Origin of the sequence: Nocardia ignorata NBRC 108230 (assembly GCF_001612905.1) — a bacterium.
Classification (GTDB): Bacteria; Actinomycetota; Actinomycetes; order Mycobacteriales; family Mycobacteriaceae; genus Nocardia; species Nocardia ignorata.
Map to the genome: position 1 here is coordinate 1 of NZ_BDBI01000007.1, position 55,762 is coordinate 55,762.

A 55,762-nucleotide genomic window follows, 5' to 3' on the forward strand; every position below is an offset into this window, starting at 1 on the left:
CGCCGCAACCACCACCGGTGCCGCCGCAGGCGCGCAGGGTGCCGGGCGCCGAGCTGCTGTCGGCGGCGCAGGCGGCGGTCGGCGCGGCACAGTCGGCGGCGGGGCAGGCCATCGACGCGGCGCAGCAGACGGCGGGATACGCCTTCGACGCGGCGGTGCGGCTGCCACCGGCCTCGGCGCAACTCGCCGCGCAGCTGCCGGATCTGGTGGAGAACCTGTCGATCGCGGTCGACCGGCTCAACAGCACCATCGACCGCCTCGACCGCACGCTCGCCCTCGCCGACCCGGTGTTCGCCACCTACGACCGGTTGCTGCCCCGCCTCGAGGCGATGATCTCGCTGGGTGAGGACCTGTTCGGCGCCCTCGCGAAACTGCCGGGCGTGGGCTTGATCGGCCGGTTCACCGGGCGCGGCGGCGAGGAACCACCACCGGAACCGGAGAAGCGCCGACGTCGCTAGAGAGCGCGGAAGGTCGCCGCGGCCTTGAGGACCATCTCGGCGTACTCGTCCTCGGCGTCGGAATCGAGCACGATCGCCCCGCCTGCGCCGATGGTCCACTCGTCGTCGTGGCGCACGGCGGTGCGGATGACGATATTGAGGTCGGCGGTCCCGCCGAGCCCGAGGAAGCCGATGGTGCCCGAATAGATCCCGCGCGCCCGGGTTTCCAGCTCGTCGAGGATTTCCATGGTGCGCAGTTTCGGCGCCCCGGTCATCGACCCTCCAGGGAAACAGGCGCGCACGCAGTCGACCACACCCGCCCCCGGACGCAGGGTGCCGCGGACTGTCGACACCAATTGGTGCAGGGTGGAATAGGTTTCGGTGACCATGAGCGCGGGGACGTGCACCGAACCGACCTCGCACACGCGCCCGAGATCGTTGCGCAACAGGTCGACGATCATCAGGTTCTCGGCGCGCGTCTTCGGATCGGCGGCCAGCGCGTCACGCAACCGCGCATCCTCGGCGGGTGTCCGGCCACGCGGTGCGGTGCCCTTGATCGGCTTGCTCTCCACCACCCGGTCCCGGTCGACCTTGAGGAACCGTTCCGGCGACGAGCACGCCACCTCGAGACCGTCGAACCGCAGATAGGCGGCGTAAGGCGCGGGATTGCAGCGGCGCAGGCGGCGGTAGAAGGCCAGGCCGTCGTCCTCGCCCGCCGCGACCGCGACCGCATCGGTCAGGCAGATCTCGTAGGACTCACCCGCGTGTAAGCGCTCCTGGCATACCGCGATATCGGCAAGGTAGCGGTCGCGGCCACGCACGAGATGCGCCTCGACGGCGTCGGGATCGGCGCGCACGCGCAGGTCGACGGGGTTCTTCCAGGTCGGCAGGTCGGCGAGGGCGGATTCGGTGGCACCGAGCCAATCCGCACCCGCCGCGTCGCTACCCGGATCGACGAGAGCGAGCAGATGGGTGCGGCCCGCCACATGGTCGACCACGACCAGCCGGTCGGCGAAAATCCACTGCGCGTCCGGGGTGGGGGAGCGGTGCACGGCCCGCGCTCCGCAGTCGGCCTTCACCTCGTAGCCGAGATAACCGACATAACCGCCCGCGAAATCGAAAGGCAGCAACGGTGTTTCGCAGTGCCTGGCACGCAGTTCGCGGTCCAGGTAGTCGAGTACGGTGCCCGCGACGGTCCGGGTGCCCGCGCCATCCGTCACCGTGACGGCGCCGTCGCCGACCCGGTACCCGACGATCTCGGCGTGCGGTCCCGCCGCGTCGCCGAGGAAGGAGAATCGGTCCAGACCCGGTTCGACGTGTTCGCTGTCGAGCCAGAACGCGGTCGCCGAGTCGCCGTAGCAACGCAGGAAGATCGCCTCGGTATCGATCGCCCGTTCGATCACCTTGTGCCGCAGCACGAACCGTCTCGTCGGCGGATCCGACGGTACCTCGGGGCCACGCACGACGACCGGCGCGGCCACCGGGGTCCGCGCCTTGGTGAGATCGGCGAAATTGCGCAACAGCGCCGCCCCGAACTCGCTCGACACCGACTCCGGATGGAACTGCACACCCCACTGCGGCCGCTCACGGTGCCGCACACCCATTACCACACCGTCGCCCGTCGTCGCCGTCACCTCGAGCACGTCGGGCAGCGGTCGCAGCGCCGCCAGCGAGTGGTAGCGCACCACCGTGAAGTCCTGCGGCAACCCCGCGAACAGGTCCCGGTCGTCGTGGGCGACCCGATCGAGATACCCGTGCCGTGCCTCGGGTGCGCGACCGACCTGTCCACCCGCCCCGATCACGATGCCCTGATGTCCGAGGCACACCCCGAGTAGCGGAAGCTCGGCCTGCTCGAGCACCGCCGTCGAAATACCCATGTCCCTGGCCCGATCGGGACGCCCCGGTCCCGGCGAGATCACGACATTGTCGAATCGGTCGAGGCCCAGTTCGCCCACGCTGCCCACCTCGTCGTTGCGCACGACGACGGGCTCGCTCCCGTTGACCTCACTGATGAGCTGGTAGAGGTTGTAGGTGAACGAGTCGTAGTTATCGATCAACAGCGTGCGCATCGTGGCCAAAACCCTACGCCGGACGCGGTTCGGGGCAGAATGTGCGCCATGGCTGTTTCGCAACCGGATCTCGTGGCGCTCGGACGTTGGATGGACGAGCAGGGCTTACCCGGCGACACGATCGGGGAGGTCAGCCCGATCGGCGGCGGCACCCAGAACATCATGATCCGCTTCACCCGGGGCGGCCGCGAATACGTCCTGCGTCGCGGACCCGAACACCTGCGGGCCAAGAGCAACGAGGTGATCGCCCGCGAATCCCGCCTGCTCACCGCGCTGGACGGCACCGAGATCCGCGCCCCGCGGGTGATCGCCGCCTGCACCGACCCCTCGGTTCTCGGCGCGGTCTTCTACCTGATGGAACCCATCCGCGGCTTCAATCCGCAGACCGAGCTGCCCGACCTGCATGCGAACGACCCGGAGATCCGCAGGCGGATGGGGCTGTCGGCGATCGAGGCCATCGCGCGCCTCGGCACGGTCGACTACCTGGCGCTCGGCCTGGCCGACTACGGCCGCCCCGAGGGCTTCCTCGAACGTCAGGTGCCGCGCTGGCTGCGCGAACTCGACACCTACGCCGCCAACGAGGGCTACCCGGGCCCGCAGATCCCCGACGTGGAGCGCGTCGGTGACTGGCTCGACCGCAACCGTCCCGCCGACCCGTCGCCGGGCATCATGCACGGCGACTGCCACCTGGCCAACATGATGTTCGACTACGACGGCCACGAGGTGGCGGCCATGGTCGACTGGGAGATGTCGACCATCGGCGACCCGCTGCTCGACCTCGGCTGGCAGCTGGCGACCCGCCCCGAACCCGGCACCGTCGGCGCCGGGCTGATGGGCACCCTCGGCACCGTCGGCGGCCTGCCGACACCCGAGGAGATGATCCGGCACTACGCCGAATTCTCCGACCGCGACCTGCGCGCCGTCACCTGGTACGAGGTGCTGGCCTGCTTCAAACTCGGCATCGTGCTCGAAGGCACCCACGCCAGGGCTTTCGCGGGCAAAGCACCCAAGCAGGTGGGCGACTTCCTGCACGCGGTGACCCTCGAACTGTTCGAGAAGGCGCGCAAGCTCATCGATTGATGCCCGGATCTCGACGATCATTGGCTGAATATCAATGGACGTCAAGATTGCGACGCCATAGCCTTGGCGGCATGATCGTGCCTGATACCAAGGACTGGACCTGGGTCCTCGAAAAGCCCTGCGCCGAATGCGGATACGACGCCGCATCGATCGCGTTCGAGCAGGTGCCCGACCGGGCGCGCGCCGCTGCCGCCCACATCGCCTCGGCGCTGGACCGCGACGACGCGCGCGTGCGGCCCGACGCGCAGACCTGGTCGGTCCTCGAATACGCCGCCCACGTGCGCGATGTCTGCCGGATCTTCGACACCCGGCTCGCGCTGATGCTGGGCGGTGACGGTGCGACGGCGCCGCGGTTCGCGAACTGGGATCAGGACGCCACCGCCGTCGCCGACCGCTACAACGAGCAGGACCCGGCGGCGGTCGCGCAAGAGCTGTCCGCCGCTGCCGAACAGGTGGCCGCCGCCTTCGCCGCCGCGCCCTCGGATCGGCTCGACTGGCGAGGTGCCCGCAGCGACGGATCGCTGTTCACCGTGGCCTCGCTGGGCCGATACTTCCTGCACGACCTCGAGCACCACGTCCACGACGTGCGCGGATAGAGAAATCTTCACCAGATTTCTAGAACGTGTTCCAGAATCGGCCGAAAGTTCGTAGGGTGGGAGCAGTCACAACGAGGCACTGCTTGGCGAGAGGTCGATCGTAATGAAGACGAAGGGCGCGATCCTGTGGGGCGTCGACCAGGAATGGTCGGTCGAGGAGATCGAGGTCGGCGACCCCGTGTCGGGGGAGGTGCAGATCCGCATGGAAACGGCGGGCATGTGCCACTCCGATCACCACATCGTCACCGGTGCCACGCCGATGCCCGGCTACCCGGTGATGGGTGGCCACGAGGGCGCGGGTGTGATCACCAAGCTCGGGCCGAACTGCCCGAGCGATCTGGCGGTGGGCGACCACGTCATCCTTTCGTTCATCCCGGCCTGCGGACGCTGTCCGTCGTGTGTGTCCGGGAATATGGCGCTGTGTGACCTGGGTGCGGGATTGCTGATGGGACAGGCGATTTCGGACGGCACGTACCGCATCCAGGCGCGCGGCGAGAACGTCATCCCGATGTGTTTGCTCGGCACCTTCGCCCCCTACATGACGGTGCACCACACCTCGGTGGTCAAGATCGACCCGACCATCCCGTTCGAGGTGGCCTGCCTGGTCGGGTGCGGCGTGCCGACCGGCTTCGGCTCGTCCACCCATGTAGCGCAGGTGCAGCCCGGCGAGACCGTGGTGATCGCGGGCATCGGCGGTGTCGGGATGAGCGCGCTGCAGGGTGCGGTGCTCAGCGGTGCGTCGAAGGTCGTCGCCATCGACCCGAATCCGTGGAAGCGCGAGCAGGCGCAGAAGTTCGGCGCCACGCACACCTACGAGAGCATGGCCGCCGCGATCATGCCGCTGATGGATGCCACCGAGGGCCGGATGGCCGAGAAGGTCATCCTCACCATGGGTGAGATGCACGGCGACTACATCGAGGAGGGTCTGATCCTCACCGGCAAGGCGGGCACGCTCGTCGTCACCTCCATGGGCCGCATGGACGCGGGCGAGGTGAAGATGAACAGCTTCCTGCTCTCGATGCTGCAGAAGACGGTGAAGGGCTGCATCTTCGGCGGCGGCAACGCCCGCCAGGACGCGCCGCGGCTGCTGTCGCTGTACAAGGCCGGTCAGCTCAATCTCGACGACATGGTCACCCGCAGCTACTCCCTCGAGGAGATCAACCAGGGCTACCGGGACATGCTCGACGGCAAGAACATTCGCGGCATCATCCGCTACACCGAAGCCGACTGGTAACCGACGATTCCCAGTACCTCGCCGGGTGTGCCCCCGGCGAGGATCCTGCCGTCGCGCAACTGCAGGCAATGATCGGCGCGTGCCGCCTCGGCCGGGTCGTGGGTTGCCTGCACCACGGTGACCCCACCGGCCGCGATCTCGGTGAGCGCACCCGAGATCTCGGCGCGCGCGGCGTCGTCCAGTCCGGTCGCCGGCTCGTCGAGCAGGACCAGATCGGATTCTTGCGCCAACGCCTGGGCCAGAAGTGTGCGCTGGCGCTGACCGCCCGAGAGCGTGTCGAGGCGCCGTGTCGCCAGGGCGGTGAGGTCCATCCGCTCCAGGCAGGCCCGCACGATCTCGCGGTCGGCCTTTGTGAGTCGCCGCCACAATCCCCGATGCGCCCAGCGCCCCATCGCCACCGCCTCGCGCACCGTCATCGGTAGCGCCGCGGGAATCGCGGTGTGCTGCACCACGAATGCCGGTCGCCGGGATGTATCGCGGTGCACCGCGCCCGACCGGAGGGGCACCGTTCCCGCCAAGACGCCGAGCAGCGTCGACTTCCCCGAACCGTTGGGTCCGACGATGGCGGTCACCTGTCCGCGCGGGACCGACGCCGTCACCTCTGACAGCACGGGCGTGCGGCCGTAACCCGCGGTGACGTCCTCGATGCGGATCGCCGGGTCTGCTGTGTGTTGCATCTCACCTCGTTTGAAACGATAATCGTTTTCAGTATATCGTCCGTTGCCATGGAGTGGCTGATCGCCCCGTTCGAGGTGGCATTCGTGCAGCGGGCGCTGTGGGGCGGGCTGCTGGTGTCCTGCGTGTGCGCCCTCGCCGGAACGTGGGTGGTGGTGCGCGGCATGGCTTTTCTCGGTGACGCGATGGCGCACGGCATGCTGCCCGGTGTGGCGGTGGCGGCGCTGCTCGGCGGCAATCTGATCGTGGGCGCCGCGATCAGTTGCACCGCAATGGCTTTCGGTGTGTCGGTGCTGTCGCGGAGCAAGCGGTTCGCGGCCGATACCGCGATCGGGTTGCTGTTCGTCGGGATGCTCGCGGCCGGTGTGATCATCGTGTCGCGGTCGCAGTCCTTCGCCGTCGACCTCACCGGATTCCTGTTCGGTGACGTGCTCGCGGTGCGCACCGTCGACCTGTGGTATCTCGTTGCCGCCGTCGGGCTCGCGCTGGTCGTGGCAGTGCTCGGGCACCGGGCTTTCGTCGCGCTGACCTTCGATTCGCGCAAGGCGCACACGCTCGGGTTGCACCCGAAGGCGGCGCACGTCGCGCTCGTCGGTCTGGTGACCTTGGCCATCGTCGCCTCCTTCCATGTGGTCGGCACGCTGCTGGTGTTCGGGCTGCTCATCGCGCCGCCCGCCGCCGCCGTGTACTGGTCGGACCGGATCCCGGTGGTGATGGCGCTCGCCGCCCTGATCGGCGGGTTCTCCACCGCTGCCGGGCTTGTCGTCTCGTGGCACGCGGGTACGGCGGCCGGGGCGACGATCGCCGCCGTCGCGGTCGGGTCGTTCTTCGTGTCGGCGGTCGTCTCGGTGCTGCGGGAGCGGTTCGGGAAGGTAGGTGTCGCCGCGTTGGCCGCGGTGTCGGTGGCCGGGTGTGCCGCGACCGAACCGGTGATCGTCGGGGAGCCGCCGCACGGGTATGTCGCCGGGGCAGAGGAGATGAGCGAGGCGCAGACCCGGCTGGTCGTGAGTGATCCGGCCACCGGTGACATCCGGGTGATCGATCTGCTGACCGAGCAGGTCACCACGCTCGCCGGACGCGAGAATACCGCTGCGCCAGAGGGCTCGGCCCTGGTCGGCGACGGTCGGTTCGGATTCCTGAGCGCCGGTGGATCGGTGCGGGTGGTCGACAGCGGAGGATGGACCGTCGACCACGCCGATCACCGCCACTACTACAGCGCCCCGGTGCGTGAAGTCGGCAGCATCGCGGCATCCGGCGGAGTTGTTGCCGCACACGGTGATCCAGCGGTGTCCGCGGTGGTGCTCGAATCCGGCGCCACGCTGGTGTTCGATCGGGTCGCGCTCGGTGACGGGCAGATTCGCGATCCGGACCGGATCGACGGCATCGCGCTGCCGTACGGCGAGAAGCTGATCGTCGCCGACGGCACGGGACGAGTGGAGGTGCGCGGGCGTGACGGGTCGGCCGGTGAGTCGCTGGATGCGGCGTGCCCGCAGCCGCGCGGTCAGGCCGTGACCCGGCGTGGAGCTGTGTTCGGTTGTGCGGACGGCGCTGTGGTCGTCGCCCAGCGTGACGGCGCGTTCGTCGCGGAGAAGATCACCTACCCCGAGCCTGCCGATCGAGCGACCGCGTTCACCCATCGGCCCGGCAGCACGACGCTGACCGCGCTCGCCGGACGCACCGGGGTATGGACTCTCGACGTCCGCAAGAAGACGTGGAAGCACACCCCGATCGCCGACGCGGTCGCGGTGAACACGGCCGGTGAGGGGTCCGCGGTGCTCGTCCTCACCCGTGACGGTGTGCTGCACGGCCTCGACCCCGAAACCGGTTCGGAGACCGCACGTGTCGCACTGACCGGTCCGGTCGAGGGTGGACCGGTGATTCAGGTCGACCCGAACCGTGCCTACATCAACGACCTCAGCGGCCGAGCCGTGCTCGAGGTCGCCTACAACGACAACCTCCGAATCGCGCGCACGTTCCCCTCGGATATCGCGCCCGGACTGATGGTGGAGACGGGCCTGTGAGTCACGAAGCACGAATCGGCAACCGCACCGACGGTTTCCGGGGCGCTCCTCGCGGCGTGGGTCTGGCGCTCGTCGTGATCGCGCTCCTCGCGTCGATCACCGCGTGCGGCACCGGCGGCGACCGCAGCGGAATCATGGTGACCACCAACATCCTCGGTGATCTGACCAAGGCCGTCGTCGGCGACACCGCCGAGGTGACGGTGCTGATGCAAGCGGGGACCGATCCGCATTCGTTCGGCATCTCCGCACGTCAAGCCGCCGATATCGAGCGATCCGCGCTGGTGGTGCACAACGGCCTCGGGCTCGAGGAAGGCGTGGCCCGGCACGTGCAGGCCGCCGCCTCGGCAGGTGTGCCGACGCTGGCGGTGGCCGAGCGGACCGACCCGATCACCTACACCTCGGACGAATCCGCCGGTCAGCCCGACCCGCATTTCTGGACCGACCCGGCGCGGGTACGCAAAGCCGTCGAGGCGATCAGCGCCGAAGTCATCACGCGGGTCGACGGCATCGACGCCGAGACCGTGCGCGCCAACACCGCCCGCTACGTGAGCGAACTCGACCAACTGGACCGGTGGATGACCGACCGGTTCGCGGCGATCCCGCCCGAACGCAGGCAGTTGGTCACCGACCACCACGTCTTCGGTTATCTCGCACAGCGATTCGGGTTCACCGTGATCGGCGCCGTCATCCCCAGCGGCACCACCCTCGCGTCCCCGAGCGCCTCGGATCTCGACGACCTCGCCACCGCCATCCGCACCGCCGGGGTGCACACGATCTTCGCCGATTCGGCCGCGCCCGACCGCCTTTCGCGTGTCCTGGCCGAGCATGCGGGCCTGCAGGTGCAGGTCGCCGCCCTGCACACCGAATCGCTCACCGAACCAGGCGGCGGCGCCGCGACCTATCTCGAGATGGCGCGCGCCAACACCGAGGCCATCGCCCGCGGTTTATCCGGGCCGACAACGTAATTCAACAAGAGATGGAGCACGACATGCACAGTCGGTCACGGGCCACCACGATGGTGGCCATGTCCGGGGCGCTCGCCTCGGTGGTAGCGCTCAGCGGTTGCGGTAGCGACGACGTCGAAACCCACGACCACGCCCCGGGCGCCGAACCGATCGCCCTCACCTACGACGGCGGCATCTACGTCCTCGACGGCCTGACGCTCGCCCAGGAAGGCGAGGTGAAGCTCGAGGGCTTCAACCGGCTCAACCCCGCGGGCGACGACGACCACCTGATGGTGACCGTCAAGGACAGCTTCCGGGTGTTCGACGCCCACAAGGCGGAATTCACCGGCACCGAGTACGCCGCGAGCAAGCCCGGCCACGTCGTGCGACACGCGGGCAAGACCGTGCTGTTCGCCGACGGAACCGGTGAGGTGACCGTCGTCGACACCGACAAGATCGACAGCGGCAAGCCCACCGAGGTGTACAAGGCGGCCGCCGCCCACCACGGTGTCGCCGTCGAACTGAGCAACGGGAACCTGCTGGTCACCCTCGGGACCGAGGATGCGCGGGTGGGCCTGGTCGCCCTCGACTCCGACCGCAAGGAGATCGCCCGCAACGAGGACTGCCCCGGTGTTCACGGTGAGGCCACCGCCCAGAACGAGGCCGTGGTGGTCGGCTGCCAGACCGGTGCCGTGGTCTACCGCGACGGCAAGATCACCAAGGTGACCAGCCCGGCCCCCTACGGCCGCATCGGCAACATGTCGGGCAGCGAAGCCTCCCCGATCGTGCTCGGTGACTACAAGCAGGACAAGGAGGCCGAACTCGAACGGCCGACCAAGATCTCGCTGGTGAACACCGCCGACGGCAGCCTGCGCCTGGTCGACATCGGCACCAGCTACTCCTTCCGTTCGCTGGGCCGCGGCCCGCAGGGTGAGGCGCTCGTGCTCGGTACCGACGGCAAGCTCCACGTCATCGACCCGGTCGCGGGCGCGGTCACCCGCACGATCCCGGTGACCGGTGCCTGGCAGGAACCGCTCGAATGGCAGGACGCGCGCCCGACGCTCTACGTTCGTGACGGCATCGCCTACGTCACCGAACCGGCGACCAAGCAGGTCCACCGCGTCGACCTCGCCGAGGGCAAGATCACCCAGTCGGTGACCCTCCCCGCCGCGCCCAACGAGATCAACGGGGTCTCCGCCCACTAGCGGATGCTCGCGATCAAGATCACCACGCTCTCGTGGCGTTCGGCTCTCGACCGATGCCGCCACCAGAGCGTGGCGATCGTCTGTCCAGGTTCAGCGTGTGGCGCAGTCGAGGACGGCGGTGCGGAGGTTGCGGCTGCGGACGTCGTCGAGGATGGCCATGCCGAGACGGTTCATGGTGTAGCCGAAGCCGAGACCTGTTGTGGGATCGGCGAATCCGAAGGAGCCACCGAGGCCGGTTGTGCCGTAGGCGCGTTTGTCGGAGCCGAAGCGGAAACATCCGCGCGATTTGCGGAAACCCAGGTGGTAGCGGCTCTTGGTGTGCAGAACCAGATCGGCGGCGGGGACGGAGTCGACGGTCGGGGCGGCGAGTAGGTCGAGGACGGCGTCGCTGAGGGGGAGCGCGCCGGTGCGTCCGGCCGCCGCGCCGTAGACGCGGGCCAGCGCGCGGGCGTTGCCGACGCCGTTCATGCCGGGCCATTCGATGCCGAGGAATTCGCGACGAGTGGCGCGGGCGGGCGCGCCGGGGCGCGGATTGGTCAGCGCCGCATAGGAATGCCCACGTTTGGCGTACACCTCGGCGCCGATACGCAGCGGGATGTCGGCGAGTTCGTAGCGCAGGATGTCGAGGCCCTTGGTCGCCGACAGCTGGGCGACGCGGCCCAGGGACTCGTCTTCGGGCAGTCCGATGAACAGGTCGGCGCCCACCGGTGCCGCGATCTCCTCGGCGAAGAAGCGACCGAGACTGCGCCCCGTCGGATCCACGCGGCGCAGCAATTCGCTCTGGTAGAGGCCGAGAGTCAACGCGTGATAGCCGTGCCGGGTGCCCGGTTCCCACCTCGGTTTCTGAGCGGCGAGCAGGTCGGCCAGGCTCTCGCGGTCACCGAGTTCGCTCAGCTTCACGATCCGGTCCAGGCCCGACAGGCCGGCCTGGTGATCGATCAGCTGGCGCACGGTGATCCGGTCCTTGCCGTGCGCGGCGAACTCCGGCCAGTACTTCGAGACCGGGGCGTCGTAGTCGAGGAGTCCGCGCGAGACGGCGGTGGCGATGGTGAACGCCGACATGCCCTTCGAGGACGAGAACACCGGGACTATCGTGTCGCGCTCCCAGGGAACCGCACGCGCGCGGTCGCGATGGCCCGCCCACAGGTCGACCAGCGGTTCGCCGCCCGCGTAGACCGCGACGGCGGCGCCGATCTCGCCGTGGGAGGTGAAATTGCGGCGGAAAGCATCGGCGACAGGGCCGAAGCCGGCCGCCACGTCGCCGTGAACTGATGGTGCGGGACTCATGGTGTCGTCGATCGTAGCTACGCTGCCGGATATGCGTTCGTTGGAGCAGGTTCAGCAGTGGCCGGTGGCGCACGCCACGGCCGCCGTGGTCACCGTCGACGGGGTCGACACCACCGGTGAACTCGACCGGGTGTTCCGGTTGGCTTCGGTCACCAAGCCCCTCGTCGCCTACGCGGCTCTGGTCGCCGTCGAGGAGGGCGCGATCGAACTGGATCAGCCCGCGGGCCCGCCCGGATCGACCGTGCGGCATCTGCTGGCCCACACCTCCGGTGTGGCCTTCGCCACACCGGAGGTGATCGCGAAACCGGGTGCCCGACGCATCTACTCGAGTGCCGGATTCGAACTACTCGCCGATTTCCTCACCGAAAGCACGGGCATCCACTTTCCGGACTATCTGCACGAGGCGGTATTCGAACCACTCGGCATGCGCGACGCGGTTCTGGAAGGGTCGGCGGGGCATGCCGGACGCGCTAGCCTCCGTGACCTGACGCTATTCGCCACCGAGTTGCTGACACCCGAATTGATATCTCGGCAAACACTCGACGAGGCCACCTCCGTGCAATTCCCCGACCGCGACGGAGTACTGCCCGGATACGGCTCCCAGCGGCCCAACGACTGGGGTCTCGGCTTCGAAATCCGCGACGGGAAAACCCCGCACTGGACCGGTCATTCCAATTCGCCGCGCACCTACGGGCACTTCGGTCAGTCCGGGACGTTCCTGTGGGTCGACCCCGAAATAGGGGTAGCTACGATCGGTTTGAGCGACGAGAATTTCGGCGACTGGGCAAGAACCGCGTGGCCGAAATTTAGTGATTCCGTGATCGCAGAGACACATAACACGCAGTGAGGTAACACCCGCAACATCGCTCGCTTCGCCTACACTCGCACCACACCAGTCCGACGGACCGTTGGGGAAGACGCTCCTTGTCGAGGCTGGAGGTGTTGGTAGTGCGCGCATCGAGTCAGTTCGCTGACGCGACGGCAGGTGTGGTCTACATCCACTCCTCGCCCGCCGCGTTGTGCCCGCACATCGAATGGGCACTGTCTACCGCGCTGTCCACGCCGGCGAAACTGCGCTGGACCGCGCAGCCCGCCGACGGACAGCTGCGCGCCAGCGGCGACTGGATCGGCCCCGTCGGAACGGCCGCCCGGATAGCCCAATCGTTGCGTGCCTGGCCGGTCCTGCGGTTCGAAGTCACCGAGGACCCCAGCGAAGGCGTGGACGGCGAACGCTACAGTTTCGTTCCCGCCCTCGGCCTCTGGCACGGCTCCACCGGCGCCAACGGCGACGTGATGCTCGGCGAGATGCGATTACGCGCCCTCCTCCAAGCCGCCACGGAACTGAGCACCTTCGACCTCGGCGCCGAAATCGACCGCGCCCTCGGCACCGCCTGGGACGAAGACCTCGAAGCCTTCCGTCAGGGCACCGACTGCACGGGCGCCGAAGTCACCTGGCTGCGCCGCCACGTCGGCTGAGCGCCATTCCTTCCCGTATTCCGGCCTCTGTGCCGAGACCGCCGCACACCTTGTCCCACAGCGTCTTCGATCAGAACTCGCCGGGGCGGTAGACGCGGCAGCGTGCGCCGGGACCGTGGGTGAGGCCGGGATAGTTGCTCACTCGGTGCCATGCGGCTGTGTCCGGGGTGTTCTCGATGAAGGCCTGATGCGCTGCCGGGGCGGTCCAGTCGGAGCAGTTGAGGACCGAATCGCCGTGCGTCGAGAGGCGCTGGGCGAGGAGGCCTTCGGCGGGGTGGGACCGGAGTGCTTCGGCGAGGAGATCGGTCCAGGCCGCGGCATCACGGTCGGTCGGGAAGGTGAAGGTGGTGACGACCGTGCAGTCGGAGGCGCCGTCGGGGTCGAAGATCAGGCTGTGGCGGGGGCGGAACACGGTGGTGGCGGTGGGTGGGATCGTCCAGAGTTCCTGGGTGAGTACGGCGGTGCCGCGCAGGTCGAGGAGAACGATGACGGCGGCCAGCCCGGGTGGGAGGTCGCGTTCGGCGAGCCGTGCCGCCATGAATTGCTGGTGTTCGGGGTCGTCGACCTGGTGGCGGGCGAGGACGATACCGGCGAGATCGGGGTGGTTCATCGTTGCTCCATATCGGTGCGGTCGTCGCGCAGGAAGCAGGCGACGACGAAGGCGAGGGCAGCGCACAGACCCGCTGCCAGGAAGACATCGGTGACGCCCGCGGTGACCGGGGCGCGCAGGGCGTCGCGGACCGGTTCGGGCAGGGTCGTGAGATCGGGGTGCTCGAGGTCGGGCAGCCCGGTCAGGTGTCGTGCGTAGAGTGCGCCGAGCAGGGAAATGCCGAGGGAATTACCGAGATTGCGGGCCAGCATGGCGGTGGCGCCGGCCGCGCCGATGTCGTCGAGGCCGACACTGTTCTGCGCGATGACAACGGTGAGCTGCATGAAACACCCCATGCCTCCACCCGTCGCCAGCATTCCGGCGACCACCGGCAACCATCCACTGTCGACATCCAGTGACGCAAGCACGGCCATGCCGAGGGTCATCGCCGCCGCGCCGACGACCGGATACACCCGGAACCGCCCGCTTCTCGATACCGCCGCTCCGACCAGGGGAGCCACGACCAGCATCCCGCCGAGCAACGGCAGCATGAGCAGCCCGGATCCGGTGGCTGAACGACCCTGCGCGATCTGCTGATAGAGCGGTAGGAACGTCACCGCGCCGAACATCACCAGGCCGCTGAGGAATCCGAGCACCACGGCGATCGTGAAGTTTCGGTGGCCGAACAGCGTCGGCGGAACCACAGGATCGCTCGCCCGCCGCTCCCAGCGCAGAAAGAACACCGCACAGGCAGTCGTGACCAGCAACAGCAGCAGCACCGGAAGCGAGGCCCACGCCCACGTGCGGCCGCCTGCCGAGGCGAGCACGGTGATACCGACGATGCACACGCCGAGCGCCGCCATCCCGACCACGTCCACGCGCACGGAATCCCGGGTGCTCGGCGGCAACCGCAGCTGCGTGACCAGCAGGATCAAGGCCACCGCGCCGAGCGGCAGGTTCAGGTAGAACGCCCACCGCCAGCCGATGCTGTCGGCGCACCACCCGCCGATCAGCGGCCCGCTCACGATGGCGAGCGGCATGATGATCGCCATCAGCCCCTGCACCTTCGCCCGCTGTCGCGGCGGGAACAGCACGCCGACGATCGCTATCCCGCCGACGAGCAACCCACCCGCGCCCAGCCCCTGAAGCGCGCGAAACCCGATGAGCTGCGGCATGTTCCGGGCCGCCCCGCACAACGCGGACCCGATCAGGAAGATCGTGAACGCGGCGATGAAGACGTTCTTGCGGTCGTAGAGGTCGCCGAGTTTGCCCCAGATCGGTGTGGTCACCGCCGTGGTGAGCGCGAACGAGGTGACGACCAGCGACAGATCCGCGAGCCCACCCAGTTCACCCGCGATGGCGGGCAGCGCGGTGCCGACGATGGTGAAGTCGAGATTGGCGACGAGGAAGGCGATGACCAGCCCGCTCATCGCGGCGAATATCCGGGTGGGAGGACCTTTTTCCATGGTGGTGGCGGGTTCGATCGACATGCCCAACTCCTGTGTACGTCGTAGACTGTGTGTACAACGTAGACCTGAGATTGCGGTGTACACAAGGCTGTTAGGGTGGGCCGGACAGCGACCCCGAAGGAGTGAGCCTTGGCGAAAGCGGATGGGACCATCTGGGAGCGACTCGGTCGGTCGCCCACCGAGCAACGCGCTCCGCTGAGCCATGACCGCCTCGCGGCCGCCGCCGTCGAAATGGCCGACCTGCACGGTCTCGACGCCCTGTCCATGCGCAAGCTCGCCGAGCACCTAGGCGTCACCGCGATGGCGCCCTACCGCTACATCTCCGGCAAGGACGACCTCTTCGAACTGATGGTTGACACCGTCCACGCCGACATCACCCTGCCCGCAACGGCGGGCAACTGGCGAGAAACGTTGGGGGCCTATGCCGAACAGGTCCGCGAGATCACCTTGCGTCACCCCTGGCTCGTGCAGATCTTCGCGCGCCTGCCCGGCGTACTCACCCCGCGCATGGCCGACATCGCCGAGCAGGTCCTCGCCTCCATGGACACAGTCGATGCCGATGTCGACGCGAAAATGGCGATGCTCGCGGGTGTCACCGCTTTCACCCACGGCGCGGCCGCCGCAGAGGTCGCCCAACGCCAGTCGATGGCGCGCCGCGGCTGGACCAGTGACGACGACGTCCGCAGCGCCTACCACCCCTACATGGCCGAACTCACCGCCACCGGCCGCCACCCCCACCTGGTCGACTACCTCGTCGGCGGGTCCAACCAGGACACCGCCGAGTGGCAGTTCCGTTTCGGGCTGGACTGCTTGCTCGACGGCATCGCCACGAAACTGCCCCGCTGAGATGTCGCCGGCGGGTCAGGGTCATTGCGCCTCGACCCGTATCGCGTGTCGATGCGGTGGGTCGGGCACCTCCTCGCCGGCCGCGTCGGGTAGTCGCAGGCGTGGCCAATCCGCCAGGTCGGCGAGCATCTGACGGTCGTGAGTGGCGATCACGACGGTTATGGGGGTGGTCGTGAGGGCGGTGGTCAGGTCGTCTACCAGGGCCGTCGAAAGGTGGTTCGTCGGTTCGTCGCAGAGCAGGACCGTGGGGTCGGCGGCCAATTCGATGGCCAGGTGGAGGCGGCGTTGCTGGCCCTGTGAGAGTCGACCGAGGGGCGTGCGGTGTGCTCGTTTCTCCAGCAGGCCGAAGCTGGTCAGGGAGCGGGCGCCGTCCGGGGCGTGCCGGGCGTAGACGTCGCCCGCTGTCGCGGTGGGGTCCCATTCGGGTACTTCCTGTCCGAGTAGCGCGATGCGCGTCGTGCTGTGGGGATGGACAGCACCCGTGGCTGGGGCAAGCGTTCCGGCCAGGGCCGCGAGGAGGGTGGATTTGCCCGCGCCGTTGGGGCCGGTGATCAGGAGGCGGTCGCCTGCGTTGAGAGTCAGGTCGATCGGTGCGTTCAGGCGGCCGGGGACGGTGATGCCTTCGCACCGCAGTGCCGGTGTTCCTCGGCGGAGCGGGAGTTCTGGAAAGCGCAGGCGCAGTGGGGGTTCCGGCACCGTGATGGTGTGGGCTTCGAGGTCTGACTGACGGCGTTTCAGTATCTGGACCAGGCCGGGGGCTCGTGATTGACGCTGATGCTTGCCGTGGCCCTTGTCCGGACGCCACCCGGTGCTGAGCCGGTCCCGGGCACCGTCCACCGCCTCCCGCAGTCGTGCGCGCTCGGCGAGTTGTGCTTCGTAGTCGTGTTCCCAGCGGTCTCGGGCACGGCGTCTGCCCTCCTGCCAACCGGCATAACCACCGGCGAAAAGCTGAGGGCGGCCGTCGGGGCTCGGGTCGAGATCGAGGAACTCCTCGGCGACCGCGCGCAACAGTGCGCGGTCGTGGCTGACGACAACCAGGCCGCCGGGGTGGGCACGCAGGCGGTCGGTGAGGAAGTCGAGGCCCGCGCGGTCGAGGTGGTTCGTCGGTTCGTCCAGGAGCAGGATGTCGTTGGTCGCGCCGAGCAGGCAGGCCAGGCGGACCCGATAGCGTTGTCCCACCGACAATGTCGACAGCGGGCGGGATCGGTCGGTGCAGGCGTTCAAGGCGGCCAGGGCGATGTCGACGCGCCGTTCGGCATCCCAGGCGTCGAGTCTGGTCGCGGTATCCAGGGCCGCGGCGTAGGCGTCGTCGGCGCCCGGTGCGTCCTCGGTGAGCAGCAGGGTGGCGGCGTCCAGATCGCGCAGGGCACGTTGGGCCGGTTCGACGGTTTCGGCGACCAGATCGCCGACCGTCTCGCCCGCGCGAACGGTGATGTTCTGCTCGGCGACGCCGACGGTGCCGACCCGGCTGACCGAACCGCTGTCAGGGTTCAGCAGACCGGCGAGAACATGCAGCAAGGTGGTCTTGCCACGCCCGTTCTCGCCGACGATCGCCAAGCGCGAACGTGCGGAGACGGTGACGGAGACATCGGCCAGCACCGGACGTGAACCGAGCGTGACGTGGATGGATGCTGCCCGGATATGGGCATGCGCACCAGCGGGCAGAGAAGGAGAAGTAGGCACAGAGAACTCCGCGGCTCGAGAAAGGAGCCGGGCAGCGCAAGGACACCGCCCGGCGGATGACCCGGGACGGCGGCGTCAGAAGAGGGATGGAATGCCGGTCGCCGCCGTCAGCGGAGCGACCAGGGCTTCATCATCGCGGTGCCTGTATACACGTCAGCGACGATACCCATCCGTGCCCGCGCTGCCAACGAGATTTCCGGCACGGCCAGACCCCAGTTGTGGTGGCACCGGTTTCCTTGTGCCGAAAACTGTTGTGCGGCACCATCAAACGTGTGATGAACAGACGAATTTCCGCAGCTTTCGTACTGGCCGCCTCGGCCACCGTGGCCTTCGGGTCCATTGCACCCGCCGGTGCGGCGACGCCGTTCGTCGCCCCGGAGGTGACCTTCACCGGCACCGCCGCGGGCACCGTCACCGCCACCCTGCACAACCCGAACGACCGGGGGCAGTGCTGGGCCGAGGCCGGGATCGGACCCGAGAACAACCACGCGTTCTTCGGTAACGGTTCGCCGGAGTCGCTGGCCGATGCAGGCGAAACGGTCACCACCTCGCTCGAGGGGCTCGAGCCCGGTTCCACGATCACCGCGCGCGGTGGGTGCGTCAACGGTGCCGAGTTCGCGTTCTCCGAACTCGTCACCGTGAACGTGCCTAGCTCGATGCCTTCGACCGGCAGCTTCTAACAGGGCCGCCTTCCGGATCCGCCGTTCATGAGGTGCGGCGGGCCGGAAGGGGGACGCGATCGAGGTCTTGGGCGAGGACGGCGGCGGGAAAGTCGGCCTGCTCCAGGAACGTTCGATCGTCGGCGGCGGTGTAGCGCTCCGAGAAGTGGGTGAGCACAAGTGTTCTCACCCCACACGCACGAGCGACCTCGCCGGCCTGACGTGCGGTGAGATGCCCGCGTTCGTGCGCCTGCTCGGTTTCGGAATCCAGGAAGGTGGATTCGATGATGAGCATGTCCACATCGGCCGCCAGCTCGAAGACGTTGTCGCACAGGCGGGTATCCATCACGAAGGCGACCTTCTGGCCCGGTCTCGGCGCCGAACACTCCTCGAGCAATGGGCCCGACAGCTTGCGCACGGCGGCACCGGAGATCCCGTGTTCGCGCAATTTCTCGGGCAGGAATGTGCGACCGTCCGGTTCGGCCAGACGGTATCCGTAGGTGGGAATGCTGTGCGACAGCGGCAGGGTGGTCAGGCTGAAACCATTGCCCTGCAACGTTTCTCCCGCACCGCTCACCGGGTGTTCGACGAGGCTGGGCGAGCCGTAGTAGCTCGTCGCGAACCTCAGCCGCTCCCAGTACTCGATGCCCTCGGCCGGGAACACGGCGTGCACATCGTGCGGAACGCCGTCGCGCCCCAGCCGCTGCACGATCCCCGGCACGCCGAGCGAATGATCCCCATGGAAATGGGTCACACACAACCAGTGCAATTCGGTGGCCGAAGCCCCCGCATGCGCCATCTGCCGCTGCGTCCCCTCACCCGGGTCGAACAGCACACCCCGCCCATCCCACCGCAACAGATACCCGTTGTGATTGCGGCGACGAGTCGGCACCGCCCCCGCCGTCCCGAGGACGATCAACTCCCGTGTCGACATCGCCCCATCCTCGCCGCTCCCGCCACCACTGTCACGTCGATTCGTGGGCAGTGCGGGCGGTTGACGGCCAAATCGCTGGTGATGGTCGCAGGGGTCGGACGCGGGTGGTGTGATGGTGCCGGACGCACACTCGGTGGAGGTCGGGATGGAACTGTTCGATTACGACGCTGAGTTGCGGTTGCACAATGTGCATCTGCGGGCGGCGGTGGGGGTGGGGGTGCGGGATCGGGTGCTCGATATCGGGTGTGGCGCCGGCGGTACGACGCGGGAGGCGGCGCGGGACGCTGTGGAGGGGGCGGTGCTCGGGGTCGACGTGTCGGAGGTGATGGTCGAACAGGCTCGGCGGACCAGTGTGGAGGAGGGGCTTGGCAATGTCGGGTTCGAGGTCGCCGATGCTCAGGGTCATCCCTTCGCCGCCGGCGCGTTCGATCTGTGTATCAGCCGGTTCGGGGTGATGTTCTTCGTCGATCCCGTTGCGGCGTTCCGCAATATCGGGCGGGCATTGCGGCCGGGTGGGCGGTTGGTGGTGATGGTGTGGCAAGGGAGTGAGCACAACGAGTGGGTGACGGTGTTCCGCAGCGATCTCGTCGCATCGATGGCGAAGCCAGGGCCGGGCCCGTTCTCGCTGGCTGACCCCGGGGTCGCCGAATCCGTCCTGACCGCAGCGGGTTTCGTCGACATCGCCTTCGCTGACGTGCACGAACCGGTGTATCTGGGCGCCGACAGCGACGCCGCCTACAGCAACCTGCGCCTGCTCGACGGACTCCGGACCTCTCTCGACAACCTCGAACCCGCCGAGGGGGAGCGAGCCCGCGCGCGGCTGCGGGAGGTGCTCGTCGCGCACGAAACCGACCAGGGCGTGTTGTTCGATTCGCGAGCGTGGATCGTCACCGCGAAACGGCCGTGAATCCTTTTTCGCGTCTCGCACCTCTTATAGGTGTCCGCGCACCGTGCGGGGACGAAACGGAGGTTGTTGTGATTGTCGGAACCGGAATCGTCGTCGGCCTGGTGTTGATGTGCACGTGCGTGTACGCCCTGCGCCGCAAACGGGCCGGGCGTGACTGACTCGCGCTGGCCTGCCGCGGAACTGATCGTCTCCGCCCGCGACGGGGACGTGGATTCGATCGTCGCGCTGGTGTCGGGCTCCTACCCGAACATCCAGCGCTTCGCCCGAACTCTCTGTGCCACACCGGAAGACGCGGAGGACGCCGCCCAGGAAGCCCTCATCATCCTGTATCGCAAGATCGGGATGTTGCGGGCCTCGGGTGCGCTGGCGTCGTGGATGTTCCGGATCGTGCGCAACGAGTGCCTGCGGCGGGCGCGGATCAGGCCGCAGCACCCACCGGCGGAAGTCACTGTGACGGCCTCCGCCGAGGACGAAGTGTTGCGTCGCCTGGAAGCGGCGAGAGTGGCGGCAGCCGTCGCCACCCTGCCCGACGACCAGCGCCAGGTCCTGATCATGCGCGATATCCAGGGCCTCAGCGGACGCATCGTCGCGGACGCGCTAGGCCTCAGCACCACTGCGATGAAATCGCGCCTGCATCGTGCCCGCGCGTCGGTGCGCCAAGCGCTCCAGTCTGATCCACCTCCCGGAGGGAAGAATGTCTGACCAACCCGACTTCGCCAGCGCGTCACTGCCTCGCCATTTGACGCGTGGGGTCGTAGGCTTCGGCGCGCTGATCGGCTCGATCGCCCTGCTGCCCCTCATCGGTGCGATCAGTCTGCTGTTGCTACCCGTCGGCCTCGTCGCGCTGCGTGGATGCCCGATGTGCTGGGCCATCGGCCTCGCCCAAACCCTCTCCCGGGGGCGACTCCGCCGCTCCTGTGACAACGGGCAGTGCACGCTCACGGTCGCGAAGACGACCGTGTAGTACCCGCCGACCATGCGAAGGGCCGCGCCGAGATCAGACGAGCATCTCGGCGAGCCGGTCGGTGACCCGTACGACCCAGTCCGGTTCACCGTGCTGTCGACCCCACAGCGCGGCTCTCACCGCTCGCACCTGCGCCCACCGGCGTGCCTGTTCACGATCGATCCGGGCTGCCTCGCAATACATGTCGAGTCCGCGACGGAGGCCACGTGCCGGGTCGGCGCTGAACAGCAGGGGAGCGAAACGGTAGCTGCGGATGACGGTGATCGTGTCGTAGGCTCGGTCACCGACGTAGCCCTTGGGGTCGATCGCCAGCCAGGGCTCGCGGTCGCCGCGCAGGACATTGGCGTCGTGGAGATCGCCGTGGACGAGCGTTTCGGGTTGGTTCGGGCCGAGCTCTCGCAGAGTGGCGAGGGCGGCACCCATGACGCGACCAGGCAGCGGATTGCCCACTTCTGCTGCGGTAGCCGCCATTTCGTCCGGCCATTCGGCGACCAAGCGGCTCAGGCGCGGCAGAGCCGGCGGGGCGTCGACGGCCAGCCGCCACGACAATTCACCCAGTGCGGTCACGGCTTCGTCGAAGTCGGTTACCTCCGACAGCGCTCCGCCCGGGGCGCGCTCCAGCAACATCGCATAGTGCGCGGTGTCGCGTTCGAACAGCCGCACCGCGCCCGCGCCGTTCCACGTGTCGAAGGCGTCGGCCTCGAAGTCGTTGCCGGGGTGCGGAAAGGACACCTTGATGACCGCGGGCGGGTGGTGTGCGCGGTCGACGGGCAGCACGACCCCGACATTGCCGTGCATCAGTGGTCCGTCCGGTCTGCAGGACCAGCGTTGCAGCAGATCATCGAGCAGTTGGGGGAGTGCGGCGATCCAGGCACGGCCCGGTTCACCTTCGCGTCCGATCGTCTCGTGCGCGAAAGCCTCGGGGATTTCGATCATCTCGGTGCCTCCACGGGTTCACCGTAGGCCGGTACGGTCGGATGTGGGGCATGGCTACGCCCTTGTCGCTGATTGCGCTGCCGTGGGGGTTCCAGATGGGCCAGGTCGATGACGTCCGAGCGAGGACCTCGGATGTCGCCGATCCCGAGGCGCGGCGAGCAATGTGGGCTGCGGGCGCGGCCGGGTGTGCGCTCGGAGCGGTGCTGCTGGCCTGTTCGTCGCGGGTGATCGTGTCCGGTCTCGACTCGCCGTATCTGTTGACGATCTGCGTGGTGGGTGCCGTTCCCGGGCTGGCGGGCCTCGGTCTGCTGTTCGCCTCCCAGCAGGTTCTGCGTGGGAAGACCGCAGGAATCGGCAGGGTGGCTGTGATGCTGTTCGCTGTCGGCGTCCTTGTGACGCTCGGCTGCGTGGCGGCAATCAGTTATGGGCCTTGGATCGCGAGAATCGTCATGGCCGGGCTGGCGGGCGCGACGATCGCGACAGCCCTCCTCCTCCGTGCCGCCCACCGTGCCCTGCCGACCGGTCGATAGCGGATTCAGCCTGGTCGGACGCGCCGAGGATCTGCCGCGTGAGCGGAGCCCGGACCGCGGCGGGAATAGGCTGATCATGTGGGGTTCACGGTCCCGGCACCGATGCTGGCCAAACCCGGACGGCCACCGCAGCCGCCAGGCGGCTGGTTCGCGGAAATGAAATGGGACGGCGTGCGCGCGATCGCCCATTGCACCCCGGCGGGGATCAGTTTGTGGAGCCGGAACCTGCGCGACATCACCGGCTCCTACCCCGAGGTCGTGGCCGCGCTCACCGAGATCACCGATGGACGCACCCTCCTGCTCGACGGCGAACTCGTCGCTCCGGACGAGCGCGGCGCACCTTCGTTCTCCCGGTTGCAGCAGCGCATGCACGTCCAGCGGCCGACGCCCGCGCTGATCGAGCAGGTCCGCGTCGACTATCTCGTCTTCGATGTGCTCGGTGTCGACGAGGAGGTGCTGTTCGAGGACTCCTACCGCACCCGCCGCGCCGAACTGGCCGACCTGACACTCGACGACGGTGCGCGCGTGCGGGTGCCACCGATGTGGTCGCTGACCGACACCAGCGCGGAGGAGTTGTTGCGCGTGGCGACGGACTCCGGGTTGGAAGGAATCGTCTGCAAACACGGCGATTCGATCTACGAACCGGGCCGCCGCTCCTCTGCCTGGACGAAAGTGGTCCTCCGACTCACGACCGAAGCCGTGATCGTCGGCGCGGTCCCCGGCAACGGCGCCAATGCCGCGACCTTCGGCGGCCTTGTCCTGGCCGCCCACACTCCGGAGGGGCGGCTGCGCTGCATCGGCGGAGTCGGCACGGGCTTCACCGCCGCTTCCCGCCGCAGCATCCGCGCCGCCCTGGACCAGGTGCGCCGCGAGACGACACCGCTCGACGATCCACCACCGGCACCGGTCGCCCGGACGGCCTGGTGGGTCGAACCGGTTTTCGTCGCCGATATCGAATACCGCGAGATCAGCGGTGACGGACTGCTCCGGCATCCGAGCTTCCGCGGGATCCGCACCGACAAGACACCTGAGGAGATCGGCCTACCGACCTGACGGTTACGTGCGAACCGAACGTGTGCGACAAGATGTGGGCGCAGAGGGGATCGAACCCCCGACCGCTGGTGTGTAAAACCAGTGCTCTACCGCTGAGCTATACGCCCTTGCATCGCCGGTGGGACCGGCGGTGTCGGGTTATGAATCTAGCGCGGCCAACGCTTTCTCCCAAGCCGCCTGGTCACGGGCCTCTCCGGGCCCGTTCATCTCCGCGAAAGTGATGTATCCGGACTTGTCGATCACGAAGGTGCCGCGGTTCGGGTAGCCGGATTTCTCGTTGAAGACGTCGTAGGCCTGGGCGACGGCGCCGTGCGGCCAGAAATCGGACAGCAGGGGGAACAGGTAGCCCTGTTCGGCCGCCCAGATCTTGTGGGTGGGTGGTGGGCCGACGGAGATCGCGAGGATCTCGGCGTCGTCGTTCTGGAATTTGGGCAGCTCGTCACGCACTTTGCACAGCTCACCCTGGCAGATGCCGGTGAAGGCGAGCGGATAGAACACCAGCAGGACATTCTTCTTGCCCCGGTAGTCCGACAGGGTGACGGGCTGGTTGTTCTGGTCCTTGAGCGTGAAATCCGGCGCGAGAGTGCCAACCTCTAGCGGCATAGGGGAGTTCCTGTCGTCGTGTCGGGTCTCAGCCGAGCGTTCTCGTCCGGCTGAGACCTTAGCGAACGGCGGTTTCAGCGCTGTTTGGACGGTGCCTTCGGCTGAACCAGGCGCGAGCCCGTCCAGCTGCCGAGGCTGATGGTTGATGTCTGGGTCAGGCCGGCCGTGGGTGCGGCTTCGGCGATCTCGCTCGGATCGACATGGCCCGGTTGACCGGTTTTGGGGGTGAGGACCCAGATGAACCCTTCGTCGGCCAGCGGGCTGATGGCATCCATCAGCTCGTCGGCCAGATCGCCGTCACCTTCTCGCCACCACAGCAGGACGGCGTCGACGACCTCGTCGGAGTCTTCGTCGACCATCTCGCCGCCCGTGATCTCCTCGATCTCGGCGCGCAATGCGTCGTCGGTGTCCTCGTCCCAGCCCAATTCCTGAACAACCAAGCCGTGAGAAATGCCAAGCTTCTGAGCGTAGTTCTGCGCGTCCGCCGCGGCGACCACGGTGGTGTCCTCCCTAAACTGCCGACAGTAAGATACGTGCAAGCGAACATGGTTATCGGCCGCAGCGCAAGCCGATCGGATGAATCGGTACCGTACGCCGCGTGTCGGCGACGTGAATTCAGCGCCGTGGGCAGGCCTGTTGTACCTCGGTACGCGCTTGATTGATTTTGCGGCTCGCATCGTTGAGACCGCCGACCGCGGAGCTGTAGGTCATCTTCCGCGTCTCGGCGGACAGCTCTCGCGCGGCGACGACATAGGCGGTGAACTTGTCGGCCAGCTCGGTCGGCAGGGCGCCCGCGGCGGCGGCGACACCGGACTCGACGGCCGTCGCGGCGGTATCGAGCGCGACGGCCGCGGCCTCGCGCTTGGCGGCGTAGTCGGGGGCGTTCTCGTCGTGGGCCTTCACGAAGTCGTTGTAGGCGGTGACGCCCGCACCGGTGGTGGTGGGGAACTGCCCGCAGTTGTCCTCGATGGCCTTGGTCCGGGCGGCCGCCGCACGCGAAGACGCGGCCGCCGAGGACGACGCGGCGGCCTCGGTCTTGTAGGCGGCGACTTCGGCGGGGTCGGTGGTCGGGCTACCGGCGACCTGCTGGGCGCACCCGGCGATCACCGAACCGGCGATCACGGCGACCGATGCACAGATCAGCCCGAGTCTGCGCGCGTGCGGCACCCTCATCGTCGAACCCGTTCCCTCTCACTTCACTGACCGGTAGGTCCATCGCGAATCTAGTGGATTTCCTGCTGAGATGATGACCTGGGCGACCCTTTCGGCAAGGATGGGGGTCGCCCGAACCTTTCGAGACGGGTGCTCCGCACACCAAGCGGGCAAGCCCGGGGACCGCGACGCCGACAAGCAGTTCAGCCCCCAGTACGAGGAGCAGATTTGACCGACCTGATCCACTCTGCAGCTTCTTCCGATTCGCCGACCGACCCCGCGGCGCCCGGTGCCAAACCCACCGGGGAACGCGTGCGGGTGATCCGCGAAGGCGTGGCATCGTATCTACCCGATATCGATCCGGAGGAAACCAGCGAATGGCTGGAATCCTTCGACGAGATGCTCGACCGGGAAGGCCCGGGCCGCGCGCGCTATCTCATGTTGCGGCTGCTCGAACGCGCCGGTGAGCGTCGCGTGTCGATTCCCGCGCTCACCTCCACCGACTACGTCAACACGATCCCCACCGAGAACGAGCCGTGGTTCCCCGGCGACGAGGAGGTGGAGCGCCGCTACCGCGCCTGGATCCGCTGGAACGCCGCGATCATGGTGCATCGCGCGCAGCGTCCCGGAATCGGTGTGGGCGGGCATATTTCGACGTATGCCTCGTCGGCGGCGCTCTACGAGGTGGGTTTCAACCACTTCTTCCGTGGCAAGGACCATCCCGGCGGCGGCGATCACATCTACATCCAGGGCCACGCCTCGCCCGGCATCTACGCGCGCGCGTTCCTCGAGGGTCGCCTGAGCACCGACCGGCTCGACGGGTTCCGGCAGGAATACAGCCACGGCGGCCTCGGCAAGGGCCTGCCGTCCTACCCGCATCCGCGCCTGATGACCGATTTCTGGGAGTTCCCGACGGTCTCGATGGGCCTGGGCCCGATGAACGCGATCTACCAGGCCAGGTTCAACCACTACCTGCACGATCGCGGTATCAAGGACACCTCCGACCAGCACGTGTGGGCGTTCCTGGGCGACGGCGAGATGGACGAGCCCGAGTCGCGCGGCCTGATCCAGGTGGCCGCCAACGAGGCGCTCGACAACCTGACGTTCGTCATCAACTGCAACCTGCAGCGCCTCGACGGACCGGTGCGCGGTAACGGCAAGATCATCCAGGAACTCGAGTCCTTCTTCCGCGGCGCGGGCTGGAACGTCATCAAGGTGGTCTGGGGCCGGGAGTGGGACGCGCTGCTCGGCGCCGACCGCGACGGTGCCCTGGTGAACCTGATGAACACCACCCCCGACGGGGATTTCCAGACCTACAAGGCCAACGACGGCGCCTACGTGCGCGATCACTTCTTCGGCCGCGACCCGCGCACCAAGGCGCTGGTCCAGAACATGTCCGACAACGAGATCTGGAACCTCAAGCGCGGCGGCCACGACTACCGCAAGGTCTACGCGGCGTACGCGGCGGCGATGACGCACAAGGGCCAGCCGACGGTGATCCTGGCCAAGACCATCAAGGGCTACACCCTCGGCAAGCACTTCGAGGGCCGCAACGCCACCCACCAGATGAAGAAGCTGACGCTGCAGGACCTCAAGGACTTCCGCGATCTGCAGCGCATCCCGATCTCGGACGCGGAATTGGAGAAGGACCCGTACCTGCCCCCGTACTACCACCCCGGCCAGGACGCGCCGGAGATCCAGTACATGCAGGCCAGGCGCAAGGCGCTCGGTGGGTACCTGCCCGAACGGCGAAGTGCGGCAAAGCCGTTGACGCTGCCGGGCGACGAGGCCTACCGCTCGGTGCGCAAGGGTTCGGGCAAGCAGAACGTGGCGACCACGATGGCGCTGGTCCGGTTGATGAAGGAACTGTTGCGCGACAAGGAGATCGGCAAGCGCATCGTGCCGATCATCCCGGACGAGGCACGCACCTTCGGCATGGACTCCTGGTTCCCGTCGCTGAAGATCTACAACCGCAACGGCCAGCTCTACACCTCCGTGGACGCGGAACTGATGCTCGCCTACAAGGAGAGCAACGTCGGCCAGATCCTGCACGAGGGGATCAACGAGGCCGGGTCGACGGCGTCGTTCACGGCGGCGGGCACCGCGTACGCCACGCACGGCGAGCCGATGATCCCGCTCTACATCTTCTATTCGATGTTCGGTTTCCAGCGCACCGGCGACGGCCTGTGGGCCGCGGCCGACCAGCTGGCCCGCGGCTTCGTCCTCGGAGCGACGGCCGGGCGGACCACGCTCACCGGTGAGGGCCTGCAGCACAACGACGGGCATTCGCTGCTGCTCGCCTCGACCAACCCGGCCGTGGTCACCTACGACCCGGCGTTCTCGTTCGAGATCGCCCACATCGTGCGCGACGGTCTGCGCCGCATGTACGGCGGCGGCAACCCGGACCCGGGCACGTTGCCGGGCACCCACCCGCAGGAGACCGGGACCTTCGGCGGGGAGAACATTTTCTACTACATCACGCTCTACAACGAGCCCTACCAGCAGCCGGCCGAGCCCGACGACCTCGACGTGGCCGGCTTGCTCAAGGGCCTGTACCTGTACCAGCGCGGTGGTGAGGGCGAGGTGCGCGCCCAGATCCTGGTCTCCGGCGTGACCGTGCCCGCCGGTCTGCGTGCCCAGCAGATCCTGGCGCAGGAGTGGGATGTGGCCGCCGACGTGTGGTCGGTGACCTCGTTCGGCGAGTTGCGCAAGGAAGCCGTCGAGAAGGAGATCCACGCGCTCAAGCACCCCGATGCCGACCCCGGCGTCGCCTACGTCACCGAGGCGCTCGCCTCGGCGCGTGGACCGGTGGTGGCCGCCACCGACTGGATGCGCGCGGTTCCCGATCAGATCCGGCAGTGGGTGCCCGGCGACTACATCACCCTCGGCACCGACGGGTTCGGCTTCTCCGACACCCGTCCCGCCGCCCGCCGGGTATTCAACGTCGACGCGGAGTCCATCGTCGTCGCGGTGCTCGAAGGCCTGGTGAAAGACGGCACCTTCGACAAGGCCAAGGCGGTGGAAGCGGCCGCGAAATACCGCATCGACGATGTGTCCGCCGCGCCGAAGCCGAGTGCGGACGCACCGGAGGAACTGGCGTAGCGGACTATTGGACTGTGGAGCGCAAACCGCCGCGGCCCCGTCGGATCACCGAGGGCACAAGCACGCACGAGGTCTACCTGCCGACCGGGGCACTGTCCCCGAACCGGCAGACCCGTGACCCGCTGCCCGACACGCTGCTGCGACGGGTCAAGCAGTTCTCGGGCCGGCTGTCGACCGAGGCGGTCGGCGCGATGCAGGACCGGCTGCCGTTCTTCGCCGATCTGGACGCCGCCCAGCGGGCAGGCGTCCAGATGCTGGTGCAGACCGCGGTGGTGAACTTCCTGGAGTGGTTGCAGGATCCCGAGTCCGACATCCGCTTCAGCCTGGACGCCTTCCAGGTGATTCCGCAGGATCTGGCGCGGCGGCTCACGCTGCGCCAGACCGTGGACATGGTCCGGGTGGCCATGGACTTCTTCGAACAGTGGCTGCCCGCGCTCGCCCGCAACGACCGGCAGCTGGTCGCGCTCACCGAGGCGGTGCTGCGATACGGGCGTGAGCTCGGTTTCGCGGCCGCCTCGGTGTACGCCAGCGCGGCCGAATCCCGGGGCGCGTGGGACACCCGCCTCGAGGCGCTGGTGGTCGACGCGGTGGTGCGCGGGGACACGGGCCCGGACATGCTCTCCCGGGCCGCCACGTTGAACTGGGACGCCACCGCACCGGCAACGGTGCTTGTCGGCACCCCGCCGCAGGACCAGGGTGTGTCGACGGTCGGGGCGGTGCACACCATCGCGACCAGGCACGGTCGTGCCGCGCTCGCGGTCGTGCAGGGCGCGCGGCTGGTGATGGTGGTCAGCGGGCACCTGGGCGACGCGGGGATCGGTTCGCCGTTCCTGTCGGATCTGCTCGCCGAGGTGTTCTCCGACGGTCCGGTGGTGATCGGCCCGACCATGCGCACCCTCGGCGCCGCGCACGCCTCCGCCATCGAGGCATTGGCCGGAATGGAGGCCGTTGTCGGGTGGCGAGGCGCGCCAAGGCCCGTTCACGCCTCGGAGTTGTTACCGGAACGGGCCTTGCTGGGCGATAGAGCTGCGATAGAGGCGCTGAACGAGTATGTTGTCCTCCCGTTGGCGTCGGCCGGATCTTCGTTGTCCGACACATTGGACGCCTACCTGGATTGTGGCGGAGCAGTAGAAACGTGCGCGCGTCAGCTGTACGTCCATCCAAATACTGTCCGGTATCGCCTCAAGCGAATCGGCGAGGTGACCGGACGTGATCCGCTCAATCCCCGCGACGCGTATGTGCTCCGGATCGCGGCCACAGTGGGCCGTTTGACACGAACGCATAACGAATCATCCACTTCTGTCACGGAAACCCCGTCAACCCCAATGGCTCACGACCCCCTGTAACGGGATTCGCGAATCGGTCGATCCGGACGCCCCACCTCGGATTTTGTGGGACCCCTACAAAACGCGTTCCAAACCTTCATTCGCGCCGACATCTCGTGCGGCGGGGGTCACAGTGTTTTCTTAGGGGGTGATCGCGTTGTTCACCCCTGGACAGGGGTCCCAGACACCCGGCATGCTCACGCCCTGGCTCGCACTCCCCGGTGCGGCTGATCGCCTCGAGCTGTGGTCGAAGGCCGCCGGCCTCGACCTGGTCCGTCTCGGCACCACCGCGACGGCGGAGGAGATCGTCGACACCTCGGTGACGCAGCCGCTCGTGGTCGCGGCCGCGCTGCTGGCCTTCGCCGAAATCGCCCCCGAAACCCTTCCTGCGGATACGATCGTCGCCGGGCATTCGGTCGGCGAATTCGCCGCGGCCGCTGTCGCGGGCGTCATCACCCCCGACGAGGCTGTCGGCCTGGCCGCCATCCGCGGCCGGGAGATGGCCAAGGCGTGTGCGCAGGAACCGACCGGCATGTCCGCGGTGCTCGGTGGCGACGAAGCCACCGTGCTCGCACGGCTCGCCGAACTCGATCTCGTCCCGGCCAACCGCAACGCGGTAGGCCAGATCGTCGCGGCGGGCCGCCTGGAAGCTCTGGCGGAGCTCGCCGCGAACCCGCCGGAGAAGGCACGGGTCCGCGCATTGCCCGTCGCCGGTGCGTTCCACACCGCTTTCATGGCCCCGGCACAGGCAGCTGTCGCCGATGCCATCGCCCAGATCTCGCCGAGCGACCCGATCCGGACGCTGCTGTCGAACTTCGACGGACAACCGGTCACCTCGGGCGCCGACGCGATCGACAAGCTCGCCGCGCAGGTCACCCGTCCCGTGCGCTGGGACCTGTGCACCGAGACCGTCCGCGCCGCGGGCGTCTCGGCGGTGGCCGAACTGCCACCGGCGGGCACCCTGGTCGGCATCGCCAAACGGGAACTGAAGGGCACCCCCAACCTCGCCCTCAAGACTCCAGAAGACCTCCCCGCGTTGGCCGGACTCACCTCCGCGGGCTAGCTTTCCCCCCGGCGGTCGCGCACGACGAAGTGCGTCGGCTGTTCAAGACCCTACAAATGAGAAACAAGAAGGGAGCCACCAAAGTGGCCGCTCTGACCCAGGAACAGATCGTCGAAGAACTCGGCAAGATCATCGAAGAGGTTACGGGTATCGAACCCTCCGAGGTGACCATCGAGAAGTCCTTCGTCGACGACCTGGACATCGACTCGCTGTCCATGGTCGAGATCGCTGTGCAGACCGAGGACAAGTACGGCGTCAAGATCCCCGACGAGGATCTCGCCAGCCTGAAGACCGTGGGTGACGCTGTCTCCTACATCCAGAAGCTCGAGGCGGAGAACTCCGACGCCGCCGCGGAGCTCAAGGCCAAGTTCGACGCCGAGTAGAGGCTGAACCAGTGACCACTCCTTCCACCTTGAACGGGAATTTCCCCAACGTCGTCGTCACCAGCATGGCGGCGACCACGTCGATCGCGGGTGATGTCGATGCGACGTGGAAGGGACTCCTCAACGGTGAGAGCGGAATCGACGTTCTCGAGGATTCCTTCATCGAGGAATACGACCTGCCGGTGCGTATCGGCGGTCACCTGAAAGTCAGCCCCGACACCCTCCTGAGCCGGGTCGAGATCCGCCGCATGGCGTATGTCGAGCGCCTGGCGACCGTGCTCGGTCGCGAGGTGTGGAAGAACGCGGGCAGCCCGGAGGTCGACCACGACCGCCTGGGTGTCGCGATCGGTACCGGTCTCGGTGGCGGCGACGCGCTGATCGACTCGGTCGACAAGCTGAAGAACGGCGGCTATCGCAAGATCTCGCCGCTGGCTGTTCAGATGGTCATGCCGAACGGTCCGTCGGCGGTCGTCGGTCTAGAGCTGAAGGCCAGGGCGGGAGTGGTCACTCCGGTCTCGGCGTGCTCGTCGGGTTCGGAGGCCATCGCCAACGCGTGGCGGATGATCGTGATGGGTGACGCCGACATGGTCGTCACCGGTGGCGTCGAGGGCTTCATCGACTCGGTGCCGATCGCGGCGTTCTCCATGATGCGGGCGATGAGCACGCGCAACGACGACCCCAAGGGTGCTTCGCGTCCGTTCGACAAGGATCGTGACGGCTTCGTCTTCGGCGAAGCGGGCGCGCTCATGACGATCGAGACCGAGGAGCACGCGAAGGCTCGCGGTGCGACCATCCACGCGCGTCTGCTGGGCGCGGGCATCACCTCCGACGGTTTCCACCTGGTCGCTCCCGATCCCGAGGGCACCGGTGCGGCCAGGGCGATGACTCGCGCGATGCAGACCGCCGGTCTGACCAAGCGCGACATCACCCACATCAACGCCCACGCGACCGCGACTCCCATCGGCGACACCGCCGAGGCGAACGCGATCAACTTGGCGGTGGGCAACCACGCTTCGGTGTACGCGCCGAAGTCGGCACTCGGTCACTCGATCGGTGCCGTCGGCGCCCTCGAGTCGGTGCTCACTGTGCTCGCGATTCGGGACGGCATCGTTCCGCCGACGCTGAACCTGGACAACCAGGATCCGGAGATCGATCTCGATGTGGTGCACGGGGAAGCCCGTCGCCAGGAAATCGAGTACGCGATCAACAACTCCTTCGGCTTCGGTGGGCACAACGTCGCGCTCGCCTTCGGTCGGGCCTGACGCACGGATTTCCCGGTGGGGGGTCGGCCAACTGAATGGTTCGACCCTCCGCCGTGATCCGGCGGAGGCCGAGAGATTTTCGACAACGAAGGTAGGAGTGGACGCGATGACCATCATTGCTCCCGCGTTTCAGGATTCGGTCACCGACCCGCGTGACCCGCTCGGCCGGCTCCAGCGCTTCTTCGACCCCGGCACGATCCTGCCGCTGCATCCCCGCGACCGCTCCGGTGTGCTCGCCGCGATCGGCGAGGTCGACGGTGTCCGCACCGTCGCGTACTGCTCCGACGCCACCGTGATGGGTGGCGCGATGGGCGTCGAGGGTTGCAAGCACATCGTCGACGCGATCGACACCGCCATCGAATCCGGCATTCCCGTGGTCGGCCTGTGGCATTCCGGCGGCGCACGCCTTGCCGAGGGTGTCGAGGCGCTGCACGCGGTCGGGCTGGTCTTCGAGGCCATGGTCCGCGCGTCCGGGCTCGTTCCCCAGATTTCGGTGGTGCTCGGCTTCGCCGCCGGTGGCGCCGCCTACGGCCCCGCGCTGACCGATGTGGTCATCATGGCGCCCGAGGGCCGCGTGTTCGTCACCGGTCCCGACGTGGTGCGCTCGGTGACGGGCGAGAACGTCGACATGGAGACCCTCGGTGGTCCCACCACACACTTCAAGAAGTCCGGCGTCTGCCATATCGCCGCCGACGACGAGGCCGACGCGCTGCACCGGGCCCGCAGGCTGGTGTCGATGTTCGCCGAGCAGGGCGAGTTCGACCTGGTCGCGGCCGCGCACGGCGATGTCGACCTCAAGGCGATGATGCCGGAGTCGGCCAAGCGCGCCTACGACGTGAAGCCGATCATCCACGAGCTGCTCGACAATGTGGAGTCGCCCGACGGCGCGACCGAGTCGTCGTTCGAGGAGCTGCAGGGCGGTTACGCGCGCAGCATGGTGACCGGTCTCGGCCGCCTCGGTGGGCGCACCGTCGGTGTGCTCGCCAACAACCCGCTGCGTCTGGGTGGCTGCCTGAACTCCGAAAGTGCCGAGAAGGCCGCGCGTTTCGTGCGGTTGTGCGATGCGTTCGGTATTCCGCTGATCGTGGTCACCGACGTTCCCGGGTACCTGCCGGGTGTCGGTCAGGAACTCGAGGGTGTGGTGCGTCGCGGTGCCAAGCTGCTGCACGCTTTCGCCGAGGCTCGCGTTCCGCGCGTCACCCTGGTGACCCGCAAGATCTACGGCGGCGCCTACATCGCCATGAACGCGCGCGCCCTCGGTGCTACCGCCGTATTCGCCTGGCCCGGTTCGGAAGTCGCCGTGATGGGCGCCAAGGCCGCGGTCGGCATCCTGCACAAGAAGGCGCTGGCCGCCGCGCCGGAAGAGGAGCGTGAGGCGCTGCACGAGCGGCTCACCGCCGAGCACGAGCGGATCGCGGGCGGAGTGGAACGTGCCGTCGCGATCGGCGTGGTCGACGAGGTGATCGATCCGGCGAAGACCCGCAGCACCCTCGCTGCGGCGCTGGCCTCGGCGCCTGCCCGCAAGAGTCACCACAAGAACATCCCGCTGTGAGCTGACCGGGAAACGGCCGCCTCGTCGTCGAGGCGGCCGTTTCCCGGTCCGCACAGCACCGCGGCGCATAATGGCAGGGTGCGTTATGAGGAGCTTGCCGATGCCCCGTGTTCCATCACGCGGCCCCTGGTGATCCTCGGTGACCGCTGGACGCTGCTGATCCTGAAGTACTGCTTCGCGGGCGTCCGCCGGTTCAACGCCTTCCAGAGCGCGCTCGGCATCTCCCGCAGCCGCCTGCACGACCGACTCGATCGCCTCATCGAGCACGAGATCCTCGTCAAACGTCCCGTCGACGACGGCGCCTACGAGGAATACCGCCTCACCGAAAAAGGCCACGCCATCTACCCGATCCTGATGGCCATCCGCGACTGGGGCGACACCTACATGGCTCCCGAAGGCCCACCGGTCGAATACCGCCACCACGACTGCACCGGCGAAGCCCACGTCCACCTCACCTGCGACGCGTGCCACGCCGAGGTCACCGCCCGCGATATCGAACCGCAGGCGGGCCCCGGCATCACCGGCGTCGCCTGACAGGTCAACCGATCACCACGCTCTGGTGGCGTTTCCCTCCCGGGCGATGCCGCCACCAGAGCGTGATGATCTCGAATTCAGGAAGTGTGCCACGTGACCTGGTCATCGAGGGGGGCTCGGGCGGTGCGGAAGCCGTTGATCGGGTGGTCGGGGTCGGGGTAGCCGAAGGAGACGCCGAAGACGACCTTGCGGGTGTCGGGGATGCCGAAGTACTCGTGGATGAAGGGGGAGTAGGAGGCAAGTGCCGCCTGGGGTGCGGCGCCGAGGCCGAGAGCCTGGGCGCCGAGCAGGAAGTTCTCCAACCACAGCCCGCAGTCGATGGCGCCGTACACTCCGAGATCGGCCTCGGAGGTGACGATCGCGACGTGCGGTGCGTCGAAGAGTTCGAAATTGCGGACCATCTGACGCATGGTCTTCTCGTGGTCGCCCTTGACGATGCCGACGCTGTCGTAGAGCTGGAATCCGCAGGCGCGTCGCCGTTCACGGTAGACGCCTTCGTAGGCGGCCGGGAATTCGAAATCCGGTGTGTTGGCGGCGGTTTGGATGTGGGCAAGCAGTTCCTTGCGGAACCGGTCGGTGCCGTCGCCCGCGGTCACGACGATCTGCCAGGGCTGGGTGTTGCACCAGGACGGGGTGCGCTGCCCGAGGGCGAGGAGTTGTTCGATCGTGGCGCGCTCGACCTGGTCGGGCTTGAACTGGCGGCAGGTCCAGCGTTCGTCGGCCAGGCGCCGTAGGGCGGCGAAATCGGGGTGGTCGGTCGGCGCCATCGCGCGGCTCCCTCGGTCGGTCGTGAGAACTAGTCTCATTTTGAGACCAATTTAGCAGTCGGGGTGGAAACGCGGAACCCGCCCGCACCACGAAGATTCGGGCGGGGGCGGGTTCTGATCGGCGAGTCCGTCGGCGGCCGACGGTCATGGCCGCCGACCGGCACGGCGGGGGCGCGAGAAGGGATGCGGGCGGGATCAGGCTCGGCGGCGCACGACCACGACCACGGCGACGCCGATACCGACGAGCAACGCGATGCCCGCGCCGACCAGCGCGTACAGGGTCCACGGGCGGGCGGTGGCCGTTGATCCGTCCACTGTCACCAGCTGGTCCTGGCTCTGCTCGCCGAGTACATCACCGCCGCCGCGATAGGCCGGCCCGGGTCCGGCCGTGCCCGAGACGCTGACGTCGAGCTGCACCGGCGTAGGCGGCATCGCGTCCGCGCCCGACGGCTGGCCGACCTTCACCGCGAGATAGTGCCAGCCCGCGATCGCCTGCTGTTTCACCGCGGAGTCGGACTGCTCGCGATTGGTGTAGCGGACCGGAACCGACTCCACCGACAACTCGGCACTCGACCTGCCGGTGTAGGCGTTGGTGTCGGTGGCGATCTCACGGCCGAGCGGCGAGTACAGCACGGTCTCCACGTTCGCCGCCGAGGTGTTGTTCGCGCCGCCGGTCTCGGCGAACTGCACGCGATAGGCCAGCCCCTGGCCCCAGTCCAGGCGGACCCGGTAGAAGACGAACTCGCCGGATTGCAGCGTGTCACTGAACTTTCCGCTGCCGGGGAGCGTGGCGGCGACGGTGAACGAGCCACCGCCGGTCACCGGCTGGACCGGCCCGCCCGGGTCGATGAAGGTGACGGGCGTCGGGGTTGCCGCAGGCCCGGGATCGGTGACGCCCGGTTCGATGCCGATCAGGATCTCCATCGGCAGGTGAGCGGGCGCACCCGTGGAGGCGAGGTCCCAGTTCACCTCGAAGTAGTAGCGGCCGCCACCACTGCAGGCGCCGCTCGACCCGGCGGCGCCGTCGAACGTGGTGGCGACGGTGAGCGCGACACCGTCGCTGGAGCGGGTTTCGAGTTCGCGTTCGCGCTTCCCGCAGTCGGTGCCCTCGCGGTTGCGGACGCGCAGTTCGAGGGCGTTCATGTCCTCGGTTGTCGAGACGTCCTTCGCGCGGGGGAACGACACGATGCCGGTGAAATGCGCGGTGGCGCCCTCGGGCACATCGACGGCGTAATACCGCTTCTCGCGCTGACCGATCGTGTCGAGGTACTGGCCCGCCTTCGCCACCGGTGCCGAACCGTACTCGGCGGAGCCGGTGATGGGTGTTCCGGTGGCCTGGTAGTTGCGCAGGGCGGCGGAACTCACGCGGGGCAGGACGCGCTCGAGTGCGGCGCCGTCGGCGGCATCGGTGTAGGTGCCGCCCGTCGCCTGAGCCATGCAGGTGAGCTGGGCACGGGCCTTGTCGTCGACGGCGAAACCGATCGCGTGCACGACGAGATCGACGCCCGCGCGCTTCAGTTCGGCGGCGACTTCGCACGGGTCGGGCGGTGCGCACGTGTCGTCACCGTCGGAGACCAGCACGATGGAGCGCGGTCCCGAATCGGGCAGCGCGTCGGCGGCCTGACGCAGCGCGGTACCCATCGGCGTCCAACCCCGCGCCCGGATGCCGTCGACGGCGGTGGTGAGCGCGGCCTTGTCCAGGGTGTTCGGCTGGTGCAGCACCCGCACGTCCTGGCAGCCCGCGGCCTTCTCCGCCTCGGTGTTGCCGGTGCCGGTGCCGTAGGTGGTGAGGCCGACCGCGGCCTGCGCGGGCGCCGAATCCACGAAGGTGCGCACCGCCTGTTTGGCCGCGTCCATCATGGTCCCGCCGCGATCCGGGCGTTCCATCGAACCCGAGGCGTCGAGGATGATCATGGTCGGCGCGTATTCGGCGGGATCCGCCTGCGCCGGTACGGGCAACAACAACAGGAGACCCGCCGCAGCGATCGCGGCGGTGCGGAATTTCAACATAGCGAGCCGACCCTACCGCGCGTCGCCGCCCCGGTCCTGACCCGATTCCCACGGGCGCGGCCGGGTCACACCACGCACGGGCCGGGGGCGGCCGACTGTGGCGGGGGGCGATGGCAGCCCGCGCCTGACGCGCAATCGGGGCGTGGCGGGGCACAATCGGACCCATGGCGTTGCAGTCCCGCGATGCGCAGGAGCGCAAACGGCACGGCAGGCACTACACCCCGCCGGAGCTGGCGCGGTTTCTGGCGCGCCGGGCGCTGCTGTACGCCCCGTGCGGCGCCGAGTTGCGGGTGCTCGACCCGGCCTGTGGGGACGGGGAGCTGCTGCTCGCGGTGCATCGGGAGATGGTGTCGTGCGCACCGGGTGTCGCGGTCCGGCTCACCGGGTACGACCTGGACCGCGCCGCCGTCGGTGAAACGGTGGCGCGGGCTGCGGCCGAGGAAGTCGAGATCCACTGCCGAGTAGGGGATTTCCTGGCGAAGGCGCCGCGTCTGGCGAAAGGCTCCTTCGATCTGATCATCAGCAACCCGCCGTATGTGCGCACGCAGCAGCTCGGCGGGGCCACTGCGCAATTGCTCAGCCGAAAGTTCGGGCTCCGTGGGCGTATCGATCTCACCCATCCCTTCGTTGCCCTGGCGCCGCGTCTTCTCGCGCCGGGTGGAGTGCTCGGATTGCTCTGTGCCAACAGGTTTCTCACGACCCGCGCGGGTGCCAACCTGCGCCGCATCCTCACCGCCGACCTGACCCCGGTCGAGCTCTACGACCTCGGCGATACCAAACTGTTCTCCGCCGCCGTCCTCCCCGCGATCACCATCGCCACCAGATCAGCCGCGAGCGTCGCGCATGCCCGCGCGCTTCCCGGCGACGACACGATCCCGGCCGGTGACGGTGCGAGCGGTGTAGGCGCCGACAACGCGCATCAGAACCGCGGAACGCGCGCGTATGCCGCAGCTTCCGCCTCGGCGTCCGGCACTGCGGCGGGCGGTGCTGCGGCGGCCGCGATCGTGCCCACCGATTCGCTGTCCGCCTACGGATTCTCGAAGCGAAGCGATCCGGCGAACGTTGCCGAGAGCTCCGTCGGTTGCCGGTACGTCTCCGTCTATGAGCGAACTGGCGACGAAACAGGCTGCGGTACAGAGCTGTTCGACGCGCTGGCCGGGGAGACCGACTGCCTGGTCGGGGCTGGGGGACGCGTATTCGCGGTTGAAGTGGGGACGTTGGCATCGCAGGGGCGTGAAGCGGCGAACGGGCCGGCGGTCGGCCGGGTGATCAGTGATCACGAACGGCCGCACGGCGAGACGGTCTGGCGGATGTCGCGTCCGGCTGTCGACCGTTGGCTCGACAAGATCGCCGACCGAACCTGGCACACCTTCGGCGAGACCGCGCGGATCCGGGTGGGTATCAAGACGACCGCCGATCGGGTGTTCATCTCCGACCACTGGGACGACCTCGATCCCACGCCCGAGCGAGAACTGCTGCAGCCCTTGATTACTCACCACGACCTCGAGCGGTGGCAGATCAAGAAGGATCGTGGCACCAGAGTGCTCTACCCCTATGACCTGCGGCAAACACGGCGCACCCCCGTCGATCTGGCCGAATTTCCGTGCGCAGCAGAGTATCTGCGCACCCATGAGAAAGCTCTGTCCGGTCGACGCTATGTTCTCGACGGCGGCCGCAAGTGGTACGAGATCTGGGTGCCGCAACGACCGCACCTGTGGGGTGCGCCCAAACTCGTCTTCCCCGATATCAGCGAACGGCCCCGCTTCGCCCTCGACCGTTCCGGTGCCGTGGTGAACGGCGACTGCTACTGGATCTCGCTCACCGACCTCGACGCAGGCAAGTCCGCGACCGACCTGGCGTATCTCCTGATGGGCGTGGCGAATTCGGCGCTGGGCCTGCGCTTCTACGACGCGGTCTGCGGCAACCGTCTGTATTCGGGCAGGCGGCGCTGGATCACCCAGTACGTCGCCCGGCTGCCCCTGCCCGACCCGTGCGGTCCGGCCGCCGTCGAGATCGTGCGTCGCGTGCGTGGTCTCCTGGAAGACGGCGTCGCGGTGCCCGACGCCGCCGTCGACGAAGCCGTCGCCGAGGCGTTCGGGGTGTCCGCTCAGTAGGACGGCCGCACGCCGACCATCGGCAGCAGCGTGCGGCGCGCGAACTCCCGCCCGGCCTCTGCGTCGTCGAGCGGGATCAGCCCGTCGGGTGTCAGCGCCAGCGAGAGGGCGAGCCGGGCCATGATCTCGGCGACCAGGTCGGGGTCGAAGTCGGGGGAGCCCGCCTGCACCTCACGCAGCTTGTCGGCGAGATATTCACGTCCCACCGCCAGGATGGGCCCGGCGTCGGTGGTGAGTTTGGGCAGGATCATCTCCGGCTCGGTGCCGAGCAACCGCCGCAGCAGTTCGTTGCCCGCGATGGTCGTGACGAAGGCGACGAAGATCTCGACCAGCCGGTCCTCGGGTTCGGTGACCGCGCGGACCCGCTCGTCGATCTCGCCGACATAGCGCTGCGCCTCACGCACGCCCACCGCTTCGACCAGGTCGTTCTTGGATTCGAAGCGTCGGTACAGGGTGGCCGGGCTGATGCCGGCGCGGCGCGCGATCTCGCCCATGCTTGTCCGTTTGATCCCGAAATCCAGAAACGCCGACAGCGCGCTGTCGAGCAGTTTCTCCCCGTCGGTGACGGGTTTTTCCAGGATCCGCGCGAGGATGGTCGAGACAGTGGGCATCAGCCCATTATCCCCGTGGTGGGAGATCCAGCGCGACCATCTCCTGCTCGATCGCGTTTGCCGCGAAATGCACACCCCGGGAACGTAATTCGTGAACACGGCACTGGAGTGCCTCGATACCGCCTGGTTGTGCCGCGATATCGGCCACGCTGAGCCTGCCCCCGGATCGGTGCACACCTACCTGCGCGTATGCCACCGTGATACCTCCTGCCCCGCGTATCGGTGCCGACCCTGAAGACTCGGTGGACCGGTCGCGATACGCAGGGCAAATGTTATCAGGTTTCCCTACTGGTCATTTGCTCAGTGTGATGCGTCACAACACTTCGGCGTCCCGATGAGTAGCGAGATTGTGTAGGTACACAGCGGCGTTGAGCTTGATGCCGTCCTGCTGTGCCTCGGTGAGCTCGCGACGCACCTTGCCCGGCACCCCGGCAACCAGCGAGCCGGGCGGAATCTGGGCGCCCTCGGGGATGAGCGCGTTGGCCGCGATCAGGGTGCCCGCCCCGATCACCGCGCCGTTGAGCACGGTGGCGCCCATGCCGACGAGCACGTCGTCGCCGATGGTGCACCCGTGCAGAATCGCGTTGTGCCCCACCGATACGCCGGAACCGACGGTGAGCGGGAAGCCGGGGTCGGCGTGCAGCACGCACCCGTCCTGGATGTTGGTGCGGGCGCCGACGGTGATCTGTTCGAGGTCACCGCGCAGGACCGCCGAGTACCAGACGCCGACCTCGGCGCCCAGGCGCACCCGTCCGATCACGGTCGCGTTCGGCGCGATCCATGCTGACTCGTCGATCTCGGGCGCGAACCCGCTCACCTTGATGATCATGCGGCGATTATCGCGCTGGGCTCCGGCGTCTGGCGCGGTGGGCCGCCGCCCGGTGGTCGCAGCGCCTGTGAGGTGGGGATCCGGACACGCGACGGATTCGACTGCGGCCCGCCGAAACAGGATCTAGTCTGGGTGAATGACGGCAACGGGCGTAACTTCCGGTGTTCCGGCCGAGGTAAAACCGCAAGAATTCCGGGTCGCGCTGACTCCGGCCGGTGCCGCGGAGCTCGCCGCCCACGGGCACGAGGTGCTCGTGCAGGCGGGTGCTGGTGTCGGCTCGGGCTTCGCCGACGACGACTACCGGGCCGCCGGTGCGCGGATCGCGGTCGACGCCCACCAGGTGTGGGCCGAGTCCGATCTGGTGTTGAAGGTGAAAGAACCCATCGCGCAGGAGTATTCGCTGATGCGGCGCGAGCAGGTGCTTTTCACGTATCTGCATCTGGCCGCGTCGAAGGACTGTACCGACGCGATCCTTTCGTCGGGGATCACCGCCATCGCCTATGAGACGGTCCGGGCGGCCGACGGTTCGTTGCCGTTGCTCGCGCCGATGAGCGAGGTGGCGGGCAAGCTCAGCGCCCAGGTCGGTGCCTATCACCTGATGGCGCCGATGGGCGGGGAAGGCGTGCTGCTCGGCGGCGTGCCCGGGGTTCGGCCCGCCGACGTGGTGGTGCTCGGCGGTGGCGTGGCGGGCACCAACGCGGCGAGCGTCGCGGTGGGGATGGGTGCGCGGGTGAGCGTGCTCGATACGAATCTGGCCCGGTTGCGGGAACTCGACGCCCGGTTCGCCGGGCGGGTCGGTACCCTGGCCTCGCACGCCCTCGAGATCGAGAAGGCCGTGCTCGCCGCCGATCTGGTGATCGGGTCGGTGCTCGTGCCCGGGGCGAAGGCGCCGAAGCTGGTGTCCGACGAGCTGGTCGCGCGGATGCGGCCGGGTTCGGTACTCGTCGACATCGCCGTCGACCAGGGCGGTTGCTTCGAGTCGACCCGTCCGACGACGCACGCGAATCCCACCTTCCCCGTGGGTAATTCGCTGTTCTACTGTGTCGCGAACATGCCCGGCGCGGTCCCGCACACCTCCACCGTGGCGCTCACGAACGCCACCCTGCCCTACGCGCTGGCCATCGCCGACAACGGCTGGCGTGGGGCGTGCACCGCTGATCCCGGGTTGTCGGCCGGGCTCACCGCGGTCGACGGAAAGCTGCTGTCGGCGGAAGTGGCCGCAGCGCACGGGTATTCGCTCGGGGTCTAGGCCTCCGCGAAGGTTCCCTCGGCGATGACGGAGTCCGCCAGGAGCGGGCGGGTGATCGACCAGCGCTCCGTGAAATGACTGCGTGATATCTTCCAGCGGTCGTCCTCGATCACGTAGTCGTCGTCGTAGTCGCCCGTCGAGACGAACTCGGTGTTGTCGATCAGATTGACCTGGCGAAACCGCAGGGTCCACCGGCCTGTCGCGGTGCGTTCCCCGGTGAGGGTGATGTCGGGGTGGATGCCGTGGTGCATGTCGAGGACGACGTGTTTGCCGTCGACCTTGTGCAACGCGATGCGGGTGAAGATTTCGACCAGCGGTCCTGCGTCGTGGAAGGTGCCGATTCGGCCGTAGTCCAGGTCGGCGCCGGACCGGATGAAGCAGTCCCGCATCGTCTTCGGGTCCTTGTTGTCACAGGCTCGCCAGTACCGGTGCTTGAGTTGTTTGATCGCTTCGATCTTTTCGAGGGTGTCGATGCGTTGTGCGAGATCCATCGGTTGCCTGCCCGGGTGTGGAGGTGATGAGCGAATGTCGGGTTTGCGAGGTCAGTCGACGACCGCGTCGGAGAACACCGGAGGGTTACCGAGGAATGGCCGGTGCGAAGGCGGGTGCTGGCCCCGGGTGTCCTCGACGCCGAGTTCCCGCGCGATCTCGGCGCCGATGAGCACCTGGCCGGTACGGTCCATCAACTTGGGATCACGCGCGAGGGCATCGATGACACGACCGGTGAATTCCGGCGATTCGGCGGTCGCGGCAAGTCCGTCATAGGCGCCCGGATTCGCGGCGAACGCGGCGAGCGTGCGCTCGGTCGCGAGCAGACCCATCCAGATCGAGACGACCGCCACGTTCCACGGACGGAAGTCGACGGCCATGTCGTGCGCCATTTTGTCCACCGCCGCCTTGCCCGCACCGTATGCGGGCCCGTGCATATAGCAGGTGCCGCCGAACGACGATGTGTTCACGACCAACCCCGCGCCATCGGCCACCAGCAGCGGTGCGGCGTAGTAGGTGGCGACGTAGCTCGAGCGCATACCCACATCCAGCAGGTCGAGCAAGGTGAGCGGCTTGTCCCAGAACGGCCCCTTCTCGGTCAGGCCGTCGGGTACCGCGAGCGCGTTGTTGACCAGGATGTCGAGCCGTCCGTGCTCGTCGCGAAGACGTGCGAAGAAGGACTCGAACTGGGCATCGTCGCGATGGTCGAGCACGACGGGCACGCCGTGGCCGCCGCGGCGGGTGATCTCCTCGGCGGTCGCGAACACTGTGCCCGGGAGTGGGGAATCGCCTTCGTTCCGCGTTCGCCCGGTGACGTAGACCGTCGCCCCGGTTTCCCCCAGCGCGAGCGCGATGCCTTTGCCCGCACCGCGACTCGCGCCGGTCACCACCACGATTCGTTCCGAACCCACCATCGACTCCCTACCCTGTCCGACAGGTCACACCGTGCGACACGTTCCACTACTGAACCGGACCGGCCGGAGGGGTCACAGAGATCTTCCCGGTAGCCGGGAAGGTAATGGCTCGGCTTGTCACATCTACCGCTAGTCCTCGGCGCGGCCCATGTACCAGTCGGGTGCGCCCTCGGTCGGCAGGTCGCGCAGCTTGTCGGGGTTGCGGACCACATTGATGGCGACGATGCGCCCGTCGTCGACGACGAACGAGAAGACACCGATGTGGGTGCCGTCGAACACCACCAGCCCCGGTGCGCCGTTGACCAGCACCGCACGGCCCCAGGCATCGGTCGCCGACGGTGCGTGGTACCAGCCGAGCAGCATCTTGGCGATGAGTTCGGCGCCGCGCACCGGCTGGCGGATCGCGGGCACCTTGCCGCCACCGTCGGCGGTGAGCACCACCTTCTCGTCCAGCACGCCGAGCAACGAACTCAGGTCGCCCGAGCGCCAGGCCAGGGCGAACGCCGAAACCACCTTCTCCTGTTCGGCGGGCGACGCCGGGAATCGCGGCGTGCCGCTCTCCACGTGCTTACGGGCACGCGAGGCCAGCTGACGCACCGCGGCCGGGGTGCGCCCGACCACCTCGGCGACCTCAGGACCCGACATCCCGAACACGTCCTGGAGCACGAAGGCCGTGCGTTCGGCGGGGGAGAGGGATTCGAGCACGACCAGCAGTGCGGTGGTGACCCGTTCGTCCTGGGTGATGCGGTCGGCTGGATCGTCCATGGTGCTGACCTCCGGTTCCGGCAACCACTCGCCGACGTACTGTTCGCGCCGAGCCCGCGCGGACCCGAGCTGGTCGAGGGCGAGCCTGCCCGTCACGGTGGTGAGCCAGGCGCGCAGATTGTCGATCTCGTCCGCCTTGCCCGCCTCGTGCTGCCGCTGCAGCCGCAGCCACGCCTCCTGCACCACGTCCTCGGCGTCGGCCAAGCTGCCGAGGGTGCTGTAGGCGAGCCTGCGCAGGTAGGCGCGGTGCTCCTCGAAGCGTCGCGCCAGTTCCGCGCGGTCGAGGTTCGCGGTGTCGGTCATCGTGCCAGCCGTTCGGTCGAGAGCGGGCGGGTCGCCCAGGATGCTGTCATGGAGACGACGAAGCAGACGCATCCGGTGTGACATCGTTGCCCCACCGGTTAACCTCGCCCCGTGCACAAGGGGATTTCGACCGCCGCGGGACTGCTGCTCGGTTTCGCACTCGACCGGGTACTCGCCGACCCACGCCGCTGGCATCCGGTAGCCGGATTCGGCACGGCGGCAGCGGCATTGGAGCAGCGAACCTACGCCGACACCCACCGCGCCGGAATCCTGCACGAAACCGTGGCGGTCGGCTCGGTCCTCGCGTTCGCTGCCGTAGCCGCGCGCGGTGGCCTCCTCGCGACAACCCTCGCCACCTGGACCGTTCTGGGCGGCCGCAGCCTGGCCCGGGCCGGCCGCGACATGGCCGACCGGCTCGACGCAGGCGATATCGACGCCGCCCGCGAACTGCTGCCCTCACTGTGCGGACGCGACCCCTCGGTCCTCGACGCCGACGGATTGGCCCGCGCCGCACTCGAATCCATCGCCGAGAACACCTCCGACGCCACCGTCGCACCGCTGCTGTGGGGTGCTGTGGCCGGAGTGCCCGGGTTGCTCGGATATCGAGCGGTGAACACGCTCGACGCGATGGTCGGCTACCGCAACGAGCGCTACCTGCGTTTCGGCTGGGCAGCCGCCCGCACCGACGATGCGGCGAATCTCGTCCCCGCGCGGGTGACCGGACTGCTCACAGTGGTGCTGGCGCCGCTCGTCGGCGGAACCCCCGGCCAGGCCTGGCAAGCCTGGCGCCAGGACGCGCGCAAACACCCGAGCCCCAACGCCGGTGTTGTCGAGGCATCGATGGCAGGCGCACTCGGGGTCCGACTCGGCGGCCGCACCCAGTACCGCTACGGAGCGGAACTACGCCCGACACTGGGGACCGGGCGCGCCCCCGAAACCGAAGATCTCCGCAGAGCCGTCCGTATGTCGGAAGCAGTACAGATCGGAGCCGTAGCAGTCAGCGCCGCGCTGGCATTGCTGCGTAGGTGAATGGACGGGCGACAACGCGGCCACCCAGCGGACTCCACCGATCAGCGACCGCGGCCGTACCGATCTGCGAGACGCGCTTCCGTAGTGCTCTCCTCAGAAGTCGAAGCAGGCTGATCGGACACCTCGGACCCGACTTCTCCACGCTCACGACGGCGAGCCCGCATTTCGGCGAACACGAAATACCCGAGCCCGAGCGGAGCCATCACACCGAAGGCCAGCCATTGAAGGCCGTAGGAGAGGTAGGGACCCGCATCCAGTTGGGGGAGGGGAACAGGCGTGAACGCCCCCGGCTGCCCCTCGGCAAGCTGAAGATAACCGCCCTTGTCGGTACCGGTGGGAATCGGCGTCAGCGGGATACCGAGAACCGTGGATTCCTGAGTCGTATCGACCGTGTACACCTGCCGGAACCCGTCCTGCGTGCTCGGCACCTTATCGGGAACGACCCCTTCGGAAGCCCGCACTCGCGCCTCGATCCGCTGCGCCCCGCCCGGCGGCTCGGCAATCGCAGGCGGCCGCGTCCCGTCGACAGCCGCGATCAGACCACGGTCGACGAGCAGAGTACGACCGTCATCGAGCCGGAACGCGGCGAGAACCGCGTATCCCGGCGCACCGTCGAGGTGGCGCAACCGGACGAGCACCGTCGAATCCGGCAGGAAGGTGCCAGTGGCGATCACCTTCCGCCACTCGGTATGAGTACCGGGATCACCGGCGAGGATGTCGGTAACAGCCACCGGATCGGCCTGCACCGAATCGGCGATCAGCTGATTGCGGTGCTCGGTGCTGCTGTTCTTGTTCAGCTGCCAAGGCGCGAGGATCGTGAAACACAGGTAGGCGAACGCGACGACGACGAGCGCCAGAATCAGCCAGCTCGGGCGCAGCAGAAAGGTGAGTTTGCGCATCAGCGTCGCGCGGCGGCCGGGTCGCGGGCCTCGAGCTCGGCCCACACCCAGTCGAGCAGGCCGGGGACAGCGGCCTCGATCTGGTCGCGGACCAGGTCGAAGTCGGTCTGGTCGCCGTAGTACGGGTCGGGCACGTCGACACCGTCGGCGGCGGGGTCGAAGCTGCGCAGCAGCCTGCGCTGTTCGGTGGGGACGCCTCGGTGGGCGAGTTCCCGGTCGTGGCTGGTGTCGAGCACCACGATCAGGTCGGCGTCGCGATGCTCGTCGCCGAAGGCGGCGGCGATGTGTTCGGCGGCGTAACCGGCGCGGCGCAGGGTGGCGGCGGTACGCGGGTCGGCGGGGTCACCGACATGCCACGATCCGGTGCCCGCGCTGCTCACCCGCACCCGGTTCGCCAGACCGGCACGGTACAGATGCGCTTCGAACATCTTCGCCGCCATCGGCGACCGGCAGATGTTCCCTGTGCAGACGAAGGTCACGTGCAGCTCTCCCACGGCACCCATTGTCGCCGGTAGGGCCTCAGCGGCGCCACGTAGGGTGTTCAGTTGTGTTCGAGGACTCGGTCGACCCCGCGATGCTGCGCCACCACGGCGACGTGGAAGCGCGCCCGGGCATGCTCGATTTCGCGGTGAACGTCCAGGGCACGGCCCCACCCGCCTGGCTGCGCGCCCGCCTCACCGCCCGCCTCACCGACCTCGGCCGCTACCCCGACGCAGCCGAGGAACTCGCCGCCCGCACGGCCGTCGCCGCCCGCCACGGCCGCGCTCCCGACGAAGTCCTGCTGCTGGCAGGCGCCGCCGAAGGCTTCGCGATGCTGCCCCGCCTGCGCCCCCGCCTCGCCGCCGTCATCCACCCGTCCTTCACCGAACCGGAACTGGCGTTGCGTGAGGCAGGCGTCCCGGTGACCCGCGTCGTCCTCGAACGCCCGTACACCCTCGACCCCACCCGGGTACCGGAAGAAGCCGACCTGGTCGTCCTCGGCAACCCCACCAACCCCACCTCGATCCTGCACCCCGCCGAAACCATCCAGGCGCTACGCCGCCCGGGCCGCCTCGTCGTCGTAGACGAAGCCTTCGCCGACGCGGTCGCCTACCTCCGAGCGTCGGCGGGTTCGTCGACTGCGCGACCCGAGGCCGGTGGCGCCGCGACCCAGCGTGTAGAGGTCGGTGGCGCTGCGGCCCACCGTGTGGATGCCGGTGGCGCTGCGCCCCCGAGTGCGGATGTCGACGCTGTTCCCGGTGCGGTACGTCCGAAGGGTATCGGTGGCGAACTCGAGTCGCTGGCCGGGCTGAGCGCACCGGACGTCTTGGTGCTGCGCAGTCTCACCAAGACGTGGGCGTTGGCCGGTCTGCGCTGCGGATACGTACTCGGTGCTCCCGAGGTGCTGGCCCGGTTGACCCAGGGTCGCCCGCACTGGCCGCTCGGCACCCTGCAGCTCGAGGCGATCCGCGCCACCGCCGAACCCGCCGCCGTCGCCGAATCCCAGCACCTCGCCCAGCGCATCGCCGCCGACCGCGACGCCATGATCGACCGTCTCACCGCGCTCGGCATCGACGTGCACACCCCGGCCACCGGCCCGTTCCTGCTCCTGCGCGTCACGGACGGCGCCCTGGTCCGCAAGCATCTCGCCGACCGTGGCATCGCCGTCCGCCGCGCCGACACCTTCCCGGGTCTCGGCCCCGACCATTTGCGCGTCGCAGTGCGCGGCCGCGCCGAGGTGGATCAGCTGATCGACGGGTTGCGGGCCGCGCTGTGGTGATGTCGATTCCTCGCGGGGCCATATGCGATCAAGGCGAACGAGTGTCGAACCTGCCCACGACGGCGCAGGTCTCAGCGGAGCGAAGGAGGCGGCGGTGACCGACCTGGCCGAACTGATCGGGGTGCTCGACGCGGCGTACCCACCGAGACTGGCCGAATCGTGGGATTCGGTTGGTCTGGTGTGTGGTGATCCGGCGCAAGAGGTTTCGAAGGTGCTGTTCGCCGTGGACGCCACCGCTGCCGTCGTCGACGAGGCGATCGCTTGGGGCGCACAGGCTTTGGTCGTGCATCACCCGCTGCTGTTGCGCGGCGTCGACACCGTGGCGGCGAGTACACCGAAAGGCGCCCTGCTGCACCGGCTGATCCGCTCGGACTGCGCGCTGTTCTCCGCGCACACCAACGCAGATTCCGCCGACCCCGGCGTCTCCGACGCGCTCGCCGCCGCAGTCGGCCTCACCGTCACGGGCCCGCTCGACCCCAAACCGGTTGCCCCGATGGACAAGTGGGTCATTCAGGTGCCGCAGACGCACACCGCCGCCTTGATGTCGGCACTGTTCGCGGCCGGTGCGGGCGCGATCGGCGACTACCGCGAGGCGGCCTGGTACACCGCAGGCACCGGCCAGTTCCTGCCGGTCGACGGCGCGAACCCGGCCATCGGCGCGGTCGGAACCGTCGAGACCGTCACCGAGGACGCGGTCGAGGTGGTCGCGGCGCCGTCCGCGCGCACCGCCGTCCTTGCGGCTCTGCGCGCTGCCCACCCCTACGAGGAACCGGCCTACCACGTCACCGAACGCGCACCCCTGCCGTCGTCCCTCGGCATCGGCCGCATCGGTGAACTCGCCGAACCCGAGACACTGCGCGAGTTCACCGCCCGCGTGGGCAACGGCCTACCGCGCACCGTCTGGGGCGTGCGAGCCGCGGGCGACCCGGACCGGACGATCAAGCGGGTGGCCGTCTGCGGCGGTGCCGGCGACTCCTACCTCGGCGCCGCCATCCGCGCGGGCGTCGACGCCTACCTCACCTCCGACCTGCGCCACCACCCCGTCGACGAACACCTCCGCCGAGGCGGCCCCGCCCTCATCGACGCCGCCCACTGGGCCACCGAATTCCCATGGTGCGCCCAGGCCGAATCCGTCGTCACGCGCGCGCTGCCCGCCCTCACCACCCGCGTGTCGACCCTCCGCACGGATCCGTGGACGGTCACCGGCTGAGTCACCGCACCCGCTTCCCCCACGCGGCCACGAAATTCGGGTGCGCCCGCACGGTCAGCCGGGCTCCCGTCCGGCGCCAGCTCAGCCTCTAGGTATCGCTCGTCCTCCACGAAACCGCCGGTGCCGCGAACAACGCGAGCGGAAGGATCACCAGCGCGGAGATGACACAGGTCAGGAACGCGAACGCCGACGCGTGGATCGTCATCCACGCGATGCCGATCATCAGCGGGGTCAGGGCAAGACCGAAGTAGATGACGTTCGGTTCCGTTCGGTCGCGGATCCGGGTCATGGCGTGTTCGCCTCGTGCGGCGCGGTACGGTTGATCGATCCATCCGTCCACCGTGTTCAGGAGTTCGTGCCCGTTGAATGTCGAACCGTCGGTCCAGTCCAAGCTGTTGCAGCTCGCCGCTGTCGATGCCGAGCTGACGCGGATCGCGCACCGGCGCACCGCGCTGCCCGAGCAGCAGGAGGTCGCGCGGCTGGCGGCCGAACGCAACGGCTACAAGGACGCCGCGGTCGCGGTCGAGATCGGCATCGACGACCTGGATCGTGACATCCGCAAACTCGAGGGTGAGGTCGAGGCGGTGCGCAAGCGCGAGGACCGCGACCGCGCCATGCTCACCTCGGGCTCCGTCGCCGCCAAACAGCTCTCCGAACTCCAGCACGAACTGGGCAGCCTGGAACGCCGTCGCGCCGTCCTCGAGGACGAACTGCTGACCGTGATGGAGCAGCGTGAGGCGATGGCCGCCGACCACGACCACGCCGGTGCCCGGCTCAGCAAGGCCGATCAGGATCTGGCCGACGCCGAACGCCTGCGCGACGAGGCGATGGCCGACCTGGAGGTCGCGCAGCAACGGTGCGAGAACGACCGCGCCGCCCTGATCGGCCTGTTCCCCGAGGAACTGCTCGCCGTCTACGACAAGCAGCGCGCCGCCCACGGTGTCGGTGCCGCCCTGCTGCAGGCCCGCCGCTGCGGTGCGTGCCGTATCGAGATCGACCGCGGTGAGATGCAGCGCATCGCCAAGGCCGCACCCGACGCGGTGGTCCGCTGCCCCGAATGCGGCGCGATCATGGTGCGCACCAAGGAATCCGGACTGTGAGCGCTGGGCCGGTTGGTGTGCGTGAGGTGATCGTCGAAGCCGACGGCGGCTCACGCGGCAATCCCGGCCCGGCCGGCTACGGCGCGGTGGTCTTCGCCGACGATCACGTGCGCGTGCTGGCCGAACGCAAGGAATACGTCGGCGTCACCACCAACAATGTGGCCGAATACCGTGGGCTGATCGCGGGTCTGGAAGCCGCGACCGAACTCGGTGCGCGGGTCGTGACGGTGCGCATGGACTCCAAGCTCGTCGTCGAACAGATGTCGGGCCGCTGGAAGATCAAGCACGCCTCCATGATTCCGCTCGCCGAACAGGCACGTCGGCTGGTCGCCGGTTTCGACCGGGTGAGTTTCACCTGGATCCCGCGCGCCGAGAACTCCCACGCCGACCGGCTGGCGAACGAGGCGATGGACGACGGCGCCCTCGTCGGCACCGTCCGCGAGTCTCTCGCCGCGGGCTACACGCCGGGAGATCAGGTCGCCCTCGGCGCGGCGGATGATCGAGCCGCAGGCGAGGTGGAGCCGAGCGTCGTCGCCGGCGACGAAGCGTCGACTACTTCGGGCGCAACCGTCACCCCGGCCGGCGACAAGGCCGCTGTCGCGCCGACGGGCGAGCAGGTGGCTGTCACGCCGACAGGCGAGCAGATCGTCGTCGGTGGCGTGGGCAAGACGGAATCGCCTGCCGCCCAAAAAGTTTCCACCTATTCCCCGGGCTGGACCGGCGCCAGCGGCCGCCCCACCCGCCTGCTCTTGTTGCGCCACGGTCAAACCGAGCTGTCGGTGCAGCGCCGCTACTCCGGCCGCGGCAACCCGGCCCTCACCGATCTGGGTCGCGAACAGGCCGATCGCTCCGCGAAAATGCTTGCCGCCAAAGGTGATATCGCCGCCGTCGTGAGCTCACCGTTGCAGCGGGCCCGGTCCACCGCCGAGGCCGCCGCCACCGCACTCGATGTGCCCCTGCGCATTCTCGACGGCCTCATCGAAACCGATTTCGGCCAGTGGGAAGGACTCACCTTCGCCGAAGCGGCACAGCGCGATCCGGCGCTGCACGCCGACTGGCTGGGCGACCCGTCGATCCCCGCGCCCGGTGGTGAGAGCTTCGTCCAGGTGCGCGAACGGATCGAGGGTGTGCGCCGCGACCTGGTGGCGCTGTATCCCGGCGAGAACGTCGTCGTGGTCAGTCATGTCACCCCCATCAAGACCTTGCTGCAGCTGGCGCTCGGGGTCGGCCCGTCGCTGCTCTACCGGTTGCACCTGGACCTGGCGTCGCTGTGTATCGCCGAGTTCTATCCCGACGGTGGCGCTTCGGTGCGCCTGGTCAACGACACTTCCTATCTCTGAGGTGGCCCCGTGTCACCCGGGCGCGGTACGGTCGCCCGGGTTCGCGATGCGCGTCACGTCGACGCATAGCCGGTCGCGGCCGTGGAGAAAGGTACTTGATGAAGTTTCTACGGATGGCGGCGTTCGCGGCGGCCATCGCGGGGGCGCTCACCACGTCTGCCGGTGTAGGCAGCGTGTCGGCTGATCCGAGCGTGGTGCTCGGTGCCGGTTCGGGCATCGTCTTCGACAACAACTCCGGCTGCTCGCTCACGGCCATCGGCCACGACAACGCGGGCCGACTGGTCGGTCTCACCGCCGGGCACTGCGCGTCGACCGGTGCCAAGGTCGGCGCGGAGCAGGCGCTGCACGCCGGCGTGATCGGTACCGTCGCCTTCTCCGACGACGGTGACTACCTGGACTTCGCTGTGCTGCAACTGGATGCGTCCAAGGTGGTGCCCACGCGCACGATCGGCCAGACCACCGTGGCAGGCCTGGGCCCCGCGCCTGCGCCGGGCTCCACCGTGTGCTCCGACGGGCGCACCAGCGGCCGCAGCTGCGGTGTGGTGTGGGGTGAGCTCGAGGGCAACTCGATCAACCAGTACTGCTCGCAGCCGGGCGATTCCGGTGGCCCGGTCGTTGTCGGTGACCGGCTCGTCGGCATGAACCAGGGCAGGCTCACCGGCCTCGGCCCCGTGGACTTCGACGTGCCGTGCACCAACGGCGCCAACCCTATCCACTCGCCCGCCTACTTCCAGCCGATCGAGGTGATCCTCGACGTGGTGAACCGCGCGGGTGGGGTCGGCGCTGGCTTCCAGCCGATCTGATCTCCGCACGAAACAGCTAGGGGCGCAGCATCATCGCGATGCTGCGCCCTGTTTCATGACGGCGGCGGTGAAGTCGTCGAGCGGGTAGAAGAACTCGACGGCCAGCTCCGACAGGGTCACGTCGGCCGGTGCGCCGAAGGTGGCCATGGTGGAGAACATCGACAGCGTGCCCGCCGGGCTGGTGATGCGGATCGGCACCTGGAACGGGCCCGTCGGTTCGGGTCTGCCCGGCGAATCCCGCGGCGCCGCATAGCCGTTCACCTCGTCGTAGAGCGCGCGCAGTCGTGCGTCGCCGGTCGACTCGGCCTGACGCAGCAGACGTTCGAGGAACAGTTCCCTGACCTGGTGCAGGTTCTCCAAGCGCCCGGCGAGACCGTCGGGGTGCAGCACCAGGCGGTAGACATTGGGCCGGGGGAGCAGCAGGTGCTCGGGCACTCCGCTCATCAGCAGTGGCATGGCCGCATTGCCCGCCACCACATCCCACCACCGGTCGACGACCACCGCCGGATACGGTTCGTGCGCGCGCAGCATGGTGTCGATCGCGGTTCGCGCGGCCGCGAGTTCGGCGTCATCGAGCCGCGACTCCCGGTAGGCGGGGGCGAACCCGGCCGCCAGCAACAACGTATTCCGTTCCCGCAGCGGTACTTCCAGCGCCTCGCACAACCGGAGCACCATCGCCCGGCTCGGCTGCGATCGCCCCGTCTCCACGTACGACAGGTGCCGCGCCGAAGTATCGGCCACCAATGCCAGATCGAGCTGACTCAGCTTGCGCCGCTGCCGCCACTCCCGCACCAGCGAACCGATCCGCGCCTCCATCACCACCCGACCCTATCCACCACGCCGGCAGCGGCACCATGACCTGTGCGGTCATTGCGGCGATGACCACGATCACCGCACCTACGCCATCCTGTTCGGCGTGCAGACGGCTGCCCGCGTGATCAGGGGCGCAGGATCGACACCAGGAAGTCGGTCTGGTCGCGCACGACCTGTTCGAAGACGTCGTCGAAGTACACGTCGAAGTGGCCGACCGGGTATTCCTTGACGACCGCGTGTTTGGTGCGGGCGGCGGCCTTGCGGGTGGGGCCGGACGGTGCGACGGAATCGTTCTCGGCGATCGTGTACAGCACCGGGACCTTCAGCGACTTGGCGCGTCGGCCGGGGGCGTCGAACAGGGTGGAGAAAGCCACGCGCGCACCGACTTTGGGATCGTAGGTCGGGCTCTCCTCGGCGAGCCTGCCGAAGCCTTCGGGCACATCGGAGGCACTCATCAGGGCGGCGGCGCGTTTGCGGCCTGCCAGGCGGATGCGAATCGGCTTGCGGCGCAACGGGCCGAACAGCAGATCGGTCATGGCGACGGTCGCCACCTTGGTCAGGCTGATCGGTCCCTTGGCCCGCGCCGACGCCCAGCCACTGGTGAACGGCACCTGGGCGACCACGGCCGCCAGATAGTCGTCGTCGGGAGCGACGGAGAGCACGTGCCCGCCACCGAAGGATGTGCCCCACAACGCGATCCGGGTGGCGTCGAAGCCGCGGATGCTGCGCGCGTAGGCGATCGCGGCCTTCCAGTCCTGACGCTGCCTGGCGATATTGAGCACCTGGCGGGGCGCACCCTCACTGGCGCCGAAATGCCGATAGTCGAAGGCCAGCACCCCCATTCCCGCCGCGACGAACCGTCGCGCATACCGATCCAACCCCATCTCGCGGGTCGCCCCCAGCCCGTGTCCCATGATCACCAGCGGACGCGGCCTCGGCGCACCATCGGGGAGGTAGAGCCATGCGGCGCATTGCTGGTCACCCGATGGGAAACTGACGTCGACACGTTCCATGACTGATAACCGTACCGAGTACCATGGCAGAGCGGACGAGTCGGTCGGGCGACCGCGGTGACGGGAACGGGCACATCGGTGTCGCCGCCCGCCACCGAGGAAAGTCCGGACTCCACAGAGCAGGGCGGTTGTTAACGGCAACCCGGGGTGACCCGCGGGACAGTGCCACAGAAAACAAACCGCCGCACGCCCAACGTGCGGTAAGGGTGAAACGGTGCGGTAAGAGCGCACCAGCGCCCCGGGTGACCGGGGCGGCTAGGTAAACCCCGCCCGGAGCAAGGTCGAAGGCCGCACCGGCGACGGTGCGGCTGCGCAGGTGTTCGAGGGCTGCTCGCCCGAGCCTGCGGGTGGACCGCTCGAGGCACCCGGCGACGGTGTGTCCAGATGGATGGTCGCCCCCCGGCGCGAGCCGGGGACAGGATCCGGCTTACAGGCCGGCTCGCCCGCCCAGGAAACGACGAAGGCGGCGTTCCCGCACGGGACCGCCGCCTCGTCTGTCCTGGGGACTCAGCACATCAGCTTGGCCATGTCGTAGACCGCGCGCGCTTCCTGCTCCGTGGCCGAGACGGAGCCGTTGGTCGAGCTCTCGACGATGCCGGCGATGGTGTCGGCCTCGGACTTGCCCGCCTTGATGTCGGAGCATGTCTGGTTGAGCACCCCGCTCACCGCTAGGTCGTCACGGCCTGCGGCCAGCTTCGGGAAAGCGTTGCGATAGCTCACCACGAACATGCCGGCCTTGCCGGGATCGACCTGAACGGCCGGGGTGGTGGTTGCGGGGGCTGCGGCGGTGGACGAGTCCTCGCCGCAACCGGTCAGAAGCAGGGCGAAGACGGCGGTGGCTGCCGCGAGGGCGGCGGTAGTTCTACTCACGCAGCGGGATGCTAGCGGCCCAGGAAACAAGCCGCCTCCCGTCAGGTTAACGGGAGGCGACAGGTCGACGTGCTCTGCGGTGAGTCAGGCCGGGTTGATCATCAGCACCTGGGCCCAGTAGGTGGCCTGGTCAGGCCCGAGGATCGGCAACAGGTAATCGTAAATCAGCGACGACATACGCTCGGAACTCCCATTTATCGACGTGGGTGCAACACTTTCCGGCTTGTGCCGGATGTGCCGCCGCCACAGTAACAATTCGTGCGAGACGCGCGACGGGGCGGTGAATATGCGCGGGAACTCGTCGG

55 protein-coding genes, 1 tRNA gene and 1 other RNA gene are annotated in these 55,762 nt (G+C 68.3%); 32 read left to right on the top strand and 25 right to left on the bottom strand.

The features are described 5' to 3' along the window. Positions 1-17 precede the first annotated feature (17 nt). On the top strand, positions 18-458 hold the full coding sequence (locus tag NI2_RS34365; protein WP_084457409.1) for a hypothetical protein: 441 nt from the start codon (positions 18-20) through the stop codon (positions 456-458). Here the strand turns inward: NI2_RS34365 and pabB are convergent. Continuing rightward, complete coding sequence (gene pabB / locus NI2_RS06015; RefSeq protein ID WP_084476001.1) at positions 455-2,506, bottom strand: aminodeoxychorismate synthase component I; 2,052 nt, start codon at positions 2,504-2,506, stop codon at positions 455-457. The genes NI2_RS34365 and pabB overlap by 4 nt on opposite strands. A 39-nt stretch (positions 2,507-2,545) precedes the next feature. On the opposite strand from pabB, the gene NI2_RS06020 reads away from it, so the two are divergent. The 3 genes from NI2_RS06020 (at position 2,546) to NI2_RS06030 (ending at position 5,416) form a co-directional block, all read left to right on the top strand. Continuing rightward, positions 2,546-3,586, top strand: coding sequence for a phosphotransferase family protein (locus tag NI2_RS06020; protein ID WP_067487187.1), 1,041 nt, complete (start codon positions 2,546-2,548; stop codon positions 3,584-3,586). A gap of 71 nt (positions 3,587-3,657) precedes the next feature. Then, on the top strand, positions 3,658-4,182 hold the full coding sequence (locus tag NI2_RS06025) for a DinB family protein (RefSeq protein ID WP_067487189.1): 525 nt from the start codon (positions 3,658-3,660) through the stop codon (positions 4,180-4,182). Positions 4,183-4,285: 103 nt separating this feature from the next. After that, the gene (locus tag NI2_RS06030) at positions 4,286-5,416 is read left to right on the top strand and encodes an NDMA-dependent alcohol dehydrogenase (RefSeq protein ID WP_067487192.1); all 1,131 of its coding nucleotides are present in this window, start codon (positions 4,286-4,288) and stop codon (positions 5,414-5,416) included. Here the strand turns inward: NI2_RS06030 and aztA are convergent. Next, positions 5,395-6,093, bottom strand: coding sequence for a zinc ABC transporter ATP-binding protein AztA (gene aztA / locus NI2_RS06035; RefSeq protein ID WP_067487195.1), 699 nt, complete (start codon positions 6,091-6,093; stop codon positions 5,395-5,397). The two genes, NI2_RS06030 and aztA, sit on opposite strands and share 22 nt — an antisense overlap. 48 nt (positions 6,094-6,141) lie before the next feature. On the opposite strand from aztA, the gene aztB reads away from it, so the two are divergent. From aztB to aztD, 3 genes are read left to right on the top strand one after another with little or no spacing between them, the layout of a single operon-like run. Continuing rightward, positions 6,142-8,112 carry a zinc ABC transporter permease AztB gene (gene aztB, locus NI2_RS06040; protein WP_067487200.1) on the top strand — a complete coding sequence of 657 codons (1,971 nt, stop codon included), beginning with the start codon at positions 6,142-6,144 and terminating at the stop codon, positions 8,110-8,112. Further along, positions 8,109-9,077 carry a zinc ABC transporter substrate-binding protein AztC gene (gene aztC, locus NI2_RS06045; RefSeq protein ID WP_243749923.1) on the top strand — a complete coding sequence of 323 codons (969 nt, stop codon included), beginning with the start codon at positions 8,109-8,111 and terminating at the stop codon, positions 9,075-9,077. Before aztB ends, aztC begins: the two co-directional genes overlap by 4 nt. A 23-nt stretch (positions 9,078-9,100) precedes the next feature. After that, the gene (gene aztD / locus NI2_RS06050; protein WP_067487418.1) at positions 9,101-10,261 is read left to right on the top strand and encodes a zinc metallochaperone AztD; all 1,161 of its coding nucleotides are present in this window, start codon (positions 9,101-9,103) and stop codon (positions 10,259-10,261) included. A 90-nt stretch (positions 10,262-10,351) separates the two neighbouring features. Here the strand turns inward: aztD and NI2_RS06055 are convergent, their stop codons facing one another. Next, positions 10,352-11,548 carry a serine hydrolase domain-containing protein gene (locus NI2_RS06055; protein WP_067487202.1) on the bottom strand — a complete coding sequence of 399 codons (1,197 nt, stop codon included), beginning with the start codon at positions 11,546-11,548 and terminating at the stop codon, positions 10,352-10,354. A 31-nt stretch (positions 11,549-11,579) separates the two neighbouring features. On the opposite strand from NI2_RS06055, the gene NI2_RS06060 reads away from it, so the two are divergent. Together NI2_RS06060 and NI2_RS06065 are read left to right on the top strand one after the other, a co-directional pair. Then, positions 11,580-12,395 carry a serine hydrolase domain-containing protein gene (locus NI2_RS06060; protein ID WP_067487205.1) on the top strand — a complete coding sequence of 272 codons (816 nt, stop codon included), beginning with the start codon at positions 11,580-11,582 and terminating at the stop codon, positions 12,393-12,395. A 101-nt stretch (positions 12,396-12,496) separates the two neighbouring features. Further along, positions 12,497-13,024: a DUF3145 domain-containing protein gene (locus NI2_RS06065; protein ID WP_067487208.1), complete on the top strand. Its 528-nt coding sequence runs from the start codon at positions 12,497-12,499 to the stop codon at positions 13,022-13,024. Between the two features lie 70 nt (positions 13,025-13,094). On the opposite strand, the gene NI2_RS06070 is transcribed toward NI2_RS06065, so the two are convergent. Together NI2_RS06070 and NI2_RS06075 are read right to left on the bottom strand one after the other, a co-directional pair. Next, complete coding sequence (locus NI2_RS06070) at positions 13,095-13,634, bottom strand: hypothetical protein (RefSeq protein WP_067487212.1); 540 nt, start codon at positions 13,632-13,634, stop codon at positions 13,095-13,097. Then, the gene (locus NI2_RS06075; RefSeq protein ID WP_067487216.1) at positions 13,631-15,103 is read right to left on the bottom strand and encodes an MFS transporter; all 1,473 of its coding nucleotides are present in this window, start codon (positions 15,101-15,103) and stop codon (positions 13,631-13,633) included. The genes NI2_RS06070 and NI2_RS06075 overlap by 4 nt, the downstream gene beginning before the upstream one ends. A 108-nt stretch (positions 15,104-15,211) precedes the next feature. Here NI2_RS06075 and NI2_RS06080 point away from each other — a divergent pair, with 108 nt between their 5' ends. Beyond that, positions 15,212-15,928, top strand: coding sequence for a TetR/AcrR family transcriptional regulator (locus NI2_RS06080; RefSeq protein ID WP_067487219.1), 717 nt, complete (start codon positions 15,212-15,214; stop codon positions 15,926-15,928). A gap of 21 nt (positions 15,929-15,949) precedes the next feature. Here the strand turns inward: NI2_RS06080 and NI2_RS06085 are convergent, their stop codons facing one another. Continuing rightward, positions 15,950-17,611 (bottom strand): ATP-binding cassette domain-containing protein, encoded by a 1,662-nt coding sequence (locus NI2_RS06085; protein ID WP_084476005.1) that lies wholly within the window; start codon positions 17,609-17,611, stop codon positions 15,950-15,952. 275 nt (positions 17,612-17,886) lie between these two features. On the opposite strand from NI2_RS06085, the gene NI2_RS06090 reads away from it, so the two are divergent. Continuing rightward, positions 17,887-18,291, top strand: coding sequence for a hypothetical protein (locus NI2_RS06090; protein ID WP_133734045.1), 405 nt, complete (start codon positions 17,887-17,889; stop codon positions 18,289-18,291). A gap of 25 nt (positions 18,292-18,316) precedes the next feature. On the opposite strand, the gene NI2_RS06095 is transcribed toward NI2_RS06090, so the two are convergent. After that, positions 18,317-19,204 carry a ribonuclease Z gene (locus tag NI2_RS06095; RefSeq protein ID WP_067487228.1) on the bottom strand — a complete coding sequence of 296 codons (888 nt, stop codon included), beginning with the start codon at positions 19,202-19,204 and terminating at the stop codon, positions 18,317-18,319. Between the two features lie 145 nt (positions 19,205-19,349). Between NI2_RS06095 and NI2_RS06100 the strand changes: the two genes are divergently transcribed. From NI2_RS06100 to NI2_RS06110, 3 genes are all read left to right on the top strand, one after another. Next, positions 19,350-20,111, top strand: a complete 762-nt coding sequence (locus tag NI2_RS06100) for a class I SAM-dependent methyltransferase (protein WP_067487421.1) — start codon at positions 19,350-19,352, stop codon at positions 20,109-20,111. Between the two features lie 150 nt (positions 20,112-20,261). Further along, positions 20,262-20,813 carry an RNA polymerase sigma factor gene (locus NI2_RS06105; protein ID WP_067487231.1) on the top strand — a complete coding sequence of 184 codons (552 nt, stop codon included), beginning with the start codon at positions 20,262-20,264 and terminating at the stop codon, positions 20,811-20,813. Continuing rightward, positions 20,806-21,075, top strand: a complete 270-nt coding sequence (locus NI2_RS06110; RefSeq protein ID WP_067487234.1) for a hypothetical protein — start codon at positions 20,806-20,808, stop codon at positions 21,073-21,075. Before NI2_RS06105 ends, NI2_RS06110 begins: the two co-directional genes overlap by 8 nt. A gap of 33 nt (positions 21,076-21,108) precedes the next feature. On the opposite strand, the gene NI2_RS06115 is transcribed toward NI2_RS06110, so the two are convergent. Next, positions 21,109-22,011 (bottom strand): aminoglycoside phosphotransferase family protein, encoded by a 903-nt coding sequence (locus NI2_RS06115; protein ID WP_067487237.1) that lies wholly within the window; start codon positions 22,009-22,011, stop codon positions 21,109-21,111. Positions 22,012-22,061: 50 nt separating this feature from the next. Here NI2_RS06115 and NI2_RS06120 point away from each other — a divergent pair, with 50 nt between their 5' ends. Together NI2_RS06120 and ligD are read left to right on the top strand one after the other, a co-directional pair. Beyond that, positions 22,062-22,541, top strand: coding sequence for a hypothetical protein (locus NI2_RS06120; RefSeq protein WP_133734047.1), 480 nt, complete (start codon positions 22,062-22,064; stop codon positions 22,539-22,541). Between the two features lie 78 nt (positions 22,542-22,619). Then, positions 22,620-23,594 (top strand): non-homologous end-joining DNA ligase, encoded by a 975-nt coding sequence (gene ligD, locus NI2_RS06125; protein ID WP_084476007.1) that lies wholly within the window; start codon positions 22,620-22,622, stop codon positions 23,592-23,594. 35 nt (positions 23,595-23,629) lie between these two features. Here the strand turns inward: ligD and NI2_RS06130 are convergent. From NI2_RS06130 to NI2_RS06145, 4 genes are all read right to left on the bottom strand, one after another. Continuing rightward, a tRNA-Val gene (locus NI2_RS06130) sits at positions 23,630-23,701 on the bottom strand. A gap of 31 nt (positions 23,702-23,732) precedes the next feature. After that, positions 23,733-24,197 carry a peroxiredoxin gene (locus NI2_RS06135; protein WP_067487241.1) on the bottom strand — a complete coding sequence of 155 codons (465 nt, stop codon included), beginning with the start codon at positions 24,195-24,197 and terminating at the stop codon, positions 23,733-23,735. Positions 24,198-24,271: 74 nt separating this feature from the next. After that, positions 24,272-24,694, bottom strand: coding sequence for a DUF3052 domain-containing protein (locus NI2_RS06140; RefSeq protein ID WP_067487242.1), 423 nt, complete (start codon positions 24,692-24,694; stop codon positions 24,272-24,274). A 118-nt stretch (positions 24,695-24,812) separates the two neighbouring features. Continuing rightward, positions 24,813-25,370 (bottom strand): Rv2240c family protein, encoded by a 558-nt coding sequence (locus NI2_RS06145; protein ID WP_067487243.1) that lies wholly within the window; start codon positions 25,368-25,370, stop codon positions 24,813-24,815. A gap of 207 nt (positions 25,371-25,577) precedes the next feature. On the opposite strand from NI2_RS06145, the gene aceE reads away from it, so the two are divergent. The 7 genes from aceE (at position 25,578) to NI2_RS06180 (ending at position 34,570) form a co-directional block, all read left to right on the top strand. Continuing rightward, positions 25,578-28,451, top strand: coding sequence for a pyruvate dehydrogenase (acetyl-transferring), homodimeric type (gene aceE, locus NI2_RS06150; RefSeq protein ID WP_067487244.1), 2,874 nt, complete (start codon positions 25,578-25,580; stop codon positions 28,449-28,451). Between the two features lie 44 nt (positions 28,452-28,495). Beyond that, entirely contained in the window at positions 28,496-29,797 is a 1,302-nt protein-coding gene (locus tag NI2_RS06155) for a PucR family transcriptional regulator (protein ID WP_174552191.1), read from the top strand. A gap of 127 nt (positions 29,798-29,924) precedes the next feature. Next, on the top strand, positions 29,925-30,839 hold the full coding sequence (locus tag NI2_RS06160; RefSeq protein WP_067487246.1) for an ACP S-malonyltransferase: 915 nt from the start codon (positions 29,925-29,927) through the stop codon (positions 30,837-30,839). 56 nt (positions 30,840-30,895) lie between these two features. Beyond that, complete coding sequence (acpM, locus tag NI2_RS06165) at positions 30,896-31,222, top strand: meromycolate extension acyl carrier protein AcpM (RefSeq protein ID WP_067487247.1); 327 nt, start codon at positions 30,896-30,898, stop codon at positions 31,220-31,222. A gap of 11 nt (positions 31,223-31,233) precedes the next feature. Further along, positions 31,234-32,484, top strand: coding sequence for a KasA/KasB family beta-ketoacyl-ACP synthase (locus NI2_RS06170; RefSeq protein WP_067487248.1), 1,251 nt, complete (start codon positions 31,234-31,236; stop codon positions 32,482-32,484). A 106-nt stretch (positions 32,485-32,590) separates the two neighbouring features. After that, positions 32,591-34,036 carry an acyl-CoA carboxylase subunit beta gene (locus NI2_RS06175; RefSeq protein ID WP_067487425.1) on the top strand — a complete coding sequence of 482 codons (1,446 nt, stop codon included), beginning with the start codon at positions 32,591-32,593 and terminating at the stop codon, positions 34,034-34,036. A gap of 78 nt (positions 34,037-34,114) precedes the next feature. Then, on the top strand, positions 34,115-34,570 hold the full coding sequence (locus NI2_RS06180; RefSeq protein WP_067487250.1) for a winged helix-turn-helix transcriptional regulator: 456 nt from the start codon (positions 34,115-34,117) through the stop codon (positions 34,568-34,570). A gap of 77 nt (positions 34,571-34,647) precedes the next feature. Here the strand turns inward: NI2_RS06180 and NI2_RS06185 are convergent, their stop codons facing one another. Then, complete coding sequence (locus tag NI2_RS06185; RefSeq protein ID WP_067487252.1) at positions 34,648-35,337, bottom strand: nitroreductase; 690 nt, start codon at positions 35,335-35,337, stop codon at positions 34,648-34,650. 195 nt (positions 35,338-35,532) lie between these two features. Next, positions 35,533-37,347, bottom strand: coding sequence for a vWA domain-containing protein (locus NI2_RS06190; protein ID WP_067487255.1), 1,815 nt, complete (start codon positions 37,345-37,347; stop codon positions 35,533-35,535). A 164-nt stretch (positions 37,348-37,511) separates the two neighbouring features. Between NI2_RS06190 and NI2_RS06195 the strand changes: the two genes are divergently transcribed. Then, complete coding sequence (locus NI2_RS06195; RefSeq protein WP_067487258.1) at positions 37,512-39,461, top strand: N-6 DNA methylase family protein; 1,950 nt, start codon at positions 37,512-37,514, stop codon at positions 39,459-39,461. On the opposite strand, the gene NI2_RS06200 is transcribed toward NI2_RS06195, so the two are convergent. Together NI2_RS06200 and NI2_RS06210 are read right to left on the bottom strand one after the other, a co-directional pair. After that, positions 39,455-40,072: a TetR/AcrR family transcriptional regulator gene (locus NI2_RS06200; RefSeq protein ID WP_067487261.1), complete on the bottom strand. Its 618-nt coding sequence runs from the start codon at positions 40,070-40,072 to the stop codon at positions 39,455-39,457. The two genes, NI2_RS06195 and NI2_RS06200, sit on opposite strands and share 7 nt — an antisense overlap. 313 nt (positions 40,073-40,385) lie before the next feature. Then, entirely contained in the window at positions 40,386-40,901 is a 516-nt protein-coding gene (locus NI2_RS06210) for a gamma carbonic anhydrase family protein (protein ID WP_067487266.1), read from the bottom strand. 136 nt (positions 40,902-41,037) lie between these two features. Between NI2_RS06210 and ald the strand changes: the two genes are divergently transcribed. Beyond that, a complete protein-coding gene (gene ald / locus NI2_RS06215) occupies positions 41,038-42,150 on the top strand; it encodes an alanine dehydrogenase (RefSeq protein ID WP_067487268.1) in 1,113 nt (370 codons plus the stop codon). Here the strand turns inward: ald and NI2_RS06220 are convergent. The 3 genes from NI2_RS06220 to sigJ form a co-directional block, all read right to left on the bottom strand. Next, entirely contained in the window at positions 42,147-42,641 is a 495-nt protein-coding gene (locus NI2_RS06220) for a nuclear transport factor 2 family protein (RefSeq protein ID WP_067487270.1), read from the bottom strand. The two genes, ald and NI2_RS06220, sit on opposite strands and share 4 nt — an antisense overlap. Positions 42,642-42,692: 51 nt before the next feature. Then, positions 42,693-43,553, bottom strand: a complete 861-nt coding sequence (locus NI2_RS06225; RefSeq protein ID WP_067487272.1) for an SDR family NAD(P)-dependent oxidoreductase — start codon at positions 43,551-43,553, stop codon at positions 42,693-42,695. Positions 43,554-43,682: 129 nt separating this feature from the next. Further along, a complete protein-coding gene (gene sigJ, locus NI2_RS06230; RefSeq protein WP_067487275.1) occupies positions 43,683-44,621 on the bottom strand; it encodes an RNA polymerase sigma factor SigJ in 939 nt (312 codons plus the stop codon). A gap of 111 nt (positions 44,622-44,732) precedes the next feature. Here sigJ and NI2_RS06235 point away from each other — a divergent pair, with 111 nt between their 5' ends. Next, positions 44,733-45,650, top strand: coding sequence for a cobalamin biosynthesis protein (locus tag NI2_RS06235; protein ID WP_067487278.1), 918 nt, complete (start codon positions 44,733-44,735; stop codon positions 45,648-45,650). A 41-nt stretch (positions 45,651-45,691) separates the two neighbouring features. Here NI2_RS06235 and NI2_RS06240 read toward each other — a convergent pair whose 3' ends face one another. Together NI2_RS06240 and NI2_RS06245 are read right to left on the bottom strand one after the other, a co-directional pair. Beyond that, the gene (locus tag NI2_RS06240; protein ID WP_067487281.1) at positions 45,692-46,549 is read right to left on the bottom strand and encodes an SURF1 family cytochrome oxidase biogenesis protein; all 858 of its coding nucleotides are present in this window, start codon (positions 46,547-46,549) and stop codon (positions 45,692-45,694) included. Next, on the bottom strand, positions 46,549-47,052 hold the full coding sequence (locus tag NI2_RS06245; protein WP_067487285.1) for a low molecular weight protein-tyrosine-phosphatase: 504 nt from the start codon (positions 47,050-47,052) through the stop codon (positions 46,549-46,551). Before NI2_RS06245 ends, NI2_RS06240 begins: the two co-directional genes overlap by 1 nt. 71 nt (positions 47,053-47,123) lie before the next feature. Between NI2_RS06245 and NI2_RS06250 the strand changes: the two genes are divergently transcribed. Together NI2_RS06250 and NI2_RS06255 are read left to right on the top strand one after the other, a co-directional pair. Beyond that, a complete protein-coding gene (locus NI2_RS06250; RefSeq protein WP_067487427.1) occupies positions 47,124-48,308 on the top strand; it encodes a pyridoxal phosphate-dependent aminotransferase in 1,185 nt (394 codons plus the stop codon). A gap of 94 nt (positions 48,309-48,402) precedes the next feature. After that, positions 48,403-49,518 (top strand): Nif3-like dinuclear metal center hexameric protein, encoded by a 1,116-nt coding sequence (locus NI2_RS06255; RefSeq protein WP_067487429.1) that lies wholly within the window; start codon positions 48,403-48,405, stop codon positions 49,516-49,518. Positions 49,519-49,606: 88 nt separating this feature from the next. On the opposite strand, the gene NI2_RS06260 is transcribed toward NI2_RS06255, so the two are convergent. Further along, a complete protein-coding gene (locus NI2_RS06260; protein ID WP_133734048.1) occupies positions 49,607-49,807 on the bottom strand; it encodes a hypothetical protein in 201 nt (66 codons plus the stop codon). Positions 49,808-49,880: 73 nt separating this feature from the next. Between NI2_RS06260 and NI2_RS06265 the strand changes: the two genes are divergently transcribed. The 3 genes from NI2_RS06265 (at position 49,881) to NI2_RS06275 (ending at position 52,761) form a co-directional block, all read left to right on the top strand. Then, entirely contained in the window at positions 49,881-50,618 is a 738-nt protein-coding gene (locus tag NI2_RS06265; protein ID WP_067487292.1) for a zinc ribbon domain-containing protein, read from the top strand. 17 nt (positions 50,619-50,635) lie between these two features. After that, positions 50,636-51,958 (top strand): bifunctional RNase H/acid phosphatase, encoded by a 1,323-nt coding sequence (locus NI2_RS06270; RefSeq protein ID WP_133734064.1) that lies wholly within the window; start codon positions 50,636-50,638, stop codon positions 51,956-51,958. A gap of 98 nt (positions 51,959-52,056) precedes the next feature. Beyond that, a complete protein-coding gene (locus NI2_RS06275) occupies positions 52,057-52,761 on the top strand; it encodes a S1 family peptidase (protein ID WP_243749924.1) in 705 nt (234 codons plus the stop codon). A gap of 30 nt (positions 52,762-52,791) precedes the next feature. Here NI2_RS06275 and NI2_RS06280 read toward each other — a convergent pair whose 3' ends face one another. Beyond that, positions 52,792-53,577: a helix-turn-helix transcriptional regulator gene (locus tag NI2_RS06280; protein WP_067487301.1), complete on the bottom strand. Its 786-nt coding sequence runs from the start codon at positions 53,575-53,577 to the stop codon at positions 52,792-52,794. Positions 53,578-53,699: 122 nt separating this feature from the next. Continuing rightward, complete coding sequence (locus tag NI2_RS06285; RefSeq protein WP_067487303.1) at positions 53,700-54,587, bottom strand: alpha/beta hydrolase; 888 nt, start codon at positions 54,585-54,587, stop codon at positions 53,700-53,702. 36 nt (positions 54,588-54,623) lie between these two features. On the opposite strand from NI2_RS06285, the gene rnpB reads away from it, so the two are divergent. After that, positions 54,624-55,033, top strand: an RNA gene (gene rnpB, locus NI2_RS06290) — RNase P RNA component class A. Positions 55,034-55,094: 61 nt separating this feature from the next. Here the strand turns inward: rnpB and NI2_RS06295 are convergent. After that, positions 55,095-55,457: a hypothetical protein gene (locus NI2_RS06295; RefSeq protein ID WP_067487305.1), complete on the bottom strand. Its 363-nt coding sequence runs from the start codon at positions 55,455-55,457 to the stop codon at positions 55,095-55,097. Positions 55,458-55,762 lie beyond the last annotated feature (305 nt).

Excerpts from the sequence above, each read along its gene's own strand:
- sigJ (WP_067487275.1), bottom strand. The coding sequence starts at position 44,621 with ATGACCGACACCGCGAACCTCGACCGCGCGGAACTGGCGCGACGCTTC.
- NI2_RS06070 (WP_067487212.1), bottom strand. The coding sequence starts at position 13,634 with ATGAACCACCCCGATCTCGCCGGTATCGTCCTCGCCCGCCACCAGGTC.
- aztA (WP_067487195.1), bottom strand. The coding sequence starts at position 6,093 with ATGCAACACACAGCAGACCCGGCGATCCGCATCGAGGACGTCACCGCG.
- NI2_RS06240 (WP_067487281.1), bottom strand. The coding sequence starts at position 46,549 with ATGCGCAAACTCACCTTTCTGCTGCGCCCGAGCTGGCTGATTCTGGCG.
- NI2_RS06200 (WP_067487261.1), bottom strand. The coding sequence starts at position 40,072 with ATGCCCACTGTCTCGACCATCCTCGCGCGGATCCTGGAAAAACCCGTC.
- NI2_RS06120 (WP_133734047.1), top strand. The coding sequence starts at position 22,062 with ATGGCTACGCCCTTGTCGCTGATTGCGCTGCCGTGGGGGTTCCAGATG.
- NI2_RS06220 (WP_067487270.1), bottom strand. The coding sequence starts at position 42,641 with ATGGATCTCGCACAACGCATCGACACCCTCGAAAAGATCGAAGCGATC.
- NI2_RS06195 (WP_067487258.1), top strand. The coding sequence starts at position 37,512 with ATGGCGTTGCAGTCCCGCGATGCGCAGGAGCGCAAACGGCACGGCAGG.
- aztD (WP_067487418.1), top strand. The coding sequence starts at position 9,101 with ATGCACAGTCGGTCACGGGCCACCACGATGGTGGCCATGTCCGGGGCG.
- NI2_RS06280 (WP_067487301.1), bottom strand. The coding sequence starts at position 53,577 with ATGGAGGCGCGGATCGGTTCGCTGGTGCGGGAGTGGCGGCAGCGGCGC.
- NI2_RS06245 (WP_067487285.1), bottom strand. The coding sequence starts at position 47,052 with ATGGGTGCCGTGGGAGAGCTGCACGTGACCTTCGTCTGCACAGGGAAC.
- NI2_RS06060 (WP_067487205.1), top strand. The coding sequence starts at position 11,580 with ATGCGTTCGTTGGAGCAGGTTCAGCAGTGGCCGGTGGCGCACGCCACG.
- NI2_RS06225 (WP_067487272.1), bottom strand. The coding sequence starts at position 43,553 with ATGGTGGGTTCGGAACGAATCGTGGTGGTGACCGGCGCGAGTCGCGGT.
- NI2_RS06020 (WP_067487187.1), top strand. The coding sequence starts at position 2,546 with ATGTGCGCCATGGCTGTTTCGCAACCGGATCTCGTGGCGCTCGGACGT.
- acpM (WP_067487247.1), top strand. The coding sequence starts at position 30,896 with ATGAGAAACAAGAAGGGAGCCACCAAAGTGGCCGCTCTGACCCAGGAA.
- NI2_RS06135 (WP_067487241.1), bottom strand. The coding sequence starts at position 24,197 with ATGCCGCTAGAGGTTGGCACTCTCGCGCCGGATTTCACGCTCAAGGAC.
- NI2_RS06090 (WP_133734045.1), top strand. The coding sequence starts at position 17,887 with ATGAACAGACGAATTTCCGCAGCTTTCGTACTGGCCGCCTCGGCCACC.
- NI2_RS06210 (WP_067487266.1), bottom strand. The coding sequence starts at position 40,901 with ATGATCATCAAGGTGAGCGGGTTCGCGCCCGAGATCGACGAGTCAGCA.
- NI2_RS06185 (WP_067487252.1), bottom strand. The coding sequence starts at position 35,337 with ATGGCGCCGACCGACCACCCCGATTTCGCCGCCCTACGGCGCCTGGCC.
- NI2_RS06175 (WP_067487425.1), top strand. The coding sequence starts at position 32,591 with ATGACCATCATTGCTCCCGCGTTTCAGGATTCGGTCACCGACCCGCGT.
- NI2_RS06145 (WP_067487243.1), bottom strand. The coding sequence starts at position 25,370 with ATGAGGGTGCCGCACGCGCGCAGACTCGGGCTGATCTGTGCATCGGTC.
- NI2_RS06055 (WP_067487202.1), bottom strand. The coding sequence starts at position 11,548 with ATGAGTCCCGCACCATCAGTTCACGGCGACGTGGCGGCCGGCTTCGGC.
- NI2_RS06075 (WP_067487216.1), bottom strand. The coding sequence starts at position 15,103 with ATGTCGATCGAACCCGCCACCACCATGGAAAAAGGTCCTCCCACCCGG.
- NI2_RS06190 (WP_067487255.1), bottom strand. The coding sequence starts at position 37,347 with ATGTTGAAATTCCGCACCGCCGCGATCGCTGCGGCGGGTCTCCTGTTG.
- NI2_RS06110 (WP_067487234.1), top strand. The coding sequence starts at position 20,806 with ATGTCTGACCAACCCGACTTCGCCAGCGCGTCACTGCCTCGCCATTTG.
- NI2_RS06095 (WP_067487228.1), bottom strand. The coding sequence starts at position 19,204 with ATGTCGACACGGGAGTTGATCGTCCTCGGGACGGCGGGGGCGGTGCCG.
- NI2_RS06025 (WP_067487189.1), top strand. The coding sequence starts at position 3,658 with ATGATCGTGCCTGATACCAAGGACTGGACCTGGGTCCTCGAAAAGCCC.
- NI2_RS06260 (WP_133734048.1), bottom strand. The coding sequence starts at position 49,807 with ATGACCCGGATCCGCGACCGAACGGAACCGAACGTCATCTACTTCGGT.
- NI2_RS06285 (WP_067487303.1), bottom strand. The coding sequence starts at position 54,587 with ATGGAACGTGTCGACGTCAGTTTCCCATCGGGTGACCAGCAATGCGCC.
- NI2_RS06030 (WP_067487192.1), top strand. The coding sequence starts at position 4,286 with ATGAAGACGAAGGGCGCGATCCTGTGGGGCGTCGACCAGGAATGGTCG.
- NI2_RS06250 (WP_067487427.1), top strand. The coding sequence starts at position 47,124 with ATGCTGCGCCACCACGGCGACGTGGAAGCGCGCCCGGGCATGCTCGAT.
- NI2_RS06275 (WP_243749924.1), top strand. The coding sequence starts at position 52,057 with ATGAAGTTTCTACGGATGGCGGCGTTCGCGGCGGCCATCGCGGGGGCG.
- NI2_RS06115 (WP_067487237.1), bottom strand. The coding sequence starts at position 22,011 with ATGATCGAAATCCCCGAGGCTTTCGCGCACGAGACGATCGGACGCGAA.
- NI2_RS06100 (WP_067487421.1), top strand. The coding sequence starts at position 19,350 with ATGGAACTGTTCGATTACGACGCTGAGTTGCGGTTGCACAATGTGCAT.
- ald (WP_067487268.1), top strand. The coding sequence starts at position 41,038 with ATGACGGCAACGGGCGTAACTTCCGGTGTTCCGGCCGAGGTAAAACCG.
- pabB (WP_084476001.1), bottom strand. The coding sequence starts at position 2,506 with ATGCGCACGCTGTTGATCGATAACTACGACTCGTTCACCTACAACCTC.
- aztB (WP_067487200.1), top strand. The coding sequence starts at position 6,142 with ATGGAGTGGCTGATCGCCCCGTTCGAGGTGGCATTCGTGCAGCGGGCG.